This is a genomic window from Brevibacterium sp. ACRRH (assembly GCF_022346365.1).
GTDB classification, from domain to species: domain Bacteria; phylum Actinomycetota; class Actinomycetes; order Actinomycetales; family Brevibacteriaceae; genus Brevibacterium; species Brevibacterium paucivorans.
Genome location: NZ_JAKRMN010000003.1, coordinates 115,344 through 172,049, shown reverse-complemented (window position 1 = coordinate 172,049; position 56,706 = coordinate 115,344). Strand labels below are relative to the sequence as shown.

At 58.6% G+C, this 56,706-nt stretch carries 54 protein-coding genes and 4 tRNA genes (2 of these 58 running past the window's edge); 40 read left to right on the top strand and 18 right to left on the bottom strand.

The window, feature by feature from the left end; translation table 11 throughout:
* From MHX53_RS04425 to MHX53_RS04400, 6 genes are all read left to right on the top strand, one after another.
* Positions 1–193 carry the 3' end of a histidine phosphatase family protein gene (locus MHX53_RS04425; protein ID WP_204515494.1) on the top strand. It extends 467 nt beyond the left edge of the window, so only the last 193 of its 660 coding nucleotides appear in the window; the start codon falls outside the window, past its left edge; it ends in the stop codon at positions 191–193.
* A complete protein-coding gene (locus tag MHX53_RS04420; protein ID WP_204515495.1) occupies positions 190–777 on the top strand; it encodes a TlpA disulfide reductase family protein in 588 nt (195 codons plus the stop codon). The genes MHX53_RS04425 and MHX53_RS04420 overlap by 4 nt, the downstream gene beginning before the upstream one ends.
* On the top strand, positions 777–1,556 hold the full coding sequence (locus tag MHX53_RS04415; RefSeq protein ID WP_204515496.1) for a cytochrome c biogenesis protein CcdA: 780 nt from the start codon (positions 777–779) through the stop codon (positions 1,554–1,556). The genes MHX53_RS04420 and MHX53_RS04415 overlap by 1 nt, the downstream gene beginning before the upstream one ends.
* Positions 1,556–3,097 carry a cytochrome c biogenesis protein ResB gene (locus MHX53_RS04410; protein WP_239271385.1) on the top strand — a complete coding sequence of 514 codons (1,542 nt, stop codon included), beginning with the start codon at positions 1,556–1,558 and terminating at the stop codon, positions 3,095–3,097. Before MHX53_RS04415 ends, MHX53_RS04410 begins: the two co-directional genes overlap by 1 nt.
* Positions 3,097–4,122 (top strand): c-type cytochrome biogenesis protein CcsB, encoded by a 1,026-nt coding sequence (ccsB, locus tag MHX53_RS04405; protein WP_204515497.1) that lies wholly within the window; start codon positions 3,097–3,099, stop codon positions 4,120–4,122. Before MHX53_RS04410 ends, ccsB begins: the two co-directional genes overlap by 1 nt.
* Before the next feature lie 215 nt (positions 4,123–4,337).
* Positions 4,338–5,681 (top strand): MFS transporter, encoded by a 1,344-nt coding sequence (locus MHX53_RS04400; protein WP_239271384.1) that lies wholly within the window; start codon positions 4,338–4,340, stop codon positions 5,679–5,681.
* Positions 5,682–5,707: 26 nt separating this feature from the next.
* Here MHX53_RS04400 and MHX53_RS04395 read toward each other — a convergent pair whose 3' ends face one another.
* Both MHX53_RS04395 and MHX53_RS04390 read right to left on the bottom strand, forming a co-directional pair.
* Positions 5,708–6,232 carry a hypothetical protein gene (locus MHX53_RS04395; RefSeq protein WP_239271383.1) on the bottom strand — a complete coding sequence of 175 codons (525 nt, stop codon included), beginning with the start codon at positions 6,230–6,232 and terminating at the stop codon, positions 5,708–5,710.
* A gap of 2 nt (positions 6,233–6,234) precedes the next feature.
* Positions 6,235–6,573, bottom strand: coding sequence for a PLDc N-terminal domain-containing protein (locus MHX53_RS04390; protein WP_102238498.1), 339 nt, complete (start codon positions 6,571–6,573; stop codon positions 6,235–6,237).
* A gap of 65 nt (positions 6,574–6,638) precedes the next feature.
* Here MHX53_RS04390 and MHX53_RS04385 point away from each other — a divergent pair, with 65 nt between their 5' ends.
* Positions 6,639–6,923, top strand: coding sequence for a DUF4229 domain-containing protein (locus MHX53_RS04385; protein WP_239271382.1), 285 nt, complete (start codon positions 6,639–6,641; stop codon positions 6,921–6,923).
* Positions 6,924–6,952: 29 nt separating this feature from the next.
* On the opposite strand, the gene MHX53_RS04380 is transcribed toward MHX53_RS04385, so the two are convergent.
* Genes MHX53_RS04380 through MHX53_RS04370 form a run of 3 tightly spaced genes read right to left on the bottom strand, consistent with a single transcriptional unit; the run spans position 6,953 to position 10,103 of the window.
* Positions 6,953–7,888 carry a 1,4-dihydroxy-2-naphthoate polyprenyltransferase gene (locus MHX53_RS04380; RefSeq protein ID WP_239271381.1) on the bottom strand — a complete coding sequence of 312 codons (936 nt, stop codon included), beginning with the start codon at positions 7,886–7,888 and terminating at the stop codon, positions 6,953–6,955.
* A 22-nt stretch (positions 7,889–7,910) separates the two neighbouring features.
* Positions 7,911–9,170 carry an AMP-binding protein gene (locus MHX53_RS04375; RefSeq protein WP_239271380.1) on the bottom strand — a complete coding sequence of 420 codons (1,260 nt, stop codon included), beginning with the start codon at positions 9,168–9,170 and terminating at the stop codon, positions 7,911–7,913.
* Positions 9,171–9,185: 15 nt separating this feature from the next.
* On the bottom strand, positions 9,186–10,103 hold the full coding sequence (locus MHX53_RS04370) for a 1,4-dihydroxy-2-naphthoyl-CoA synthase (protein ID WP_239271379.1): 918 nt from the start codon (positions 10,101–10,103) through the stop codon (positions 9,186–9,188).
* A 30-nt stretch (positions 10,104–10,133) separates the two neighbouring features.
* Here MHX53_RS04370 and MHX53_RS04365 point away from each other — a divergent pair, with 30 nt between their 5' ends.
* Entirely contained in the window at positions 10,134–11,144 is a 1,011-nt protein-coding gene (locus tag MHX53_RS04365) for an o-succinylbenzoate synthase (protein WP_239271378.1), read from the top strand.
* Here MHX53_RS04365 and MHX53_RS04360 read toward each other — a convergent pair.
* Both MHX53_RS04360 and MHX53_RS04355 read right to left on the bottom strand, forming a co-directional pair.
* Positions 11,141–11,857, bottom strand: a complete 717-nt coding sequence (locus MHX53_RS04360) for a sensor domain-containing protein (protein WP_204515506.1) — start codon at positions 11,855–11,857, stop codon at positions 11,141–11,143. The two genes, MHX53_RS04365 and MHX53_RS04360, sit on opposite strands and share 4 nt — an antisense overlap.
* 76 nt (positions 11,858–11,933) lie before the next feature.
* Positions 11,934–12,914, bottom strand: coding sequence for a CPBP family intramembrane glutamic endopeptidase (locus MHX53_RS04355; RefSeq protein ID WP_239271377.1), 981 nt, complete (start codon positions 12,912–12,914; stop codon positions 11,934–11,936).
* Between the two features lie 35 nt (positions 12,915–12,949).
* Between MHX53_RS04355 and menD the strand changes: the two genes are divergently transcribed.
* A complete protein-coding gene (gene menD / locus MHX53_RS04350) occupies positions 12,950–14,542 on the top strand; it encodes a 2-succinyl-5-enolpyruvyl-6-hydroxy-3-cyclohexene-1-carboxylic-acid synthase (protein ID WP_239271376.1) in 1,593 nt (530 codons plus the stop codon).
* On the opposite strand, the gene MHX53_RS04345 is transcribed toward menD, so the two are convergent.
* Positions 14,526–15,896 carry an isochorismate synthase gene (locus tag MHX53_RS04345; protein ID WP_239271375.1) on the bottom strand — a complete coding sequence of 457 codons (1,371 nt, stop codon included), beginning with the start codon at positions 15,894–15,896 and terminating at the stop codon, positions 14,526–14,528. The genes menD and MHX53_RS04345 overlap by 17 nt on opposite strands.
* Positions 15,897–15,948: 52 nt before the next feature.
* On the opposite strand from MHX53_RS04345, the gene MHX53_RS04340 reads away from it, so the two are divergent.
* Genes MHX53_RS04340 through MHX53_RS04330 form a run of 3 tightly spaced genes read left to right on the top strand, consistent with a single transcriptional unit; the run spans position 15,949 to position 18,998 of the window.
* Positions 15,949–16,668 carry a demethylmenaquinone methyltransferase gene (locus tag MHX53_RS04340; RefSeq protein WP_239271374.1) on the top strand — a complete coding sequence of 240 codons (720 nt, stop codon included), beginning with the start codon at positions 15,949–15,951 and terminating at the stop codon, positions 16,666–16,668.
* The gene (locus MHX53_RS04335; RefSeq protein WP_239271373.1) at positions 16,669–17,964 is read left to right on the top strand and encodes a geranylgeranyl reductase family protein; all 1,296 of its coding nucleotides are present in this window, start codon (positions 16,669–16,671) and stop codon (positions 17,962–17,964) included.
* On the top strand, positions 17,961–18,998 hold the full coding sequence (locus MHX53_RS04330; protein ID WP_204515511.1) for a polyprenyl synthetase family protein: 1,038 nt from the start codon (positions 17,961–17,963) through the stop codon (positions 18,996–18,998). The genes MHX53_RS04335 and MHX53_RS04330 overlap by 4 nt, the downstream gene beginning before the upstream one ends.
* A gap of 31 nt (positions 18,999–19,029) precedes the next feature.
* Here MHX53_RS04330 and rarD read toward each other — a convergent pair whose 3' ends face one another.
* Positions 19,030–19,992, bottom strand: a complete 963-nt coding sequence (gene rarD / locus MHX53_RS04325) for an EamA family transporter RarD (protein WP_204515512.1) — start codon at positions 19,990–19,992, stop codon at positions 19,030–19,032.
* 159 nt (positions 19,993–20,151) lie between these two features.
* On the opposite strand from rarD, the gene MHX53_RS04320 reads away from it, so the two are divergent.
* Entirely contained in the window at positions 20,152–21,552 is a 1,401-nt protein-coding gene (locus tag MHX53_RS04320; RefSeq protein WP_204515513.1) for an FAD-dependent oxidoreductase, read from the top strand.
* Positions 21,553–21,569: 17 nt separating this feature from the next.
* Here the strand turns inward: MHX53_RS04320 and MHX53_RS04315 are convergent, their stop codons facing one another.
* Genes MHX53_RS04315 through solA form a run of 4 tightly spaced genes read right to left on the bottom strand, consistent with a single transcriptional unit; the run spans position 21,570 to position 25,754 of the window.
* Complete coding sequence (locus MHX53_RS04315) at positions 21,570–22,313, bottom strand: ABC transporter ATP-binding protein (RefSeq protein WP_204515514.1); 744 nt, start codon at positions 22,311–22,313, stop codon at positions 21,570–21,572.
* Positions 22,310–23,383 (bottom strand): iron ABC transporter permease, encoded by a 1,074-nt coding sequence (locus MHX53_RS04310; RefSeq protein WP_204515515.1) that lies wholly within the window; start codon positions 23,381–23,383, stop codon positions 22,310–22,312. Before MHX53_RS04310 ends, MHX53_RS04315 begins: the two co-directional genes overlap by 4 nt.
* Positions 23,380–24,549, bottom strand: coding sequence for an ABC transporter substrate-binding protein (locus tag MHX53_RS04305; protein ID WP_204515516.1), 1,170 nt, complete (start codon positions 24,547–24,549; stop codon positions 23,380–23,382). Before MHX53_RS04305 ends, MHX53_RS04310 begins: the two co-directional genes overlap by 4 nt.
* A 5-nt stretch (positions 24,550–24,554) precedes the next feature.
* A complete protein-coding gene (gene solA, locus MHX53_RS04300) occupies positions 24,555–25,754 on the bottom strand; it encodes an N-methyl-L-tryptophan oxidase (RefSeq protein ID WP_102238516.1) in 1,200 nt (399 codons plus the stop codon).
* 224 nt (positions 25,755–25,978) lie between these two features.
* On the opposite strand from solA, the gene MHX53_RS04295 reads away from it, so the two are divergent.
* A complete protein-coding gene (locus MHX53_RS04295) occupies positions 25,979–27,145 on the top strand; it encodes an LLM class flavin-dependent oxidoreductase (protein ID WP_239271372.1) in 1,167 nt (388 codons plus the stop codon).
* Positions 27,146–27,150: 5 nt separating this feature from the next.
* Positions 27,151–27,810 (top strand): NAD(P)H-dependent oxidoreductase, encoded by a 660-nt coding sequence (locus MHX53_RS04290; RefSeq protein ID WP_102238518.1) that lies wholly within the window; start codon positions 27,151–27,153, stop codon positions 27,808–27,810.
* A 15-nt stretch (positions 27,811–27,825) separates the two neighbouring features.
* On the opposite strand, the gene MHX53_RS11765 is transcribed toward MHX53_RS04290, so the two are convergent.
* The 3 genes from MHX53_RS11765 to MHX53_RS04275 all read right to left on the bottom strand — a co-directional run bounded on the left by MHX53_RS11765 (position 27,826) and on the right by MHX53_RS04275 (position 30,944).
* Positions 27,826–29,025, bottom strand: a complete 1,200-nt coding sequence (locus tag MHX53_RS11765) for an amidase (RefSeq protein WP_239271371.1) — start codon at positions 29,023–29,025, stop codon at positions 27,826–27,828.
* Positions 29,022–30,323 carry an MFS transporter gene (locus tag MHX53_RS04280; RefSeq protein ID WP_102238520.1) on the bottom strand — a complete coding sequence of 434 codons (1,302 nt, stop codon included), beginning with the start codon at positions 30,321–30,323 and terminating at the stop codon, positions 29,022–29,024. The genes MHX53_RS11765 and MHX53_RS04280 overlap by 4 nt, the downstream gene beginning before the upstream one ends.
* Positions 30,324–30,452: 129 nt before the next feature.
* The gene (locus MHX53_RS04275) at positions 30,453–30,944 is read right to left on the bottom strand and encodes a YajQ family cyclic di-GMP-binding protein (protein ID WP_102238521.1); all 492 of its coding nucleotides are present in this window, start codon (positions 30,942–30,944) and stop codon (positions 30,453–30,455) included.
* A 130-nt stretch (positions 30,945–31,074) separates the two neighbouring features.
* Here MHX53_RS04275 and MHX53_RS04270 point away from each other — a divergent pair, with 130 nt between their 5' ends.
* The 14 genes from MHX53_RS04270 to MHX53_RS04205 all read left to right on the top strand — a co-directional run bounded on the left by MHX53_RS04270 (position 31,075) and on the right by MHX53_RS04205 (position 41,886).
* Positions 31,075–32,067, top strand: coding sequence for a tripartite tricarboxylate transporter substrate-binding protein (locus MHX53_RS04270; RefSeq protein WP_102238522.1), 993 nt, complete (start codon positions 31,075–31,077; stop codon positions 32,065–32,067).
* Complete coding sequence (locus MHX53_RS04265) at positions 32,064–32,654, top strand: tripartite tricarboxylate transporter TctB family protein (protein ID WP_102238523.1); 591 nt, start codon at positions 32,064–32,066, stop codon at positions 32,652–32,654. The genes MHX53_RS04270 and MHX53_RS04265 overlap by 4 nt, the downstream gene beginning before the upstream one ends.
* Complete coding sequence (locus MHX53_RS04260; RefSeq protein WP_102238524.1) at positions 32,654–34,180, top strand: tripartite tricarboxylate transporter permease; 1,527 nt, start codon at positions 32,654–32,656, stop codon at positions 34,178–34,180. Before MHX53_RS04265 ends, MHX53_RS04260 begins: the two co-directional genes overlap by 1 nt.
* A gap of 82 nt (positions 34,181–34,262) precedes the next feature.
* A tRNA-Tyr gene (locus tag MHX53_RS04255) sits at positions 34,263–34,344 on the top strand.
* 136 nt (positions 34,345–34,480) lie between these two features.
* On the top strand, positions 34,481–35,821 hold the full coding sequence (gene gdhA, locus MHX53_RS04250) for an NADP-specific glutamate dehydrogenase (protein ID WP_102238525.1): 1,341 nt from the start codon (positions 34,481–34,483) through the stop codon (positions 35,819–35,821).
* A complete protein-coding gene (locus MHX53_RS04245) occupies positions 35,821–36,621 on the top strand; it encodes a glycerophosphodiester phosphodiesterase family protein (protein WP_180965317.1) in 801 nt (266 codons plus the stop codon). The genes gdhA and MHX53_RS04245 overlap by 1 nt, the downstream gene beginning before the upstream one ends.
* A gap of 153 nt (positions 36,622–36,774) precedes the next feature.
* Positions 36,775–38,001 carry an amidohydrolase family protein gene (locus MHX53_RS04240; protein ID WP_102238527.1) on the top strand — a complete coding sequence of 409 codons (1,227 nt, stop codon included), beginning with the start codon at positions 36,775–36,777 and terminating at the stop codon, positions 37,999–38,001.
* A gap of 104 nt (positions 38,002–38,105) precedes the next feature.
* A tRNA-Thr gene (locus MHX53_RS04235) sits at positions 38,106–38,178 on the top strand.
* A gap of 27 nt (positions 38,179–38,205) precedes the next feature.
* Positions 38,206–38,282: transfer RNA gene (locus MHX53_RS04230), tRNA-Met, on the top strand.
* Positions 38,283–38,525: 243 nt separating this feature from the next.
* Positions 38,526–38,915 carry a hypothetical protein gene (locus MHX53_RS04225; RefSeq protein ID WP_102238528.1) on the top strand — a complete coding sequence of 130 codons (390 nt, stop codon included), beginning with the start codon at positions 38,526–38,528 and terminating at the stop codon, positions 38,913–38,915.
* A gap of 702 nt (positions 38,916–39,617) precedes the next feature.
* On the top strand, positions 39,618–39,824 hold the full coding sequence (locus MHX53_RS04220; protein ID WP_102238529.1) for a DUF1049 domain-containing protein: 207 nt from the start codon (positions 39,618–39,620) through the stop codon (positions 39,822–39,824).
* Positions 39,825–39,891: 67 nt separating this feature from the next.
* Entirely contained in the window at positions 39,892–40,347 is a 456-nt protein-coding gene (locus MHX53_RS04215) for a MaoC family dehydratase N-terminal domain-containing protein (RefSeq protein WP_102238530.1), read from the top strand.
* A complete protein-coding gene (locus MHX53_RS04210) occupies positions 40,340–40,813 on the top strand; it encodes a MaoC family dehydratase (RefSeq protein ID WP_102238531.1) in 474 nt (157 codons plus the stop codon). The genes MHX53_RS04215 and MHX53_RS04210 overlap by 8 nt, the downstream gene beginning before the upstream one ends.
* Positions 40,810–41,886, top strand: a complete 1,077-nt coding sequence (locus MHX53_RS04205) for a UDP-N-acetylmuramate dehydrogenase (protein ID WP_239271370.1) — start codon at positions 40,810–40,812, stop codon at positions 41,884–41,886. The genes MHX53_RS04210 and MHX53_RS04205 overlap by 4 nt, the downstream gene beginning before the upstream one ends.
* A gap of 33 nt (positions 41,887–41,919) precedes the next feature.
* Here the strand turns inward: MHX53_RS04205 and MHX53_RS04200 are convergent, their stop codons facing one another.
* Positions 41,920–42,975, bottom strand: coding sequence for an adenosine deaminase (locus tag MHX53_RS04200; protein WP_102238533.1), 1,056 nt, complete (start codon positions 42,973–42,975; stop codon positions 41,920–41,922).
* 131 nt (positions 42,976–43,106) lie between these two features.
* Here MHX53_RS04200 and MHX53_RS04195 point away from each other — a divergent pair.
* From MHX53_RS04195 to MHX53_RS04170, 6 genes are all read left to right on the top strand, one after another.
* Positions 43,107–43,179 (top strand) — tRNA-Trp (locus MHX53_RS04195).
* Positions 43,180–43,215: 36 nt separating this feature from the next.
* Positions 43,216–43,476, top strand: coding sequence for a preprotein translocase subunit SecE (secE, locus tag MHX53_RS04190; RefSeq protein WP_102238534.1), 261 nt, complete (start codon positions 43,216–43,218; stop codon positions 43,474–43,476).
* Between the two features lie 49 nt (positions 43,477–43,525).
* A complete protein-coding gene (nusG, locus tag MHX53_RS04185) occupies positions 43,526–44,296 on the top strand; it encodes a transcription termination/antitermination protein NusG (protein WP_102238535.1) in 771 nt (256 codons plus the stop codon).
* 178 nt (positions 44,297–44,474) lie between these two features.
* Positions 44,475–44,912: a 50S ribosomal protein L11 gene (gene rplK, locus MHX53_RS04180; protein ID WP_005885886.1), complete on the top strand. Its 438-nt coding sequence runs from the start codon at positions 44,475–44,477 to the stop codon at positions 44,910–44,912.
* A 59-nt stretch (positions 44,913–44,971) separates the two neighbouring features.
* The gene (gene rplA, locus MHX53_RS04175; protein ID WP_102238536.1) at positions 44,972–45,667 is read left to right on the top strand and encodes a 50S ribosomal protein L1; all 696 of its coding nucleotides are present in this window, start codon (positions 44,972–44,974) and stop codon (positions 45,665–45,667) included.
* Positions 45,668–45,850: 183 nt separating this feature from the next.
* Complete coding sequence (locus tag MHX53_RS04170; RefSeq protein ID WP_102238537.1) at positions 45,851–50,389, top strand: PT domain-containing protein; 4,539 nt, start codon at positions 45,851–45,853, stop codon at positions 50,387–50,389.
* A 149-nt stretch (positions 50,390–50,538) separates the two neighbouring features.
* Here the strand turns inward: MHX53_RS04170 and MHX53_RS04165 are convergent, their stop codons facing one another.
* Positions 50,539–51,330: an MBL fold metallo-hydrolase gene (locus MHX53_RS04165; RefSeq protein WP_239271369.1), complete on the bottom strand. Its 792-nt coding sequence runs from the start codon at positions 51,328–51,330 to the stop codon at positions 50,539–50,541.
* 320 nt (positions 51,331–51,650) lie between these two features.
* Between MHX53_RS04165 and rplJ the strand changes: the two genes are divergently transcribed.
* The 5 genes from rplJ to MHX53_RS04140 all read left to right on the top strand — a co-directional run.
* Complete coding sequence (rplJ, locus tag MHX53_RS04160) at positions 51,651–52,187, top strand: 50S ribosomal protein L10 (protein ID WP_102238539.1); 537 nt, start codon at positions 51,651–51,653, stop codon at positions 52,185–52,187.
* A gap of 57 nt (positions 52,188–52,244) precedes the next feature.
* Positions 52,245–52,634, top strand: a complete 390-nt coding sequence (gene rplL / locus MHX53_RS04155; RefSeq protein WP_102238540.1) for a 50S ribosomal protein L7/L12 — start codon at positions 52,245–52,247, stop codon at positions 52,632–52,634.
* Positions 52,635–52,905: 271 nt separating this feature from the next.
* Positions 52,906–54,105 (top strand): cobalamin-independent methionine synthase II family protein, encoded by a 1,200-nt coding sequence (locus tag MHX53_RS04150; RefSeq protein ID WP_180965319.1) that lies wholly within the window; start codon positions 52,906–52,908, stop codon positions 54,103–54,105.
* Positions 54,106–54,250: 145 nt separating this feature from the next.
* Positions 54,251–55,297 carry an ABC transporter substrate-binding protein gene (locus MHX53_RS04145; protein WP_239271368.1) on the top strand — a complete coding sequence of 349 codons (1,047 nt, stop codon included), beginning with the start codon at positions 54,251–54,253 and terminating at the stop codon, positions 55,295–55,297.
* A protein-coding gene (locus tag MHX53_RS04140) for an iron ABC transporter permease (RefSeq protein ID WP_239271367.1) crosses the window boundary here: on the top strand, positions 55,294–56,706 show its 5' portion. The gene runs 270 nt beyond the window's last position; the window shows 1,413 of its 1,683 coding nt (coding positions 1–1,413); it begins with the start codon at positions 55,294–55,296; its stop codon lies off the right edge, out of view. The genes MHX53_RS04145 and MHX53_RS04140 overlap by 4 nt, the downstream gene beginning before the upstream one ends.

The window sequence follows — 56,706 nt, the reverse complement described above, 5'->3', positions numbered from 1 at the left end:
GTCGCACCAGCTTCCCATTTGGGTGACTCGCTTGGACGCGGAAGACCGTCCGCTGGTCCACGACCCACGCCACCGCGAATGCTCGCTGGCTTCATCCACGACTCTCACATTTGAAAATGGTTCACTCGTCGATGTTGGGTACAACGACATCGCGAAGGATCTGCAACCGGTGAAAGGGGTTGCTGGGGCATGACCGTGAACCGTCGTAAGGCTCTCACTGCAACGTTGGCGACAGCAGTGCTGGTGGCCACCAGCGCCTGTTCAACGGAATCCGATTCGCTTGCCGATCAAGCTGGATCCGGCCAAGGCTATGTTTCTGGTTCAGGTGTTGTCACGCAGATTCCGGAAGCGGAACGCGGAGAACCCGTCGATTTCGACTTCACGCTCTTGGACGGAACAGAAGGCTCGGTCAAGGACTACAGGCCCAAGCTCGTGGTGGTGAACTTGTGGTACGCGTCGTGCCCGCCGTGCCGTAAAGAAGCCCCTGCACTCAATGAGGTTGCCAGCAAGTTCGCCGACGATGCGGAGTTCTTGGGCGTTAACGTCCGGGACGGAAAAGCGGCAGCAGAAGGCTTCACCAAGACCTTTGATGTGAAGTACGCAAATACCCTCGATACTGACGGTTCGATTGTTGCGTCTCTTTCCAAAGTGCTACCCCCACAAGCCACTCCGTCCACGGTTATCCTCGATAAGGAAGGACGGCCGGCAGCACGCGTTGTGGGTGCGGTAGAAGAATCGACGTTGCGAGGTTTGATCGAAGAAACCATGGGCCATTGATGCCCGTGAACCTAATCGCGTCTGCCGGACAGTCGTTCGCCGACACCGTTCTCAACGGCCCCATTCTGTTAGCAATGGCGGTCGCGCTCCTGGCTGGACTCGTGTCGTTTCTTTCGCCCTGTATTCTTCCTTTGGTACCCGGCTACGTGGGCTATGTGACCGGGCTGACCGGAACGCACGTCAAGGACAAGAAAACCTGGACAGTACTCGCAGGCGTGGGACTGTTCATCCTGGGTTTCGCCACCGTCTTCGTGGCGATTGGGATCCTGTTTTCCGGACTGGGTGCCTTGGTATCACAGTGGATTGATGTCGTCACCCGGATTTTTGGTGTCATCGTCGTGATCCTGGGAATCGCTTTCCTGGGCGGTTTCCAGCGTCTGCAGAACGATGTGCGGATCTCGAAACGACCTCGGGCGGGGCTCTTAGGAGCGCCCCTTTTGGGCGCGACCTTCGCCTTAGGCTGGACCCCGTGTATTGGGCCCACGCTGGCAGCGGTGCTGGCCATGTCCACCAGCTTTGGAGGAACCGGAAACGTGCTTCGCGGAGCGGTGCTGACCTTTGTGTACTGCTTGGGAATCGGGATACCGTTCCTCATCGTCGCGTTTCTCATCCACAAGGGAATGGGCAAGCTCGAATGGGTTCGCCGTCACCAACGGGGTATTGTGCGGGCAGGCGGAATCATGCTGATCGTGCTGGGCCTGGCCATGGTGACTGGGCTATGGAACCTCATGATGAGCTATATGCAACTGTGGGCTAACGGATTCGAGTTGGTGGTGTAGTGAGTAAGAACACGCAAGCTCCTGCAAACATTGGTGCGGTAGGAATGCTGCGCTGGGCATGGCGACAGCTCACCACCATGCGTTTCGCCCTTATTCTGCTCTTGGTACTGGCCATGGCAGCGGTTCCTGGCTCCCTGTTGCCACAACGCATTCAAGACCCCGGCAAGGTGCGCACGTTCATTGAGGACAACGGCACTTTGGGTGAGGTGCTCGACAAACTGCAGATGTTCGACGTGTATTCGTCGGTGTGGTTTTCTGCCGTGTACATCCTGCTCATGGTGTCGTTGGTGGGCTGTATTGTTCCCCGGTGCGGCCAGCACTTTAAGGCCATGCGCATGGCCCCGCCCAAAGCACCGCGCAGGCTCACCCGTATGCCTGCTCACCAGGAGTGGGAACTTGAAGATAGTGACACTGACGACTTCTTGGACCGTGCGCAGCGCGTCTTGAAGAAGGCCGGGTACCGCACAGTGCGCAACGATGACCACGTTGCGGCTGAACGCGGGTACTTGCGCGAAACCGGAAACCTGTTGTTCCACTTTTCGATCTTGTGGGTCGTTGTGGTATTCGCTCTGGGTGCGCTCGTGTCGTATTCGGGGCAACGGATTCTGGTTGAGGGTGAAACGTTCTCCAACTCGCTGGTGTCCTATGACGACTTCAAACCGGGCACCTACTACAACCCGGACAATCTGGACGACTTCCGCATCACACTCAACCGTTTTGACGCCACGTTCGACAGTGAGTCGGTGGGACCACAGTTTGCTCAGCCCCGGCACTTCGCCGCAAATGTGACCACTAACTACCAGGGTGTTGAAGAGACCAAGGTTCTGCAGGTCAACGAGCCCGTGCGCTTTGGTCGCACCAGCGTGTATCTCACGGGTAACGGTTACGCTCCCGAGGTGACGGTGAAGAACGCGAAGGGCGACGTCACCTTCTCCGGTCCCGTTGTGTTCCTGCCGGTTGACGGAACGTATGCCTCCCGAGGTGTCGTCAAGGTTCCGGATACCGGTGGCGAACAGTTGGGATTTGGGGGAGTGTTCCTCCCTACGGCGGGATTCAATGACCAGGGTGAGCTGATTTCGACGTTTCCCGCGGCCGATCAGCCGTACTTGGTGATGAGCGTGTACGAGGGCGACCTGGGATTGGACGACGGGATCGCTCAGAACGTGTATGAACTCGATACCTCGAAGATGCGCGCGGTCACTGGCAAGGACGGTAAACCCGTCACGCTTCAGATGGCACCGGGAGAGACCGTCGAGTTGCCAGACGGTAGGGGCACGGTGACGTTTGATGGCGTGAAACGCTTCGTCGCTGTCGACATCCACTCCAACCCCACGCAGGTTGTGCTCTTGGTAGGTGCGGTTCTGCTCATGGTGGGACTGGGGCTGTCATTGTTCATTCCGCGCCGTCGTATGTGGGTGCGCGTCACTGATGGGCGAGTCGAAGTTGCGGCGCTTGCACGTGGCGAAGACCCCAGGGTCAAACACGCAGTAAAAACGCTTGCCGTACACTTGAATGAATCTGCGCGTGAAGAGGAAGATTAATGGACGTTTCTGTTGTTTGGGCTAGCTGGTCCAATCTGCTGATTTATTCGGCCATGGCGGTCTACGCGATCGCATTCATCATTTACTCTCTGGACCTTTTTGGCGACACTGCTCAGGACAAGAGCCAAGTAAAGAACAACACCAAGACCACCGCAAAAGCCAGCGCGGTTGCACGTACCTCACGTAATCGCGGTGGCGGGGTAGCGGTAGCTGAACGCGACGAGGATTTTCCAGTTCCGGTAGCTGAAACACATGACTTCAGGCGCTGGGCACGCGTTGGAACGGCGCTCACAGTCCTGGCTGTTCTCATGCACGTGGGCGCCGTCGTCACACGCACCATTGCAGTCATGCGTGTCCCGTGGGGCAACATGATGGAGTACGCGCTGGTTGCGTCCGCCCTGGCTGTCATCACGTACCTGGCCGTGTTGAAGTTCCGCGACCTGCGCTTCATGGGAACGTTCGTCGCAGGTTTCGCGCTGATCACTCTGGGCCTGTGCATTACGGTGTTCTACACTCCGGCGGCTCAGCTCATTCCTGCTCTTCAGTCGTACTGGATTTACATCCACGTACCCATTGCGATCCTGTCTACCGCCCTGTTGACCGTGTCCGCCGTGATCGCGATCTTCCAGTTGCTCACCATCAACTACGAAAAACGTGTGAAGGAAGACCGGCCCATTCCTAAGGCACTGCGGTTCTTGGCTCGTACGCCTGCTTCTGACCGTATTGAGATCGTGTCGTATCGCTTGGCCGCGGTTGGGTTCATCACATGGACCTTCACGCTGATCGCTGGAGCGATCTGGGCCGAGGTCGCGTGGGGTCGTCCGTGGGGCTGGGACACCAAGGAGATCTGGACGTTTGTTGTGTGGGTCATCTATGCCGCGTACCTCCACGCACGTGCAACCCGAGGTTGGTCGCAACGCGCAATCGCGATCCTCAACCTGGTCGGTTTCTCTACCGTTCTATTTAACTTCGCGGTGGTCAACATCTACTTCAACGGTCTCCACAGCTATTCTGGGCTCAAATAATAAAACGAACACAGTATGTGTAAACCCTGAGAGTAGGAAACACTCTCAGGGTCGTTTTATCTCATAAACCGTGGTTTACATGCAGTGATGGCGGTTTTTGCAGATCTCCGTTCCTTAACAAAACTTGTGCAAACGAGGCTTTCCGTTGAGAAAACAGTGAGCAGTTGAAAGCGTTGATATCTGGATAGCTACATCGCACATGAGGAGTTGTTGTTGTGAGTCAACCGCAGTTGAAGGAGCCGGACACCTCTACTGTTCGAAGGGCCGTCGCGGCTTCTGCAATCGGTAACGCGACTGAATGGTTCGACTACGGTATCTACGCCGTTTCCGTCACCTACATCACGCAACACTTTTTCCCGGGTGAGTACGGAACCATTCTGGCGCTGGCAACCTTCGCGTTTTCGTTCCTGGTGCGTCCGCTGGGAGGTATCTTCTGGGGGCCAATGGGAGACCGCCTCGGGCGCAAGCACGTCCTTGCACTCACCATCCTGATGATGGCAGGCGCCACCTTCCTGATTGGTGTGCTCCCCACTCACGAAACCATTGGTATCGCAGCCCCGATTCTGCTTGTGATCCTGCGCGCCGTGCAAGGGTTCTCCTCCGGTGGTGAATACGGTGGTGCGGCCACCATGATGGCCGAATATGCGCCGCGTAACCGCCGTGGATTCTGGGGAAGCTTCCTGGAGTTCGGAACCCTGGCTGGTTTTGCTCTGGGCTCGCTCATTGTGTTGATGGGTGAACTGACGATCGGTAACGAAGCAATGATGGATTGGGGATGGCGCGTGCCGTTCCTGATTGCCGGTCCGCTGGGAATCGTGGGTCTGTACTTGCGAAGCAAACTGGGCGAATCGCCAGTGTTCGAAGAAATGGACGAAAAAGGTTCCGACGAAGGATCGACAGGCAAGGTCTTTGGCTCACTGTTTAAGAACCACTGGCAGCAGATCCTCATTATGACCGGGCTGGTCACGGCTGTGAACGTCGTGAACTACACGCTCTTGTCATACATGCCCACCTACTTTGAAAACAGTGTTGAGCTGTCCTCGCAGACGACGCTGACCATTATGTTCCTCGCGCAGTTCGGCATGATGCTGCTGATGCCTATTGGCGGGTTCTTGAGCGATAAGTTTGGGCGTAAGCCTATGTGGGCGTTCTCCATGATCGGACTGATTGTGGCTTCCGTGCCCATGTACATGATCATGCCAAACGGTTTCTGGTTTGCTCTGCTGGGTATTTTCGTCCTGGGAGTCCTGTACATCCCGCAGCTGTCGTCGATTTCTGCGACATTCCCAGCCATGTTCCCCACCCAGGTGCGTTACGCGGGCTTCGCTATCACGTACAACGTTGCCACCGCAGCCTTCGGTGGAACCGCACCTTCCGTGAATGAGTGGTTGATTGGTAAGACCGGTTCGCCGCTGGTGCCGGCCTTCTACATGATGGGTGCGTGCGTGATTGGTCTGATTGCAACCCTGTGCATGAAGGAGACGGCAGGGGCTACGATTCGCGGAAACCAGCTCCCCGAGGTGGGTGTCGAGGCGAAGTTCGAGGCAGACGCTAAATAGTCTGGGCGCGCTCGATGTGAGCGACGCTAAATAGTCTGGGCACGCTCGATTTGAGCGGTGATGGCTACGTAGACCTCTTCGATGGGGTCACGTAGCAGCGCTTGCCCGTAGGTGCGACGACGGTGGCCTGGGCATTCGAGGATTAGAGTTCCAAAGCGACCACGCTTGTAGCTAATGTGCGTCTGTTCCAGGGGCCATGATTCGGCGTCTCTGATGCGGCCGATTTTAGGGAACTCGACCGTCTTATCGGTGACCGTGAAATGCACGCCGGATTCCAGTGGTCCCGCGAGGATTGACCGCCTCATTCGTGCGGCAAATATGCCGAACGCAGAAAGCGAAAATAACACCAGGCACGCGACACCTGATTCCATCCATTCACGTGATTCAGGCTCCGTGGCGAAAGTGACCCACGCGATGAAGATGCCCAGCAGGCCAAAAATGACTGCTCCAGTCCACAGCAACATGAGGTTGAAAAACCTGGAGACCCGCAGGTTTTGCGACAGTGATTCTCTAACCCGAACTTCGTACCGTACGTGAGGGGAGTGTTCCACAGCTACTCCTCGCTATGAGGTTCGCCGGTCTCACCGGGTTCATCAGGGTTGTTGCGTCCCTGCTTCTTGCGACGCTCCCAGTCCAAGTCTTCTGAAATTTTGCGTAGGTAGTCGGGGTCGTCGTCAGGGGCCACTCCGCGGGCGGGTGCGCTCCCGGTAGTACCTCGACCAAACAGGAACCACAAGAGCAGCCCCACCAGTGGGACCAGAAGAATGACAGCAATCCACGCGATCTTGGGCATGATCCGAATCTGGTCTTTGTCACGGAGCGCGGCATCAAAAACCGAGTACAGAGCCACAGCGACGTATATGACGATGGCACCTAGCAGGATTCGAGACATGCCACCCAGTTTATGTGATGGGTGATCTTCGCCGGCTACGTGGACTGAAGTAAACTCGTTACATCATGCGTGACTATGTGCTGTACTTGCTGGCCCGCCTGGCCGTTCTGGTTATTGTCGTGGCGCTGACTATTACGATTTTTGGTTTCAACCTGATCTCGATGATTTGCGCGATCCTCATTTCAGCGTTTGTGAGCTACCTGGTTCTGGCTGGTTTGCGCACTCGAGCCACCGACGGCCTTATTGAGCGAAACAAGAACCGGAAAGCCCGCGCGCCTCAAGTCAAGAAGGTCAAGAAAGACTCTGACGAAGCCATCGAAGACGCGCAGATAGACGGGTCTCAGGAATAGACGCAGGTTTACCTGTCGTTCAAGCTCGCTTACAGTGCGAGTCCCAAACCGACAAGCGCCCCATACGCCAGGGCGGTAAACCCGGTGGACTTAATGCACGGAATGAGGTCCAATCCGGTGCGACCGTTTAATACGGTGCGTAGCGGGGCAATGACCAGGGCACATGATATGACCGCGATGAGCGCTGCGATGTGCCCGGCAAGAACAGGGATGAGCAGCAGTGCATACGGAACTAACACCATGACAGCGTAGGTGACGCGGGCACCTCGGTCTCCCAAAACTACTGCCAGTGTTGTCTTGCCTGCTTGCGTGTCAGTGGGGATGTCGCGCACGTTGTTCACCATGAGAACAGCGCATGCGAACAGGCCAACCCCCACGGCGGCCGCCCACATGGACAGTGTCATTGTTCCGGCTATTGCGTACCCGGTTCCCACTGTGGCGACCAGGCCAAAGAAGATGAACACAAACACTTCACCCAGTGCGTAATAGCCATACGGGTGGGAGCCTCCTGTGTAAAACCACGCGGCGAGAACCGCACACACGCCCACAGGGATAAACCACCATGCCTGTGCAACCAGCGTGAGTGCAAGACCAGCAACACCCGCTGTGGCAAAGGAAAGCATGGCAGCACGCTTGACCCGTTGCGGTGGAACAAGGCCACTGGCTGTTAAGCGGGTGGGGCCCACACGCACATCGTCAGTACCGCGCACACCGTCGGAGTAGTCGTTGGCGAAGTTCGAGCCAATCTGCAGGGCCAGTGCCACGATGAGTGCCAAAACAACGCACACAATCACGTGGAGGTAGTTGATCGTGGGGGAATCGCCCTGCAGTGGCGAACCTATGATCAGGTCCGACACTCCGCCCAGCGCGCCAATAGCCGCCCCCGCTCCCGCCAGTACCGGCGCAAATGCTAGCGGCAGAGTGCGCAAGCGGGCACCTTCAACCCACTGACCAAATGTGGCCATGACCTACCTCCTCGAAACTTCTCTAGTCTACCCGCCCGGCTGCCAGCGTTTGGGCCAGGTCACGGGCCGCTCTGCGGTCTGGCTTGCCGATCCCTTTCAGCGGAATCCGGTCAACCAACCATGTGCGGTGAGGAAGATCAGCAGGTCCCAGTTCCGTGCCAGCCAGCAGCGACTTCACGCGCGCACTCAACTGGGTGTGAGACAACTGCGCGAGCGAACTCGACGAACCGGCCATGAGCAGGACGGCCCGCTCACCAAACTCGAGGTCGGGCAGGGAGGTGAGGACCACCTCGGCGACCCCCAACGGCTCCAGTTGTCGCAACGCCACATTTTCTACCCGCAACGGCGACACATTGACGCCGCCGGAAATAAATACGTCGTCAGCCCGACCCATGATGCTCAAAACACCGTCGGTGATGGACCCCAGGTCCGAGGTGAGGAAAGTGTCGCCGTAAAACCCACTGGGCGCTCCCGGGGGAACCGCGCCGGCCGGGTGGTCGATGGGCGTGATTGTGAGGCTGCTATCAGCTCCACCGCCACGGCCAGCCCCATTCTGGCCGGGGTCGCGTTGCTCAATCCGCACGTACCCGTCGGCAAGAACGGGTCCAGAAATCATCACGCGCGACTGGGCGTCGAGCGTCAGGGTCACCGCGTCGAACGGCACTCCGTCATACACGCACCCGCCGCCGGTTTCACTCATGCCGTAGGTACGCACGATGCTCAGCCCCGCGTCGTGCGCGCGCTCCAGCAAGGCCGGCGAAATCGCTGCACCGCCCAAAAGGATCGTGGCGAAGCGACGGGCGACTTGGGTGGCCCGGGGTGACTGCAGAATGCGCACCAGCTGGGTGGGCACCAGCGACACGTACAGGGGGAGGTCACTGGTGAGCTTCTGGGCAGCCTGGGCGAACGAGTCCGCCGAGAACGCGCCTGTGTGGACGACCGGCTCGGTGCCCGCCTGCAGGGATCGGAGGATCACCTGCGCGCCGGCAATGTGGGTGTGGGGGAGTGCCAAGAGCCACTGGCCGGGGCCGTGGAGGAACCGTTCGGTGGAACGCGCCGAGGTGGTCAGCGCTGACGCTGAAAGTGCGACTGCCTTGGGTGTCCCCGTGGAGCCCGAGGTGTGAACGACTAGCGCTGGCCAGGGGGTTGCGCCCGAGGCGGGGGCGCTGGCCGGGTGAGCGACTGGGGTGAGTTCGGTGACGGGGCCACCTGGCAGCACGAGTGTGTGCGTGCCGTCCAGTGCCCCAGCGAACAGGTCGAGGACAGACGAAAAGTTGGTCACTGGTTCAGTGGCACCTCAGTAGTACCACGGGAAGGGGGACCAGTCAGGGTCGCGCTTTTCCAAGAAAGCGTCGCGACCTTCAACGGCCTCGTCAGTCATGTAGCCCAAACGCGTGGCTTCACCTGCGAACACCTGCTGCCCGAGAAGCCCGTCGTCAACCAGGTTGAACGCGAACTTGAGCATGCGCTGCGCGTTGGGGGACTTGCCCATGATTTCGCGCGCCATGTGCAGGGCTGCGTCTTCAAGCTCAGCGTGGGGCACTACTTCGTTCACTGCGCCCATGTCGTGCATGTCTTGAGCAGAGTAAGTGCGGCCCAGGAAAAAGATCTCGCGGGCGCGTTTCTGCCCCACCATCTTGGCCAGGTAGGCCGACCCGTAACCGGCGTCGTAGGAACCCACGTCAGCGTCGGTCTGCTTAAACTTTGCGTGTTCTTCACTGGCGATCGTCATATCGCACACCACGTGCAGACTGTGCCCGCCACCGGCCGCCCAGCCGGGCACCACTGCGATCACCACTTTGGGCATGGTGCGAATCAGGCGCTGAACCTCAAGAATGTGGAGCCTGCCCGCACGGGCCGGGTCCACAGTTTCAGCAGTTTCCCCGCCGGCGTATTGGTAGCCGGAACGACCTCGGATTCGTTGGTCCCCACCGGAACAGAACGCCCATCCACCGTCTTTGGGGCTGGGGCCGTTTCCGGTGAGCAAAACGCACCCCACGTCTGGTGTTTGGCGTGCGTGGTCAAGTGCCTGATACAGTTCGTCGACTGTGTGCGGACGGAATGCGTTGCGCACGTGTGGCCGGTCAAACGCGATGCGCACACACCCAAAATCCGAACCGTCGGGGTTGATGGCGCGGTGGTAGGTGATATCGGTGAAGTCGAATCCCTGAACCTCACGCCACTTGGTGGGGTCGAAAATGTCTGAAACAGTCATGAAGCCAGCATAGTGGCTACAGTTCTGTGCATGGACGCACGCGATCTTCCACTCGAACCCGGCGAACTGTTCAGCGAAATGCACGTGGTGACCCTTCCCATGGTCACACGGTTCCGCGGAATCACTGAGCGGGAACTCATGGTGGTCAAGGGGCCAGCCGGGTGGGCGGAGTTTTCGCCGTTTGTGGAGTATCGCGTGGATGAGGCGTCGCAATGGTTGCGTGCCACGGTCGAAGCGGCCACGACTGAGTTCCCCACGCCTGTCCGTGACACGGTGCGCATCAACGCGACCGTGCCGGCATGTCCCGCACATGAGGTCGGCGGGATTTTGGGTAGGTTTCCCGGCGCCGAGGTGGTAAAAGTGAAGATCGCTGCTCGCGGTCTTGACAGTGTGGAAGAGGACGTGGAGCGGGTGAGCGCCGTGTTGAGGCTCAGTTCCGCGCGGATCAGGTTGGATGCCAACGGGGCGTATTCCGTTTCGGAAGCCGTGAATGCCATACGAAGGTTTACTCACGTTCCCGGGTTTGTTGAACGGGTGGAGTACATCGAACAGCCGTGCGCACGTGTAGAGGACTTAGTGGCTGTGCGTGAACAGGTGGAGGGTGTGCGGATTGCTGCCGATGAGTCGATTCGTAAAGCCCAAGACCCGTTGCGGGTTGCGCGGTTGGGGGCCGCCGATCACATCGTCGCCAAGGTGCAGCCGTTGGGCGGTGTGCGAGCAGCTATCCGCGTTGTTGAGCAGTGCGGGTTGCCGGCCACAGTGTCTTCCGCTCTTGAGTCCTCGGTGGGGCTCAGCGCTGGGGTAGCGCTCGCAGCGAGCCTCGAGGACGAATCGGCCGCAGGTTTGGGCACGGCAGCGCTGTTGTCAGCCGATGTGGTGACGAATCCGTTGCGCGCTCGCGAAGGCGTGTTGCCGGTTGGGCGGGTGGAACCGTCGCAGCTCTTGTTGGAAAAGCATCGTGCCCAGCCCGCGCGTACCGAATGGTGGGTTCGGCGATTGCGCGCGTGCTGGGCACGGTTGCGTGAGGGGCGTGAGGACTAGCCTAGTTTTTCGAGAATAGTTTGAACTTCTTTCGACATTTCAGCGTCGTCAGAGCCACTGCCAGCGGACCCTGTGCCGAACGTAGTACCACTCACCAGCACGTTACCTTTACGGGTGGTGACTGTAGAGATAGGGCCACTGCCTATGTCTTTGAGTTCCATGCTCATGACCAGAGCCTCGTCAGCACCGTCTACTGAACCGTCTTTTGTCTCCGTTGTAACGGTGAGCTTTTGGCCACCAACGTCCATGGTGATGGTGGAGCACTTGCTTATGCCGTCTTTGGAGTTCGCCAGTTCTTTTTTGGCTTCATCTTCAGAGCCATAAACAACTCCAGATGCGGCTGCCTCCTGACCTTTAGTTCCCACAATCGTTTTGTCGGAAGTTGTTTCGTCGATGCGCTGAACCTGATTCAAGAGAACCCCTTTACATTCTTCGGGTTCAACCTTTGCCTGCTCCAAATTTTTCATGGTTGGTGGCTGCGAGTTGGCCTGGAGCTCATATCCCGCGTCTTTGAAAGCCTGCTCGACCTGTTCCTTGGTGTAGGCGCTGTTTTGTGCCTGATCGTCACTTGAGTCTTGGCTCTGATCCTGGCCTTGTTCTTGGCCCTGGTTGTTGCCTTCTTGTGGGGCGCCGGGCTCACCTGTTGAGCAGGCGGCCAGAGTAAGGGATGCGCCGATCGCGACGGTTGCAAATGCGGTTCGAATGGTTTTCATGTTGTACCTCCGCGAAAAACGATAGCAATGGGTAGAGACCTACGGCACATTGTTCATGCGAAATTGGTGCGATGTTTCAGGGTTGGAACACGCGCTGTTCGCGCTTGACCGAAGGCTTGAGCATCCCGTGGGTGCGTGCGAGAACCAGCATGAGGATTCCAGCGGAAAGCGCGATGACAATAGTGATCACGGACGCTTCAACCCCCATGTCGCCACCGGTGAGCCATGCGGGTCCTTCCCACTTTGCGTTGAGGAGCCCCGCGGTGTCGCCGGTTCCAGAAACGTCAGAGCTGAAGATGCCAGCTTGCGCGAAATTCCACCCCGTGTGGATTCCGATCGCCAGCCACAGGCGACGGGTCAGGAAGTACGCGGCGCCCAACAGAACTCCTGCTTCAAGGGCGATTGCGAACGCCCCAAAAAGCGAAGCCTCGGGGTTTGTGATGTGGACGAGTCCAAAGGTCAGCGAGGTCACCAGCAAAGCCGGGAGCCATCCCCACCACGCGTCCAGAATGCGTAGCCCGAAACCTCGGAACAGGATTTCTTCCATGAAACCCGGCCCAAGCCCCATCGCGAAAGCAACCAGAAGAGCGGGCAACAGGGTGGCGCCCACGTGGATGCCGGTCACCGAATATCCGCCCAGAATCCAGATCACGGCAACGGCCAGGGCGATCAGAACGATTCCCGTGCCCACTCCCAGAATGAACTCCAGGAACTTACGTTTACCTTTCATGCCGTTGCCTGGGGTGCCACCCACTTTGCTCACGATGAACAGGTATCCACCCACCGAGAACGCTATTCCGAGTGCCACTCCCACGCACAGAAGAACCGTGGGAAGAAGTTCAGGGGATCGCCCGCTGAAACCAATCATGTTGGGAATCTCTTCAGGTTGCCCCGTGGCGGTCGCATACACCGCAACTGGGATGACCATCAGGGTCTGTGAAACAACGAACAGCACGATCCCCAGAACGAGTTGTACACCACGCCGCTTGTCGTTTCTGTGTACCGCTGGTTCGTGTGGCACAGCAGAGGGGGCGTACGGGGAGGGAGGATAGTTCATGTTTCAAGTCTAGCGAAGCGTGATTGAATCGAGACGTGAACATCTCCACTGCTACCGCCCGCGAAATTGCACGTGAATGCGTGCGTTTAGGGATGAAACACGTTGTTGTGTGTCCCGGTTCCAGGTCCGCGCCGCTCACGTACGCTTTCGCTGAACTGGACCGGCAGGGCATCATCACGGCCCACGTGCGCATTGACGAACGTTCGGCTGGATTTCTCGCTTTGGGGATCGCCAAGGGGCTGCGAGCGCAGCAGGTTCCGGGGCCGGTTGTGGTGGTCACCACCTCGGGAACGGCGGTGTTGAACCTGGGGCCCGCCATCGCCGAGGCCGCCTACAGCCACGTGCCCATCGTCGCCTTGACGGCGGACCGGCCTGCGCGCTTGCGGGCAACGGGAGCTAACCAGACGCTGGATGACCAGTCTCGTGATTTGCCCGAGGTGATGGCTGCCTATGATGTCCCGGCAGGTGAGCCTGCCCCGGTTGCAGACGCGTTGGCGGTGGCAATGGGTGAAACGGGTCTGCCTGGGCCGGTGCAGTTGAACGTGCAGTTCGATGTTCCTCTGGTGCCAGAAGCATCAGACTTCCCATGGGAGGTGCCCCAAGAGAGCGCCAGGGCCTTCCACGTCCACCCAAGTGAGCAGGATATTCAGGTGCTCGCAGATGCGTTGGACGCACTGAAGAAGCCTGGAACTATTGCAGTAGTGGGTGACTGTTCAGGTTTCGACGTTCCGCGCGGGGTGGTGCGGGGCATGCTGGCGGGGGTTCCGGTGTTTGCCGAGCCCACCTCGGCGCTCATTGACATGTCCGTGCCCGTGCCACACCGGGTGCTGGACGCACGAGGCTGGGACGATGTGACCACCGTGGTTCAGTACGGAAAGGCCACATTGTTTAGACCCACCGCCAAGCTGTTGGCCCAGCGTCCACTTTTCACGATCCCGCTCAATGTGGAGTGGTGGCCCGAGGAAGCGATTGAGCGGGCGCGGGCTTTGAGCGCGGAACGTTCGGGCACAGGCGCAGAAGGCGCAGATAGCGACACGGAAGCTGGGCACGAACCGCGCGTTGAGTTCGCGGGAAACTGGCCGGCAGAACTCAGCGTGGCAGAAAGCATCGTGTCAACGATCGCAGCGGGCAGTTCCCACATGCTGGTGGGAAGCTCGAACGCCGTGCGATACCTAGCGAATGTGCCTCCCACCGGCTGTTACATTCACGCATCGCGGGGGCTGGCCGGCATCGACGGGCTCATTTCGACCGGGGTTGGAATCGCCAAAGCAGGGCAGGGCCAGCACTGTCGTCACGGCGACCTTCTGGCAATCGTGATCGGAGATGTGACCGCCCTACACGATATCGGGGGACTTCTGCTGGAAACAGGTGAAAACCTGCCACCGGTGCAGGTCTTCATCCTCAACGACGACGGCGGGTCCATCTTTGCTGGTCTTGAACACGGCCAAGACCACTTAGCCCCATACTTCGACAGGTTTTTCGCTACCCGCCACGGCCGGAATTTCGACCACCTGGCCACCGGCTACGGCTGGTCCTACCGGTACATCAACACCATGAGTGACCTGCAGGTTGCTGTCGACGGCAAACAGCCAGGGGTGTATGAAGTGGTGTTTACACCTGATCAATAAGGTGGGCCACACCCAATGCGGACATCATGGGGGTGAGCTTGGCGCGGGTTTCAGCAAGTTCAGAAGCCGGGTCGGAATCCGGCATGATCCCACAACCGGCCCACAAACGAATCTTGTTGCGGCTTTCTAACTGACCGCACCGCAACGCGATGCCCAATTGCCCATCCCCATTGCCATCGATCCATCCGACGGGACCTGCGTAACGACCTCGGTCTGCTTTCTCCACGTGGGCGATGTGCTCCCAGGCTGCCTCCCGAGGCACCCCACCCACCGCGGCAGTAGGGTGAACCGCCTGCGCAACATCCAGCAACGTGTGACCCGGCTTCACAACCCCGTGGGCATCGGACGCCAAGTGGATGACATTCGACAGGGCCAGCAAGTGCGGTTCAGGGTCCACCTCGAGCTCAGAACACAAAGGCGACAACGTCTGGGCCAGCGAGTCAATCGCGTAACGGTGTTCGGCCGTGTCCTTCGCCCCACCCAACTGGGCGCGGGCGGCCGCCAGCTCCGACCTCGGGTCATTCGACACCCGGTACGTGCCCGCCAACACCCGGGACTCAACCCGGTCGCCTGAACGAGAGATGAGGAGTTCCGGGGTCGCGCCCACCATGCCGGCAACGCAGAACGTCCACGTGGATGGGTATGACCGGTTCAACGCGCCCACCAGGGCACGCACGTCAATGTCGTTGCCGGTTTCGACCACGGCGTCCCGGGCCACCACGATCTTGCTGGCGCGGCCCGACTGCATGATCTCGATGGCCTGGGTGACGGCGCGCGTGTAGCGCTCGCCGGACACATGCCCGTCGTGTACCTGCGGGTCCCGAGGTGGTTGCAGCGCCGCGTCGCGCAGTTTGAGTTCCGTGTGGGGGGCGCCGGTGACGTTGACGGCGGTGAGCCACACACGCCCGTCACGCCTGCCCATAATGAACTGGGGAATGTCGATGACAGATTCGGCCTGGGAGTCCTCAGCAAACGCGATCGTGGTGAAACCCACGAGCCCGGAACCTGGCAGGCGAACCGGGTTATCAACCGTGGCGTTGCCAGAAATTGAGCGCCACACGGTAGACAGATCCGAAAACCGGTTGCCACCTCGGGCGCGGATCCGCACAGCGCGACCGAAGCCCACCAACCCACTGTTACCCCGCACCCAGCAAGCCAGAGTGTCCGTGGGCAACTGGGTGAGGAACTCCATGCTGGTGGCGGGGAGGCCGCCCACGAAAGGGGCGGGTGCTTCTGGGGTGACACCGTCGACAAACCACGACCGGACAGACAGCGTGGGCGCTGTGTCGCCGGGCCACACTGTCAGAGTTTCTGCCAGGGTTTCTGCGTTTGTCTCACCGTTCACGTCCTTCATGGTATCGGGAAGGAATTTCGCTAAGCCATGCCAGACCTGCGAAGATAAAGGAATGAGTCGCGCCCACTTAGACAAGCAGAAATCGGATGTCGCATCGATGTTCGACGCTGTTGCAGACCGTTACGACCTCACCAACGATGCCATGACATTCGGTCTGTCGCGGTGGTGGCGCGTGGAAAACACACGGTCGGTGGACCCGCAGCCGGGTGAAAAGATCCTGGACTTGGCGGCCGGTACGGGGTCCAGTTCCGTTCCGTATGCCCAGGCTGGCGCGCACGTCATTGCCGGCGATATCTCTGAAGGCATGTTGGAAGTGGGTCGCAAACGCCACCCCGACATCGAGTTTGTGTACGCAGACGCGCTGGACCTGCCGTTTGATGACAACGAATTCGACGCCGTGACCATCACATACGGATTCCGCAACGTGCAGGATCCCACGCGTGCGTTGGCTGAAATGTTGCGTGTGCTCAAACCAGGCGGGCGGCTGGTCATCACGGAGTTTTCCACGCCCACGTTTGCACCGTTCTCAAAGTTTTACAAGCAGTACATCATGCGCGCGCTTCCCGCGGTGGCCAAGGTTGTGTCCTCTAACCCGGAAGCGTACGTGTACTTGGCTGAGTCGATCCGTGGGTGGCCCGCGCAGTTGGACCTGTCGTACATGATTCGCGACGCGGGCTTTGACCAGGTTAAATACCGCAACCTCACGGGTGGGATCGTTGCGATCCACCACGCTATTAAACCGGGGGCTATTCAACCGGGAGGCCAGTCGTAAGTGGCTGACTTTGACGTCATTGTTGTAGGTGCCGGCCCGGGTGGTTCAGCGGCCGCCGCGCATATGGCCCGAGGTGGGTTACGTGTGGCGCTGGTCGAGAAGGCCGGTTTCCCACGCGACAAGATCTGCGGTGACGCGCTGACCCCGCGGGCGGTGCGTGAGCTGGGGTATCTAGGTTTTGAGAACCCGGGGTGGCACGAAAACCGGGGCCTGCGCCTGTTTGGCGGCGGGCACCGGGTGGAACTCGAATGGCCGCGCGTGTCCGGCATGCCCAACTACGGGCTGACGGCCCCACGTGTTCTGTTAGATGAAGCCTTGGCCCGTCACGCGCAGGCCAGCGGCGCGCACCTTTTTGAGAACACGCAGGTGACGGAAGCGTTCTTTGAAAACGGTTGGGTCGCTGGCGTGCATGCGGAAGTGACTGATGACCGAGGCCGTCGAACGGGGGAGCGGGTGACGTTCCGGGCGCCGTTGGTGATCGCGGCGGACGGAGTGTCGTCCAGGACTGCGGTGAAAATGGGCATCCGAAAGCGTGACGACCGACCCATGGGTGTCGCGGTGCGCACGTACTTCGAGTCGCCGCGCCACGACGACGACTTCATCGAATCGTGGCTCGAACTACGCGCAGACGCAGGCAGTGGGGGCAGTGGTGAACCGTTGCCTGGATATGGGTGGCTGTTCCCCCTGGGCGACGGCACGATCAATGTGGGACTGGGCATGCTGAATACGTCCCCGGATTTCCGCAATGTGGACTACAAGAAGACACTGCACCAGTGGGTGGGGTCCGTGGGGTCACGCTGGGGCATCGACCCCGACGCGGCGCTCGCGGACGCTAAGAGCGCCGCACTGCCTATGGCATTTAACCGCACACCGCACTTCAAAGACGGAGTCATGCTGGTGGGGGATGCCGCGGGAATGGTGAACACATTTAACGGCGAAGGCATCGACTATGCAATGGAGTCGGCACGCATTGCAGCCGATATTGTGGTGACCCACCACGGCTACCCAACCGGGGCGTGGAAGTCGGCGGTGAGTGCGTACCCGGCGATCGTGCGGGAAGCGTACGGGTCGTATGTGACGATGGGTCGAGCGTTCGCAAACCTGATCGGACATCCCCAGATCATGAAACTGGGGCTAAAGTACGGTATGAGCAGTTCCACGCTGATGAAGTTTGTGGTGAAACTGTTTGCAAACGTGTACGAAGAACGTTCCGGCAAGGACATCCTCGACCACGTCATTGCAGGCCTTGAACGGGTGGTGCCTGCAACAAGCAACGAAACAGGAATGGGGACATGACAAGCACCTCGACGCCAAAGAATCACGGGCGACTCGCGCTTGATGCTGTGGGCGGGTCTCTGTCCGACGACGTGTCGAACATGCTTGTCGACGAACTCCAGAAAGTCGAAACGGTCCTTGACGCCTCGGTGAGTCAGACCTCGGCCTTTGCTGACGAAACCTCCCACCACCTCATGCGGGCCGGAGGAAAACGCGTACGCCCCATGCTGGTTTTGCTGTGCTCACTTTTGGGCGATGGAGTTTCACCCCGCGTGCATACGGCAGCGGCCGCGGTGGAACTGGTCCACTTGGCCAGCCTGTACCACGACGACGTTATGGACGAAGCCCCCAAACGCAGGGGCGCGCTGTCTGCCCACGAAAAATGGGGTAACAACGTCGCGATTCTGACCGGCGACTTGCTGTTTGCCCGAGCTTCGCAGCTGAGCCTGGAAGTGGGCGCAGAAGCCATGCAGGTGCAGGCCGAAACGTTTGAGCGCCTGGTCCTGGGGCAGTTGCACGAATTTGTAGGAGCCACCGAATCGGACGATTCGATTGAGCACTACCTGTCAGTCCTGGCCGACAAAACGGGGTCCCTGATTTCTGCGTCGTGCCAGTTCGGAGTGATCGCGTCTAACGGGCCAGCCGAGTTGCGCCCGGTTGTGAAAGAGTACGGCGAGGCCGTGGGGGTCGCGTTCCAGCTTGCTGACGACGTCATCGACCTCACTGTAGACGGAAAGGACTCGGGGAAGACCCCGGGTACTGACCTGCGTGAAGGGGTGGCAACGCTGCCTGTTCTGTTGGCGCGCAAGGCGGCAGAAGCCGGGGATGAGTCCGCCGCCGAGGTCGTCGCCAAGGTGGACTCCGACCTCACCGAAGATGCGGCGCTCGAAGAAGCCCGCCAAGCTTTGGCCGGACACCAGGTGCTTGAACAGACCCGGGCAGAAGCGCGCGCATGGGCCGACCGTGCGGTAGAAGCATTGGCCCCGTTGCCCGACGGCGAAATCAAGGACGCACTTTCTACCTTCGCATACGGGACGGTTGAGCGGGCGCGGTGAACCACCTCGGCGGCGGTTAGCGGAGCGTCAATTAGCGGAGCCGGCGCCTACGGCGGGCGGCCATCACGCCGTCCACACATACCAGCACCACGGTCACCCAGATGATGCCGAACCCTGCCCACCGCGACGGTGTCATGTGCTCACCCATGATGATGACTCCCGTGATGAACTGCATGGTGGGGGTCACGTATTGCAACATGCCCACCCAGGACAGCGGGATGCGTGAAGCCGCGCTTCCGAACAGGATCAGCGGGATCGCGGTGACGGGACCCAGACAGAGCATGAGGATGACGTGCAGTGGGCCGTTGGTTTCGAACTGCGACTGCCCCTGTGAGACCAGGTAGAGGACGTAGACCAGGGACGGGATGAACAAGACGATCGTTTCGATGGTCATCGCTTCGAGAGCTCCGGCGCGGCTACCCACACGTTTCTTGATAAGGCCGTAGAGGCCAAACGACAAGGCGACGCCCACGCCCAGGAGGGGGAACCGGCCGTTGCCTACCGCGATAACCACGACGGCGACCGCGCCGATTCCCATGGCTAGCCACTGGAGTGGGCGGAGTTTTTCTTTCAGGAACAGCACGCCCAAGAGCACGGAGATCAGAGGGTTGATGTAGTAGCCCAGGGAGACTTCAACCACGCGGCCGATGTCCACGCCTAAGACGAAAATGAACCAGTTGATGGCAACGGTGATCGCCGCCAAGGTGAGGAGTCCTAGGATGCGCGGGGTGCGCAACAGGCGCCACAGGCGGGGGAAACCGCGTGCGAGCAGGAGCAGGATCAGGCAGAAGAACAGCGACCAGACGATTCGGTGGGCCAGGATTTCCAGTGGGCCTGCCGGTTGGATGATCGTGAAGAACAGGGGCAGGGCTCCCCACATGAGGTACGCGCCGAGGCCAAAAAGGAGGCCGGCCTTTCGGCGGGCCTGTTCGTCATCCGGGATGCCTTGGTTTGGTTCCGGGGTGTTTGGTTCGTTGTTTGGGTGCGCGTTCACACGGGAAGTTTATACACAAGTTTCGCCGAGGTGTGTGCCGTGTTTGCGGTGTGAGTTTGGGATGTGAGTCCGCGCACGAATGCTGGCTCTGAGCGGGAAAAATTAGCGGGCTATCAGGCAATGTACTTAGACTTGGGTGCGACTGAAGAAAGGTGTGACATGAATCGACCACTTCGCGTAGCAATTGTGGGCGCAGGGCCGGCGGGAATCTACGCCGCTGATCTGTTTACAAAGGCAGAGCGCGATTTTGAGGTCAGCATTGATTTGTTCGAACGCCTCCCAGCACCGTTCGGTTTGGTGCGCTACGGAGTTGCTCCTGACCACCCGCGAATCAAGGGAATCACCAACGCATTGGTGAAGATTCTTGACCGTGGGGATATTCGCCTGTTCTGCAACGTGGATTTTGGATCCGACATCCACTTGGAAGACCTGCAGAAGCTCTACGACGTGGTGATCTTCTCAACGGGTTGTTTCATTGACGCGAACTTGCGCATTCCGGGTGTTGAACTGCCTCGGTCCTATGGGGCAGCAGAGTTCGTCAACTGGTATGACTCACACCCAGATGTGTCCCAGGAGTGGCCGCTAGATCAGAAGAGCGTGGCTGTCATTGGTAACGGAAACGTGGCGTTGGACGTGGCGCGCATGCTGGCCAAGCAAGCTGATGACTTGTTGACGACCGAGATTCCTGATCATGTGTATCAAGGGTTGAAGAAGTCCCAGGTGACGGATGTGCATGTGTTTGGACGCCGTGGGCCTGCGCAGGCTAAGTTCACGCCACTGGAGATCCGTGAGCTGGGCCAGGTAAAGGACGTGGACATCATTGTGTACCCGGAGGACTTTGAGTTCGACGAAGGGTCAATGAAGTCGATCAAGGAGTCCAACCAGGTCAAGCAGGTGACCAAGACGCTCACCGACTTCACGCTCCGTGAACCAACTGGAGCCAAGCGTCGCCTGCACTTGCACTTCTTGCACTCGCCCGTTTCGATTCTGGGTGACGAGGAGACTGGAGTCACTGGCCTGCGTACCGAGCGCCAGGAGCTGGACGGTACCGGCAACGTGACCGGAACCGGTGAGTTCCACGACTGGGACGTGACCGCGGTGTACCGCGCGGTTGGATACTTTGGAACGCCTCTGCCACAGCTTCCGTTTGATGCCCGTAAGGGTGTGATCACCAACGTTGAAGGTCGCGTGGTGGACGGCGAGAGCCAGATGACTGCGGATGAAGCGCCGGTTGTGCCGGGTGTGTATGTCACGGGGTGGATCAAGCGTGGCCCGGTGGGGCTCATTGGTCACACCAAGGGTGACGCACTGGAAACGATTGGGCATGTGATTACCGACTTTGTCGAAGGGAAACTGCCGGAGCCAGACGACGCGTCCGAGGACGCGATTGTTGAGTTGCTGAAGGGTCGGGGAGTGGGCTTCATCGACTGGGAAGGTATCCACCGGCTTGAGGCGGCGGAGCGCGCATTCGGTGCCCCGCACGGCCGCGAACGTATCAAGGTAGCGACTCGTGAAGGCATGCTCGCGGCCGCCCGTGAAGCAGTGTCGAACGAGGAGTAGTTTGAAAGTGAGCCGGCTTAGAGGGCTTTAGAAACGTCGATGCTTAGGCCACCGTCAGGGCAACTATCCACACGAGAGTGCACTCGGTAGACATCTCTGAGCATCGGGGGTGTGATGACATCGCGGCCCGGTCCTTCTGAATGCACCGATCCTTGATGAAGCACTACCACGTTGTCGGCGAAGCGGGCAGCATGGCTTAAATCGTGGATTGCGACGATCACCACGGCAGGTTGCTCTCGCGCGAAAGTCAGTACGTGGTCGAGCAAGACGAGTTGATTTCGCAAGTCGAGCGCACTGCTTGGCTCATCAAGCAAGAGAACGGAAGGTTTTCTCACGACAGCTTGCGCAAGGCTTACTAGTTGTCGCTGGCCACCAGAAAGTTGGTCCATTGCACGGTTGGCAAATTCAACTAGACCTAAACGTTCAATGACCTCCTGAACGCGACAACGCGCAGAATGAGTAACGCGAAGATGCCCAATACCGGATTTTCCTTGTTGGTGCGCAACTAAAACGGATTCAAAAACTGACAGCGACGATGGAGGAGGCGGATCTTGTGGAAGGTACAAGATCTCTTCCGGATGTGCGGGACGGTAGTTCTTTTCCAAACCTGCCACACAACGTAAGAACGTCGACTTTCCTGCGCCGTTGGGCCCAACAACAGCCGTGACAGATCCGGGCTGACATGGTTTGATGCTGACGTTGTGAAGAATCTGAGTCTTTCCGCGTCTGCACGAAACGTTTTGGATCGTCAGTTCGTTCATGACCAAACCTTTCTTCTTCGGCTCAAAATCAAGGTGAGAAAGACGGGTACACCTACAACGGCTGTAATGATTCCCACGGGTAGAATCACTCCGGGCTGAATGATTTTTGCCACCATCGATGCAGAGGTAAGAAGCAATGCGCCAGTCATGGTTGAAGCAGGCAAGAAGAATCGCTGATCTTCGCCTACCAAAGTCCGGGCTATATGAGGGCCAATCAACCCGATAAAACCAATTGTTCCGGCCATAGATACTGCGGTCGCAGCTAATAACGAAGCTACTAGTAGGGCCTGAGAGCGTGTGCGTTCTACAGGTATGCCCATCGAGCGGGCGCGATCGTCTCCCATTCGGAAGGCGGTCAGTGTCCACGCCTTTGAGACAAAAAAGAATCCCCCAATCGTCAGCATGACTCCCATGAGTGCGATTTGTGGCCATGTCGCACGGGTCAAGCTGCCAAGCGTCCAAAAGACGACCTGCTCAAGTTCAACAACGGATGCCATGTACTGCATGAGGGCCAGGAGTGCGTCAAAAAAGAACACGATGGCGATTCCCACAAGAATCATGCTTTCGGCGCTCGGGCCGCGTAGTTTTGCGATTCCCAGGATGATGCCATAGCCAATAATGGCGAATACCCAAGCGGATCCTGCGACGCCCAGGACTGACCCAAGTGCGGTAGAACCAAATCCCGTGACTACCGCCAATGATGCGCCAAAACTTGCCGCCGAGGCGATGCCGAGCGTGTACGGCTCTGCCAGGGGATTTCCTAAGGTTGTTTGCATCTGTGCTCCGGACATCGCCAAGGCGGCGCCGCAGGTTATTGCTGTTGCGGTCATGGGCAAGCGCACATCCCAAACGATTTGGGTATCGATTTTTTCGCTGGTCGCGGGACTTATCAGCGCATGGAAAAATGCCTCGGCGGGCATTGGGGCGCCCCCAATCCAAGCATCTGCACATCCAACAACAATAAGAAGTGCGGCAAGCAGACCGAGGACGCCCAAACGTCGTTGTGTAGAGCGAATATGAGCATGTACCGAAGCGCCCTGTTCAGTTGCTGTTCTGCTATGAAGAATCACGGTAGACCTGTCCAGAACGTTCCGTTTGCGTCAACGGGGAGAAAACGTGTGTGTAGCTCTTGGAAGTCTCGTTCGGGCTCTAGGTCCGCGAACTCGCGTGGATGAATCGCTTGTGCAAACCATTCGACGGCAAGGAAGTTGTATGGGGAGTCGTAGAAGTGATGCCACGCAACATACGCGCGCTTGTTTTTCACCGCTTGAACTTGGTTGATGACAGTCTGCTTTTCAAGTACCGTTTTCCACTCTTGGGCTACGCTCTTCGGGTCTGCTGAATATCCGAGAGGAACATACGTGCCCGGCTTTGCGGGGCTTGACTCGCTTGACCAGTTTGCTCCTGTTGCAATGACGACATCGGGTGCCGCTTTTGCTACTGCTTCTGGCGAAAGGGTGCCCTGCTGGCTACTGAGCAGGTTGTCACCTAGATTCTTGCCTCCTGCTGCCGTGACAATTTTTGCGAGGTTAGACTCTTTAAAGGTTTGGCAACAGTCAAAGTAGCCTGGGGCGCGCCATAGAAAAACGCGTTGTTCCTGAGGCTTTGTGCGTTCCAACGTGTCGGTGACATTCTTGATTTTGCTTTCGTAGAACTTGACGAATTCTTCAGCGCGCTGTTGCTGTCCAAACAGTTGACCCATGATCCGGATGCTTGGCACGGTGTTCTTGATTGGTTCAACAAAGTAGTCAATGACGACGGTTGGGATTCCAGCCTTTTCGAAACCGCTGATGATGCCTGCTTCTTCAGCGGCTTTAAAGCTTGAAGCGCTGATAACGAAAACTTGCGGTCGGGTTTGCAATGCTTGCTCAAGTGAAAATGAGTTGTCCCAGATTTCGCCTGTCGTCTGTATCTCTTTGAGCTTTGGAAACTTTTCGGCGTATGCGTGGTAAGTGTCGGGGTCATTTTCAAGCAAATCATTGGGCCAAGCGACGATCTTGTCGAGGGGATTGTCCGGGTTAAGGATGGCCGTGGTGTACAACTCCCGCTGTCCACCAAGCAGAATTCGGTCGGGGTTCTTAGGTATTTCGACGGTTCGACCAAGCGCGTCGGTCAGTGTTTGGGTGCCGGTAGCCGAATCGGCCGATTTCTGTGGTGAGCAGGCCGTGAGGGTAAGAACGAGGGCCACAATAGTGGCGATGATGGTCCTGATGGACGAGTGTTTTGATTGTGTCATAGTGATCATGCCTCGGTTGGTTGGAATAACGGTGTTGCGGGTGTGCTCCAGCGAAGGTGGCGCAGACGTTTGGGTGAGAATGCCGAGATGTCGGTCTCAGTTGAGCTATCCAAAGCAAGGAGAGCGCCAAGTTCGCCGATAGCGGGGGCATACTTGAACCCTTGACCGCCAAACCCTGCCAGAACCGTGGTGTTCGGGTAGTTCTGTGCTGGACCGACGATGAATTGGCCGTCTGGTGTTCGTGCATTCATGCATGGATGCCCCGAAGTCTGTGCATCTGCGAGTTCTGGAATAGCTTGGGCGCATGCCTCGATCGCAGGGGCGATATCGGAGGGGCGGGCAGGTGTCCAGTTGTGTTCGACCTCGGTGAGCCACGGTTTTTGGGCGTTCTTTACGCCGATCTTGACTCCCTGGCCGTCAACGTCGGGAATTCCCCACAAGTTGATTTGGTGGCTGTCGCGGATAAAGAGCGGAAAGTGTTGTGGGCCGTAATCATGTGTACGATCGGCCGATGTGCGGAAGTGAACTGGGACAGTTCGTTGTACCCGAATCGGCATGTGTTCGTCTGGGAGGAGCTGTGTGCTCCATGCGCCCGCGGCTACGATGACGCGCCGGGCAGTTATGGTGTGGGTTGACGTGCTGATAACGCAGTGTGATTTCCGTGCAGTCAGAGAAGTGACGTGTGCGTCGGTTAACAATGTGGCGCCTGCACGCGTAGCAGATTCAACGGCGGCCCGAATGCTGTGCTCGGGATGAAGCACGCAGGCGTTCGGTTCAAACAGGCCGCAGTCGTCTGAAAAGAGCGCATGTTGAGGGAATCTCGCGCGTAATTCCTCGCGACTGAGTAACTCCACTTCTGCTCCGCCTGCGTGGGCAGCTCGTTGAGCGTCATTCAGAAAATCGCTATTGGCAGCACCGATGGTCAAGCCGCCAGTCTGAATGCGCAACTGTGAAGTGGATGACTTGTCGAGCTCGTCCCACAGCTCGAGTGCGCGACGTGCGAGAGGGACATAGTGGGACCCTTCGAATACAGTGCGTCGGAAAATTCGCGATCCTCCGTGAGAAGATCCCCTGTCATGGCCCGGTTCGAACCTTTCGATTCCAACGATGGAATCGTGCGGTGCTAAGCGAGTGATCTGCCACAGCGCCATGGATCCCATTGCACCAAGCCCTATTACGGCGATATCAAAATCAGTTGCGACCATGTATGGCCAAGGCCCTTCCTTTGTCTCGTGTCGTGTGAAAAACGATCGTGGTTTAACTTAGCTTAGACTAACCTAACTCATTGAGAAGGGAAAGTGATCACTCGAGCGGAAGTCGAATGGTCGATATCGATTCCGCCGATTAGCATTGCGGGCGACGCGCGAGGGAATAAATCACAGCAGACAGCGTTGATTGAAGTATCAACTATGTGCGTGATGGAGGTGCCATGGAGTTCGGGCTGTTTTCGGTCAGTGATGTGACGCGTGATCCTGTTTCGGGAGAAACCCCAAGCGAAGGTGAGCGGATTCGTAGCCTGGTTCAGCAAGCGGTGTTTTCTGAAGAAGCCGGCTTCGACGTCTATGCGATCGGTGAGCACCACAATCCGCCGTTCGTGTCGTCAAGCCCAACCACGCTGTTGGCCACGATCGCTGCGAAGACAACGCGCCTGAAGGTGTCCACGTCGACAACCCTCATCACCACCAATGACCCGGTGAAAATCGCTGAAGATTACGCCATGCTCCAGCACTTGAGTGACGGGCGCATGGACCTCATGCTGGGGCGCGGAAACACGGCACCCGTATACCCGTGGTTCGGACAAGACATTCGCGAGGGGTTGCCGCTTGCGCTGGAAAACTACAACCTGCTCCACCGCTTGTGGCGTGAAGACGTGGTCGACTTTGAAGGTTCGTTCCACACGCCGCTGAACGGGTTCACCTCAACACCTCGGCCACTGCACGGCGTGCCACCGTTTGTGTGGCACGGGTCCATTCGCACGCCCGAAATCGCTGAGCAGGCCGCCTATTACGGCAACGGGTACTTCGCCAACCACATTTTCTGGCCGTCCGAACACTCGCAACGCCTGGTCAACTTCTACCGTCAACGATACGAACACTACGGACACGGCTCGGCAAAACAAGCCATCGTGGGGCTGGGAGGGCAAGCGTTCGTTGCGCGGAAGTCACAGGACGCGTGGAATCGCTTCCGACCGTACTTCAACGAAGCTCCCGTGTACGGGCACGGGCCATCGCTCGAAGAATTCGTCAACGAAACGCCCCTGAGTGTGGGAAGCCCGCAGGAAATAATCGAGAAGACTTTGACGTTCCAAGAAACGTTTGGAGACTACCAACGCCAAATGTTCCTCGTGGACCACGCGGGCATGCCCCACAGCATGGTCATGGAACAGATCGAACTACTGGGATCAGAAGTCCTGCCCGTTTTGCGGGCAGAGCTCGAGTCCCGCCGCGACCCGGAAGTCCCCGATGCCCCAACCCACGAAAGCCTGGTGCGGGCCCGCTACGGTGACAAACCACCTCGGGAGCCACGACCTCGGGCCAACCGAGGTGACAACGTCACCGGAGGTTCGCCATATCTCGATACTGAGCAGGAAGGATAGCCGCGATGCAGGACGCCACGGTGGTGGTGATCAACGCAGGAACCAGCGAAACATCGTCGACCGCGACGTTGCTTTCGCAGATCGCGAAGAGTGTTCACGGCGCGGAAGACAACGTCACGTGTACGTTCATCAACGTGCGCGACGTGGCCCAGGACGCGATGACTGTGCTGGTGAGCGGGCACAAGTCACCTGCGCTTAAGGAAATCGAGGCCACGTTGCTCGACGCCGACGCGCTCATCGTGGGTACGCCGGTGTTCAAAGCCGGCGCCAGTGCCGTTTTTATGGCGTTCTTCCAAGCGCTGGATAACGACCTGCTCATTGGCACCCCGGTTCTGCTGGCGGGCACGGCTGGAAGCCAACGCCACGCGCTGGTGGTCGACGACCAGATCCGCGGACTGTTCGCCTACTTGCGCACATACACGACACCTACCTCGGTGTTCGCGGCCCCAGAAGACTTCAACGACCCCAAACTGCGTACCCGGTGCGCACGGGCGGCAGGCGAGTTGCTGGCGCTCATCCGAGCTGACGTGCGCGGGGCCGCGCGGAACAATACGTGGGACCACTACCAGCATTCGTATGGTTCGGCCGGTGATACGGAGCTGTCGATCGACCTGGGCAGCGACCTCATGCGACTGGCCACCGGCAACGGGTACAGCGGGCAGTAGCGGGGGCGTGCGCTCTTAGTTGCCCGCCCCGGCAAACGCCATAGCGAACGTGAGCAGCTCAGCGTCCTTTCCAGGGTGGGCCACAATCTGTATCGACTGTGGGTACCCGGCACTGTCGGTGGTGTGCCACGGAACCACAACGGCCGGCCAACCCACAACGTTAAACGGCTGACTGTAATGCATGTATGCCCCGCGCACGCCAGGGTCCGAATCTGCTAGCTCCCACGTGGCGAGCGGCCCATCGACAGCGGGGGTGACAATGAAGTCGACGCTGGCGAACACCTCGGCGGCCTCATCTTGCAGACTGCGCACCTGGGTGAGACCCTGCTGGTACTCTTCTTCGCTGACGTCGAGGGCGTCTTTGAACTTCGCCAAGACCTGCGGCTGGTAGTCGTGGGCCTGCGTGTTCATGAGGTCGCGGTGAACCTGGGCTGACTCGAACTTGCGCACCACGTCGTAGATGTGGGCGGCGCGGGTGAAAAGTTCCTCGCCCGAGGTGGTGAGGTTGTGCGCGTCCGGCAGGTTCCCGGTGACGGCGCGGATGGTGCCGCGGGCGTCGACGAACCCGATCCGTGGCTGGTCCGGTGCCGGGGGTGCTTCACGTCCGGTGAGCGCGGAAAATACGCGAGCGACCGTGGCCGGCTCGCGGGCGAACAGACCTGCGGTGTCGAAGGTGGGGGAGAGCGGGAAGATGCCGTCGACGGGGAGTACTCCAAATGTGGGTTTGAAGCCGGTGACGTGACAGCACGCGGCGGGCACGCGCACGGACCCGGCGGTGTCGGTGCCCAGTGCGACGTCCACCACCCCAGCTCCCACCAACGCGGCCGAACCAGAGCTGGACCCGCCCGTACACAGGGCGGGGTCAACGGGGTTGATGACCCGGCCGAACGCGCTGGCGTCACCCAGGATCCCGTGCGAGAACTCTTGGCAGTTGGTCTTGGCAACTGCGACCGCGCCCAGTTCGGTGAGTTGGGAGACGATCGGCGCCGAGGTGGTCGCCGGTTGAGTGCCGGGAACCGTGACGTTCGAGCCCATGGAGGTGGGCACACCGGCGACGTCGATGACGTCCTTTACCGCGAACGTGAGCCCGGCCAGCGGGCCAGGCTGCTTTGTGTGGGCGTTGGTGCTCTGGCTGGTTTGTGGGTCTGTGGAAGGGTTCAGGAATGTGGTGACCGCGTTGAGTTCAGTTGCGCGGGTGGATAGTTCAGTGTTCACGATTCGTCCTTATCTGCCAGCGCACAGAACGCGGCTGCTATGAGGTTTGCGACTACAAGGTATCCTGCGACTGCAGCCCACGTTCCGAACTGAGCGTAAAGCAGGGTAGAAATCACCGGGGCAGGAGCCGATGAAATGAGTCCACCTACTTGATACGCCACAGAAGAACCGGTGTATCGCACTTTTGGTGGGAAGAGGTGCGCCACGAAGCCCGATGACGTTGCGTACACGATCGAGTGAGCAATTGGGAATGCGAGCATCATCGCCAGCATCGCACCCCACACGGTTCCGGTCGACATTGCGAGGAAAATGGGGTACGCAGCTAGCGCCGTAACGATATTGCCCACGACCATCATGGTTCGGCGCCCGTGGCGATCTGCAAAGGTGGCTACGGCTGGAATTGCGATAACGTCGGCGGCCGCTCCCACGGCGATGGCGAGGAGGACGTCGCCTCGGGACAAGTTAGTGTTAGCTGGTGCCCAGGACAAAAGGTACACGGTAGCAAGGTAGAACAACGTGTTAGATCCGACCAGGCAGAAGATTCCAATGAGCAAAGACTTCTTGGAAGTGCGAACGACTTCGAATACGGGAACCTCAGCTTCAGAACCCGTGTCTTTTACCTCAGCGAATTCGGGTGACTCTTCAAGTTTCATACGGATGAAAAGGCCGATTCCTACCAGAACTGCTGACAGCAGGAATGGGATTCGCCAACCCCACGCAAAGAACTGTTCGTCTGGCATGAGCTGCACGGTGAAAAACACCAAGCTCGAAAGTACTGACCCTGCGGGTACACCGGCTTGCGGCCAGCTTCCGTAGAACGCGCGTTTGTGCTTGGGTGCGTGCTCGACGGCCATGAGAATGGCCCCGCCCCACTCACCACCGACGGCAAAACCTTGAATAATGCGAAGCACAACCAACAGGATCGGTGCAGCGATGCCGATGGTTTCATAGTTTGGCAGCGCACCGATCAGGAAGGTGGAGGAGCCCATCATCAGAAGGGACAGCACCAGCATGCTCTTGCGGCTGAGGCGATCACCAAAGTGGCCAAAAATCAGTCCGCCCAAAGGTCGGGCGACGAAAGCAACACCAAACGTGGCAAGGGACGCGAGCTGTCCAGCTAGCGGATTGAGCGACGGGAAGAACTGGGTATTCAGTACCAGCACGGCGGCGGTGCCGAACAGAAAGTAGTCGTACCACTCAACGGTTGTTCCTATGAAGCTAGCGAACGCGACTTTTGCTGGATTGTCACCGGTCTTGCGGTCTGGGGGAGCAGTGGTGCCGGTTGGTGAGTGAGTCATTGTTCGTCCTTGAGTGTGTTTTCGGTCAGTGTGAATCAGCCCGAGGTGGTCAGGAGTTTTCGTTTAGACCGTGAGACGGGCATAAAACAGCGCGAGGCGGTTTCCCACCTCGCGCTAGGGGGTATGGAGTCAGCGGTAATTCGTGAACTGCAGGTCCACATCCAAGTCCTGGGACTTGAGCATGGCGATGACGGCCTGCAGGTCGTCGCGCTTCTTAGAGCTCACGCGCAGTTCATCACCCTGAATCTGTGCCTTGACACCTTTGGGTCCTTCTTCGCGAATGAGCTTTGAGATCTTTTTGGCGTTTTCCTGGTCGATGCCTTCTTTGATCGCAGCTTCCAGGCGGTATTCCTTACCGGACGCATACGGTTCACCCGCGTCCAGTGACTTAAGCGAGATGCCACGACGCACCAACTTCGACTGGAAAACATCCAGGACAGCCTTCACACGGTCTTCGCTGATTGCCTTCATCATGATCTTTTCGCCCGACCACTCGATCGAAGCGTCAGTGCCTTTGAAGTCGTAGCGCGAGTTGATTTCCTTCGCTGCCTGGTTCAGTGCGTTGTCCGCTTCTTGACGGTCAACTTTGCTCACAATGTCAAAACTTGAGTCGCTCGCCATGTTGTCTCCTCTTCAGCGTGATCAAACCACAGTGTAACCTGTCTCACCGTAGCGAACAGGCGTCGCCAATTTTGACGAAACTCTCAGGGTGATCTACGCTACTTGAACTTTTAAACAGAACGGAAACCCTATGAAACAACGCAAACGCCCTGTTGGGCTGCTGGTGTTCGCGGTGATCACCGCGGTTGTGCTGGTCGTCGCCATGACGGTTTCGATCCAGCGCGCCAGCGCATCAGATAACGTGCGCGCTAACCTCACCCTCATCGCACCGGCAGGTGCCGGCGGTGGATGGGACGGGTTCGTGCGCGAACAGCAACAGGCCATGCGTCAAGCAGGTCTGGTTGGAAACGTGCAGGTCGTGAACATTCCGGGTGCGGGAGGAACCATCGGCCTGGGACGCTTCTCCACCATGCACGAACGATCCGACACCCTCCTTGCTACTGGGTCGGCCATGACGGGTGGAATCCTTATCAACAATTCCCCGGTTGGATACGACGACGTGGTGCCGCTTGCCAAAATCGCGGAAGACTACGATGTGGTGATCGTTCCTGCGGACTCCCCGCTTGAAACCATTGACGACCTGCTCAACGAGTGGAAAGAAGACCCCAAGGGACACCCGTGGACCGGTGGGTCGGCAGGGTCTATGGACCACCTCGTGGTCGCTAACCTGGCACAAGAAGCTGGGCTAAAAGGTTCCGAAACTACCTTCATTCCTAAGTCCGGTGGCGGTGAAGCAATCGCGGCACTTCTCAACGGCACCGCGGACTACGCAGCAACCGGGTTCAATGAAGTTGCCGACCAAATTCAAGCAGGCCGTGTGAAAGCACTGGGCGTGACCGGGCCTGAGCGGATCGAAGGGTTCGACATTCCCACCATCTCTGAACAGGGCCACGACGTGGTCTTGGCAAACTGGCGCGGCATGCTGGCAGCCCCAGGCGTCAGCGACGAAGTGGCCAAACAGCAGCTGGAACTGCTCAAGGAAATGCGCGACACCCCCGAATGGCAAGACGCTCTGAAGCGCAACGCCTGGGTCGACGCGTGGGAAACCGGGGACGAGCTTGAGAAATTCCTCGAAGAAGACCAGAAGAAAACCTCTGAACTACTGAAGGAGCTGGGCCTGTGAGCGGATCACGCGCAGTCGACCCGGTCAAACCGGGTGAGGATGACCAGATCGAGATCCTGGGGTACGAAAACCTCAAGGACCGAGGTTGGTGGACCGGCCGTGCGGGATTAGTGATGCCCGCACTCATGGCAGCAATTGCCACGTACATGCTGATCGGTCAGTTTGCGATGAAAGTCCCGGAAAGTGTGGACCTCCCAGGGCCACAGTTCTTCCCATGGATCGTCATTATTGCCCTGTACGTGCTGGCCGCGGTGCTCGCGGTTGACATCATCCGCAAGCCACAGCTCCCTGAGCTCGCACCAGCAACCGAACCAGAAGACCTAGAAGAACGTGCCTGGTACACCGACTGGCGTGCCCTGGCCTGGGCCGTAGGCGGTCTGGTGCTGTTCATTGCACTGATCGTGCCGATCGGCTGGATCATTTCTGCCGCACTAATGTTCGTCATGGTGGCCCACGCGATCGGTTCACGACGCTGGCTCATGGACGTGCTGGTTGGGTTCTTCTTATCAAGTGTTATCTACCTGATTTTCGCAGTGCTCTTAAGCGTTGACCTGCCGTCAGGACTGATTTTTGCGGGAGGTCGCTGATGGATGCCGTAAGTTCACTCGTTGAAGGGTTCGGTTCCGCGCTCGTCCCAATCAACCTGATCTGGGTTTTGGTGGGATGTCTGCTGGGTACCGCGGTGGGAGTGCTCCCGGGCCTGGGTTCGTCAATGGCAGTGGCTCTGCTGTTGCCCATGACCTTTGCGCTCGAGCCCACTGGGGCTTTCATCATGTTTGCCGGTGTGTACTTTGGCGGGTTGTTCGGTGACTCGACCATGGCGATTCTCATGAACACACCCGGGCAGTCCTCCGCGATCGCCTCAACGTTCGAAGGTCACAAGATGGCCACCTCGGGACGCGCGCCGCAGGCGCTGGCGACCGCCGCGATCGGTGCGTTCATAGGTGGAATGATCGCCAGCGTCCTGGTGGTGTTCTTGGCACCCACCCTGGCGAACCTGTCCACACTCTTTGGCCCGGCCGAATACTTCGCGCTCGCCTTGTTCGCGTTTGTCGCAACGTCGTCGGTGGTCTCGGATTCGGTGGTCAAGGGGCTGGGCTCGTTGGCGTTGGGCCTGGCGATCGCGGTCGTGGGTATCGACTCCGTGTCCGGTGTTGAGCGGTTCACATCTGGTGTGCCGGAGCTGTTTGACGGCATTTCCATTGTGACCGTGACCGTGGCTGTGCTGGCCCTGGGGGAGATCCTGCGGGTTGCTGGCCGGGCCAGCCGTGAGCGGGACCAGTTCAAGGTGCTGGCTGCGGGGCGTCCGTTTTTGTCCCGCGCCGAGGTGCGTCAGGCTCTGCCTGCATGGTTACGTGGGACTGCGATTGGGTTGCCGTTCGGTGTCGTTCCCGTGGGTGGTTCCGAGGTGCCGACGTTCATGGCGTATGGGCTGGAGCGCAGGATTGATAAGAAGTCTGGGCGCAACCAGTTCGGTAAGGGTGCGATCCAAGGGTTGGCGGCCCCCGAGGCGGCAGGTAACGCGACCACGGGTATGGCGATGGCCTCGCTATTGGCTTTAGGGTTGCCGGTCACCGGAACCGCCGCGATTCTGTTGGCGGCTTTTAAGCAGTATGGTCTGCAGCCTGGGCCGTTGCTGTTTGACCGCTCACCTGAATTGGTGTGGGGTCTGCTGGCGAGCTTCTTCATCGCCATGGTGGTGTTGCTGGTTCTCAACCTGCCGTTTGCGCCACTGTGGGCGAAGCTGTTGCTGATCCCTAAGCCGTACCTATACGCGGGCATCACCATGTTCTGTGTGCTGGGTATCTGGGCGACATCGAACTCGGTGTTTGACCTGGCCATGCTGTTGGGCATTGGGATCATCGGTTGGATGATGCGACGCTTTGGCATGCCCATTGCGCCACTGATGATCGGCATGGTGTTGGGGCCGTTGGCTGAAACGAACCTGCGTGACGCCCTGCTCAGCTCGAACGGTGACGTGTCTGTCCTGTTCGGATCCAGCATCACGATCGTGCTGTACGTGGTCCTAGCGCTCGTCGTTGGAGCCGCCATTTACAGCCGAGTCCGCAAGAAGGGGACGTTCGAAGAACACCCGGAAACCACCTCGGCGTAGGTAGGGGAGTGGGGCACCTGGGCGCGGATTTTTAGTTTGGTGAAACTTCCGCTAATATTGCTCAGGTGCTTCACGCACCCCTGGCAGGTTGCCCGAGCGGCCAAAGGGAGCTGACTGTAAATCAGCCGGCATTGCCTTCATAGGTTCGAATCCTATACCTGCCACAGGAAACAAGGGGCCCGATCAGACATAAGACTGGTCGGGCCTCTTGGCATTCGTGCACAAAATTTGAGACCGAAAAGTGAGCGACCCTGTTTTCTCATAGATTGAGAGCCTAAGCCGAATCCAAAAGGGGTAGCCATGTTAGACGACGCAATCGATGAACTCTATAGCAAGGTTCTCAAACGCAACCCGGCTGAACCGGAATTCCACCAGGCGGTAAAAGAAGTTCTCGCCAGCCTTCGAGCTATGGGCGACCGCCACCCCGAATACGCTGACGCACGCATTGTCAGCCAAATGTGTGAACCGGAACGCCAGATCATCTTCCGTGTTCCCTGGATCGACGACAACGGCGTCATCCAAATCAACCGTGGCTTCCGCGTCGAATTCAACTCCGCCTTGGGGCCATACAAGGGCGGTCTGCGATTCCACCCGTCGGTCAACTTGGGAATCATCAAGTTCCTGGGCTTCGAACAGATCTTCAAGAACTCACTGACCGGCCTGCCCATCGGTGGCGGTAAGGGAGGCTCCGACTTCGACCCACACGGCAAATCCGATGACGAAGTCATGCGTTTCTGCCAGTCATTCATGACCGAGCTTTACCGTTACATCGGCGAATACACCGACGTTCCTGCAGGTGACATCGGTGTGGGATCGCGCGAAATCGGTTACTTGTTTGGCCAGTACAAGCGCATTACCAACCGGTATGAATCCGGCGTGCTCACCGGAAAGGGCCTCACCTGGGGTGGCTCGCTGGTGCGCACCGAAGCCACCGGATACGGTGCAGCCATCTTCGCCAACGAAATGCTCAAGTCCAAGAACTCCAGCCTGGACGGCACCACTGTAGCCGTCTCCGGAGCCGGAAACGTCGCTATCTACGCGATCGAAAAAGTTCACCAGCTAGGCGGAAAAGTCGTGACCGCATCCGACTCATCCGGGTACGTGTACGACAAACAGGGCATCGACCTCGACCTCCTCAAGGACATCAAACTCAACCGGCGCGGACGTATCGGCGAGTACGTCGAAACCCGCAAATCGGCTCGTTTCGTCCCCAACAACTGCCCGTGGGACGTGCCTGTAGACGTGGCACTGCCGTGCGCCACCCAGAACGAACTCCTGGGCTCCGACGCTAAAAAACTCATCAAGAACGGCGTGCAAGCTGTAGCAGAAGGCGCGAACATGCCCTGCAACGAAGAAGCCGTCGAAGCGTTCCAGAAGTCGGACGTCCTCTACGGCCCAGGTAAGGCTGCGAACGCAGGTGGGGTTGCCACCTCGGCGTTGGAAATGCAACAAAACGCGCAACGCGACTCTTGGACCTTCGACTACACCGAAGACCGCCTCACCCAAATCATGCAGAACATCCACCGTCGCTGCCTTGAGACCGCTGAAGAATATGGACACCCCGGCGACTACGTCATGGGTGCAAACATTGCAGGATTCCGTAAAGTAGCAGATGCCATGCTTGCTTTCGGAGTTGTGTGATGTTTTCTGACTATCTGCGTGAACGTGAAATCGACGAAGTTCCCGGCCGAGGTGTCAAACCCTGGGTGATCGCCCACCGCGGGTATTCGGGAGCGGCACCTGAGAATACGATGGCGGCCGTGGATGCCGCCCGGCTGATCGGGTGCGACTTCATTGAGGTCGATCTTCACGTCACCGCAGATGGTGTGCCCGTTGTAGTGCATGACCCCACTCTGCAACGCACCACCGACATTCAGGGCACGATCGCGCACATGAGCTACGACCGTATCTCGCTGGCTGACGCGGGCTACGGTCGTGGCCTGGGGTACGCCGGCCAGCGCATCCCTCGCCTGGACACCATGCTGAAGAACGTTGCGGAAATGGGCGGTCGGATGCTGTTGGAACTCAAAGGCGAATGGAGCCCGGGCGCGGTGGCCCGGGTTGGGCAGGAAATCGCCGAGGTGGGAATGGCTGACCGTGTCATCCTCCAGAGTTTCAACGTGCGTTCAGTAGAGGTGTGCCGTGATATTGCTCCGCACGTGCCGCGTGGGCTGTTGCGCCTGATTCCGCGTGAAGAAGACATGGGGATTGCCCAGCGGCTTGAAGTTGTCGCGGTGAACCCGTCGATTCGTGGGTTCCACGCGCGACGGGACTTCGTTGAAGAAGTGCTGGGCCGTGACCTGGCCGTTTTTGTCTACACCACGGACACTCCACGTGACTGGGAGAAGCTCGTGGGTGCAGGTGTCACCGGGATCATCACGAACCAGCCGGGGCGCCTCCAGGGGTTCTTGGCCGCAAAGTACGACATCGCGCATTCGTAAGGGGGCGCTCCCTCGCACTTCAGATGGGGACGCGACCTGCTAGTTCACATAGGGGTGGCGTCCTTTCATTTCACATGGGGATACCCCACCGCACGCACTTTCACGCCTGTCTAATATGAGTGCCAACGCATAGGTTGTTTCGAAGGAGAAAACGTGGCACACAAAGCAGATGTGTTGGTGACAAACGTTGCACTGTTCGATGGGGAAGCGTTTAAAGATGGCACCTACGACGTGCGCGTCGAAGACGGGCGATTCAGTGCTGTCGAACCCGCGGGAACGCTTGAGAAGCGCGAATCAGAAACCGTTGTGGATGGTACGGGGCACACAATGACCCCAGGAATCATTGACTGCCACATTCACTCGCTGGTGAATAACGCGGGATCGCTCGAAGGGTTTACCGAACCGTTTTCTCTCCAGTTTTACCGAGGCGTCGAAAACTTGCGTGTGACGCTCGAGGCGGGGGTCACCTCGGCCAGGGACGCCGGCGGAGCCGACGCAGGCGTCCGAGAAGCCCTGGAGCGCGGACTGGTGCGCGGACCGCGACTCAAAGTGGCCGTCACCATCATGAGCCAAACCGCGGGGCACGGCGACGGAATGCTGCCCTCAGGTGCGTGTACACCCATGCTGATGGCCCACCCCGGGCGCCCGTCCGGTGTGGCCGACGGCGTTGCGGGCGTGCAGTTGAAAACACGCGAGCTGATCCGCGCCGGTGCCGACCACATCAAAATCTGCTCGACCGGGGGAGTGCTGTCCGCAGCCGACGACCCGCGCCACTCACAGTTCACGGTGGACGAAATCTCCACGATCGTCGCAGAAGCCACCGCGCAGGGACGCCGGGTCATGTCACACGCGCAGGGGACCGCAGGGATTAAGAACGCGGTCCTGGCGGGGGTCGCGTCGATCGAACACGGCATCTACCTGGATGACGAAACCATCGACTTGATGCTAGAGCGCGACTGCGTTTTGGTGCCCACGTTGCAGGCCCCGCTGGCGGTGATTCGTGCGGCCGAGGCCGGCGTGCCGATTCCTGAAGCCATGGTTGAAAAGTCGCGCCGAGTGGCCGAGCGCCACCGCGAATCCGTAGCCAAGGCTCACCAGGCGGGTGTGCGGATCGCCATGGGAACCGACGCCGGGGTTGGCATTCACGGGCAGAACCTGGAAGAGCTGGAGCTCATGGCGGGCGTGGGTATGAACACCGCCGAGGTGTTACGCGCCTCCACGGTAAACGCCGCGGACTTGATGGGTGATGACTCAGTGGGGCGGGTGCGCGTGGGCAACCACGGTGACTTTGTGCTGTTTGAGGGAAGCTTGGAAGAGCGAGGGGTTGAACAGTTACGCACTGTTGAGAAGCGTGTCTTCCAAGGTGGCGTGGCTGTTTAGAGTTCGGTAGTTCGGTTGCGCGGGGTGTCGCGGATGCGGGGCTGAAAGAGGACGTGCCTGGATTTTGCATCACCCCGCGCGGGTGTGTATAGTTTTCTTTCGTTGCCCCAATAGCTCAGTCGGCAGAGCGTTTCCATGGTAAGGAAAAGGTCAAGGGTTCGATTCCCTTTTGGGGCTCTCGTGCGAATTACGATTCGTGCCTATGGCGGGGTAGCTCAGCTGGTTAGAGCGCACGACTCATAATCGTGAGGTCGCGGGATCGAGTCCCGCTCCCGCTACCACACAAACAAGGTCAGCTCTTACGTGAGCTGGCCTTGTTTCGTTTTTGGCCGAGGTGTGAAACGGAGAGTCTCGACCGTTAAAGGGGCGCGCGTGCGAGTGCTAGGGGTTGGTAGACTCAGGACGCTCGGTTTCTCAAAATGTTCTTAGTCGTTGCGTGAATAAATCGGTTGTAACTGTTGTGTCGTAACGCCGAGCAAAGTTATTCATCTATGTTCCTGCGTTACGTTTTGAGGAGCCTTCGCATGTCGTTTGCGCCTGTTCGTTTTGTTTCTGCCACTACTCTTGCTGTCGCTCTGCTGATCACCGGATCGGTGGCCACATCTGCGCCGTCGGAAGCGGCTCCCCGTGCCAAAAAGTGTGCGGTCTCCGTGTCCAACAAGAACCCTAGACAGTACTCCACTACATCGGTGAACGTGTCGAAGGTTGGTAAGAAGGCTAAAGTTTCTGTCTCAGTCAAGTACAAGACCACCACTAATACCAAACGCGCAACTGCAAATTCCCGTGGACAGGCAACGGTGAAGTACAACGTGTATCGTGCGACCCCTAATCGCAAGGTGAACGTGAAAGTTGTGGCGACTCAAGGTAAGAACCGTTGGGAATGCTCGACTTCGTTCACCCCACGGAAACGGTAAGAATCCCCATCAATCCTTTAAACTTGCCGCGTTCGGACGGTAGCTCCGTTTTCGTCCAAGCTGTCTGGTTTAAGGACATCGTTCACCTTTAAACCCTTGAACCGGCCCACAGGTGTGTCACGACATCGTTCCGGTCATGTGTCGCGTCATCGTCCACACCCCGGACCTTTACCCTTGAGTTTCTCTCCCGAACTGATGACGCTAATGCACCCACGGCCAGCGGGGTGACCCGAACAGGTACGGTCACCTCGGGGTCCGAAACGAAAGTGGATACAGTCGAACCAGCCGACTGCAGTCAGACGAAACGGCGCAAAGCGAGCAAAACTGCGCATTATATTGCGTAGTTTCGCTCGCTTTGCGCCGTCTGGTCGTGACTAAAACACCCGGAGTGCTTCACTTGGACTGCTCTACCGAGCAGATGTGACTCACCAGTCAGATGCCACGCGAACAAAAACCGTTTACCCACCACCCTTCGAACAGGGGTGGTGAGTAAACACCCTTTTTGTTCGTTTTGATCACGTTTTCGGCCCAAAATCGGCAAGGTACCCACCACCCCTAGGCGCAAACCTCTCGCTTGTGGTGGGTAACTGGGGTGTTTGCCAACGAGAGAACGATGTCCCGAGACTTCACACTTTTAGACTCAAACGCGTCGAACCCACGCATGCGCTAGTGTGAAATCATCCCCAACACTAAGGACTGAGCATGATCGCTACTCTTTTTGCCGTCGATATCCCCCTCATCATATTCATCGGGATAGTAGTCCTTCTAGGGCTCGCGTTCATCGCGGGCGTGCTGTTCATGTTCTTGGTTCTCCCCGGCAAATCTGAAGCCAGGCGCCGACGCGAACGGCGTGAAAACCGTCGTCGCATGCTCGCTCAGTTCGTGTTTGACATCCTTAACCGCAGGTAGTCGAAAACGCCACCCCTCGAGGACCAACCAACCTGACCTCACAGAGGCAAAACGATAGGCTTGAGCCATGGCAGTGAATACAGACCTCCAAGGGTCCAGTTACCGGTTGGACAACCCGGTTGAAGTGGGCCAAGAAAAGATCGCAGAATTCGCGCGCGCAGTCGGCGCCACCCACCCCTCGCACTTCGACGCTCAAGCCGCGAAAGACCTCGGCTACAGCGCCCAAGTAGCCCCACCCACCTTCCCGGTGACGATCGCGCAGCGAGCGGAAGCTCTCTACATCGCGTCAGAAGAAGCGGGCATTGACTTTTCGCGTGTTGTTCACGGTCAAGAGCAGTTCACATACACTCGCCCGATCGTCGCAGATGACCTGCTGAACGCGGAGTGCTTTGTCGACGGAATCCGTGAAGCCGGCGGCCACGCAATGATCACCACCCGCACGGAACTCACCGACGCACGCACAGACGAACCCGTTGTGACCGTGACGTCCACGATCGTTGTACGAGGAGGCGACGATGCCTAACATCACATCCAACGCGCACGTTGAAGCGGGTTCGCCAGCAACGCTGGAAGTGGGCCAGGAAGTCCTGACCGCGACCGTCGAACTTTCCCGCGCTGACCTGGTGAAATACGCCGGAGCGTCAGGCGACTTCAACACGATCCACTGGAACGAACGCTTCGCAAAAGAAGTGGGCTTGGACAACGTGATTGCCCACGGCATGCTCACCATGGCCACCGCCGTGACGCCTCTGACTGACTGGCTGGGCGACCCGGGTGCCATCCTGGACTACCGCACCCGCTTCACCAACCCGGTAGTGGTTCCCGACGCAGAATCCGGCAGCCCCGAACAGCCGTCGGTGACACTCACCTCGGCCATTCGTGTGGGCGCAATCGACGAGAAGGCCTGCACCGCGCGCTTCGACGTGGACGTCAAGGTCGACGACACCGCTGTCCTGGGTCGTACGCAAGTGAAGGCTCGCATCAAGTGAACCTGGCTGAACTGACCACGTTGCGGGTGGGTGGCCCGGCGCCACGCCTGACCACGGTCACCACCCGTGACCAGCTCATTCGCTTCTGCGCCGACCACCCGTTGACGCCCGGCGCTGAACCCGTCCTGTTCATTGGTGGCGGGTCAAACCTGCTCATCAGCGACGACGGGTTCGCGGGTCCCGTGTGCTTGATCCGAACCCAAGGCATCACTGAAGTTACCGGTGAGGGCCAGCTTGTTCGGGTTCGCGCCCAGGCCGGGGTCACGTGGGACGAACTGGTCAAGCACACGGTCGGCTTGGGGCTTCGCGGGTTGGAGGCCCTGTCCGGGATCCCTGGCTCTGTGGGCGCCACACCCGTGCAAAATGTGGGGGCTTACGGTGCCGAGGTCGCAGAACTGATCTGTTCCGTCACCCTTTTCGACAGGGTGGAAGGCGAGGTGCGTGAATGTGCGCCGGACGAACTGGAATTTGGGTACCGCACCAGTCTGCTGAAAACCTCGGCGGCCCAGCTGGGGCAGCCACGCTACATCGTCCTCGATGTCGAGTTTGAGCTCGAGCGGGCAGGGGAGTCTGCTCCAGTCCGATACGGGCAACTGGCGTCAGCTTTGGGAGTTGAGATCGGTGAGCGTGCCCCGCTTGATGGGGTGCGTGAAGCAGTGCTTCAGTTGCGCGCCTCAAAAGGCATGGTGCTCAACGCCGAAGACCACGACACGTGGTCGGCCGGTTCCTTCTTCACCAACCCCATCCTGCCGGCCAACCCGGGACCCGGCGACCCGCACGTGCCTGAAGGCGCGCCCACTTACCCAGTCCGTAACCCCACCACAGGTGAGGTGGACGAAAAGGTGGTGAAGACCTCGGCAGCGTGGCTCATTGACCACGCGGGGTTCGACAAAGGATTTGCGCTCAACGACCGCGCATCCCTGTCCACTAAGCACACGCTCGCGCTGACCAACCGCGGCCAGGCGCGGGCGCAGGACATTGTGGAGCTCGCGCGGCACATCCGCGGCGGAGTGGCCCAGACCTACGGCATCACGATGCACCCGGAGCCGAACTTCGTGGGGTGCCAGCTTTAGGGGTTGCGCTTGGTTGCGCGGGCTCGGCCTTCCCTAGCGACCCTGGCCGGTCACACGCGCTTCCCACGCGTCGATGTCGGCGTGTGCGCGGGTGACGACGTGGCGGGGTGCCGTGGAAATGGTGAAGGAGTCGCGGGCCAGCTGCGCCAACTCCGAGGTGGTAAACCCCATCCGATGAGCGATCGCGTACTGTTCGGTAATGCGCGGGCCAAAGATCAGCGGATCGTCTGCGCCCAGCGCCACTTTCGCGCCGGCGCGCACCAACGTGCGAAGCGGGACGTCCTCGGCGGTGGCGTACACCCCCAACGAGGCGTTCGAGGACGGGCAGACTTCTAAGCCCACACCTCGGGAAACCAGGGTGTCTAATAACTGCGGGTCTTCTGCCGCGCGCACTCCGTGACCCAAGCGGGTGGGGTTCAGAGTGCCCAGTGTGGTGCGGATGTGTTCGGGGCCTAAAAGCTCACCGCCGTGCGGAAATGAGGCGAGGCCGGCGTTGCGGGCGATTTCAAAAGCGCGGGCGAACGAGGCGGTGTCGCCGGAACGTTCGTCATTGGACAAGCCAAAGCCAACCACAGCGCCAGGGCCGTTGCCGGCGTGCCGGGCGGCCAACCGGGCCAGCGTGCGGGCGTCCAGCGGGTGTTTCATGCGCGAGGCGGCGACGATGATCGCCACCCCAAAGGTGTCATCCGACTGGTTGCGGGCTTCGTCGAGGACGACCTCGAGGGCGGGCGTGATGCCACCCATTTTGCCCGCGTAGCCCGTGGGGTCCACCTGGAGTTCGAGCCAGCGGACGCCTTCGGCCCTGTCGAGGGCGGCGGCATTGGCCACGACTGCGCGCAAAGCGTCTTCACCTTGCACGACTGTGCGGGCCGAGTCGTAGAGGCGCTGGAAGCGGAACCATCCGCGCCGGTCAGGGGAGAGGCGCATGGGGTCGTGGCGCATGAGGACCCGGGGGAGGCGCACATTGCGGGCCTGGGCCATCTCCTGGAGTTTCGCTACCGTCAAGGAACCCGTGAAGTGCAAGTGCAGGTGGGCTTTAGGAAGCTGGTTCAGCTGTTCGGTAGTGACGGGTGCCAGATCATTCACCATGGCCCCAGTGTAGGCGGTTGGGTGTGGTGAGAGTGGGTCGGTTCGACGAAACGGCGGTAAACCATGTAAGCTTTCAGTTCGGTAGATTCACTCGGTGTGTATCGGGTGGGTTTCTCAGCCGCACAAGGCTTAGGGGTGTGGCGCAATTGGTAGCGCAACGGTCTCCAAAACCGTAGGTTGCAGGTTCGAGTCCTGTCACCCCTGCTCAGGAAAGCAAATCGACTACATCAGTGAGGACGCGTGGCAGAATCAGGCAAAGGCTCCGAAGCCGTAGACCACAAGCGTCGCGGTTTCTTCGGTACGATCGCTCGTTTTTTTGCGGAAGTCATGTCGGAGCTGAAGAAGGTTGTCACTCCAACCCGCAAAGAACTGATCAACATGTTTGGTGTAGTTCTGGGCTTCGTCATTGTGATGATCGTGATCGTCTTGACAGTTGACTTCGTCTTCGGAAAGCTTATTGGCTTCGCGTTCGCACGTACGCCTATCTGGCCACTGTGGTAAGCGACTGCGACTGCCACACCACCCTAAGTAACTCATAAAAGGAGACACGTTGTCGGAGAACATCTCGGAAGCTGACGAGACCGCACAGTCCGCGGAAGCGACGGAAGTTGCCGAGACCGCGCAGGATGTCGAAGCTCAGGCACCTGCGGACAGCGTCACGGAAACCACCACTGACGAGACCAACGCTGATGACACCTCGGACGCCCGCGAGGAATTCCTGCGCGAACTTCGCATGAAGGAAGGCGACTGGTACGTCATCCACTCCTACGCGGGATACGAAAACCGCGTAAAGGTGAACCTGGAGAACCGTACCGTCAGCCTGGACATGGAAGACTACATCTTCGAAGTCCAGGTCCCCATGGAAGAAGTCGTTGAGGTCAAGAACGCTCAGCGCAAGACCGTGCGTCGCGTGCGTATCCCCGGATACGTGCTGGTGCGCATGGAGCTCACGGATGCTTCATGGGGTGTTGTTCGCAACACGCCAGGAGTTACCGGATTCGTGGGCAACGCGTACGACCCGATCCCGCTGACCATGGACGAAGTCGTTTCCATGCTTGCGCCGGTCATTGAAGAACACGAGGCTGAGCGTGCGGCTGAGGAAGGCGAAGCTCAGAAGGTTGCTGAGGCTGCCAGCGGTTCCGAGATCGTTGTCGAGTTTGAGGTTGGCGAAACGGTCATGGTTAAGGAAGGGTCCTTCGAAGGACACCCTGCAACCATTCAGGAGATTCGCCCCGAACAGCAGAAGCTCACGGTACTGCTTTCGATCTTCGAGCGCGATGTCCCAGTTGAGTTGGGATTCGGGCAGGTCTCAAAGATCTAACCAGAGTTTGCGCTGTGTATAAGCGCCGAGGTCGTGCAACTGTGAGTTGCACGACTTCAGTTTCCATTCCCGCGTGATACGTGGAATAATGTTGGAGTTTGATTGTGAGGACTATCGGATTCTCGCAATCGCACCTTCACGTCAGAAGGCGTGAAGACAGTCAAGATTAAGGACCACAATGCCTCCCAAGAAGAAGGTAACCGGTCTGATCAAGCTGCAGATCCAGGCAGGTGCTGCTAACCCAGCTCCTCCAGTTGGTCCAGCTTTGGGTCAGCACGGTGTGAACATCATGGAGTTCTGCAAGGCGTACAACGCTGCGACAGAAAACATGCGTGGAAACATCGTTCCGGTTGAAATTACTGTTTACGAAGACCGTTCGTTCACGTTCATTACCAAGACTCCTCCTGCAGCTCAGCTCATTAAGAAGGCTGCTGGTCTGAAGTCAGGTTCGGCAACTCCTCACACGGTTAAGGTGGGTCACCTCACTAAGGACCAGGTGCGTGAAATCGCTGAAACCAAGATGCCTGACCTCAACGCGAACGACATTGAAGCAGCATCGAAGATTGTTGCTGGTACTGCACGTTCCATGGGTATCACCACGGACGTAGAAGTCTAAGAAGTTTATTTGGTGGTAGGGCCAGCGCGGCCCAGACCACAACTGCAAGGAGATAGCAGATGGCAAAGCGCTCAAAGGCCTACTTGGCCGCAGCCGAAAAGATTCAGGCTGAAACATACTACGAGCCAGCGCAGGCAGTTGCGTTGGCAAAGGAAACCTCGGTTGCAAAGTTCGACGCAACCGTCGAAGTTGCTCTGCGCTTGGGTGTTGACCCACGTAAGGCAGACCAGATGGTGCGAGGCACCGTCAACCTCCCGAACGGAACTGGTAAGACTGCTAAGGTCCTGGTATTCGCTGCTGGTGACCGTGCGGAAGCTGCCCGTGAAGCAGGTGCTGACTACGTTGGCTCCGATGACCTGCTTGAAAAGGTAGCCGGTGGTTGGACTGACTTCGACGCTGCTGTTGCAACCCCCGACATGATGGGTAAGGTTGGTCGTCTGGGTAAGGTTCTGGGTCCACGTGGCCTCATGCCTAACCCTAAGACCGGTACCGTGACCATGGACGTTGCTAAGGCAGTGTCCGACATTAAGGGCGGTAAGATCGAGTTCCGCGTGGACAAGCACGCGAACTTGCACTTCATCATTGGAAAGGTGTCCTTCACCGAAGAGCAGTTGCAGCAGAACTTCAAGGCTGCAATGGACGAGGTTCTTCGTTTGAAGCCTTCGTCTTCGAAGGGTCGTTACATCACCAAGGCAACCGTGACCACAACCAACGGTCCTGGTGTTCCGATCGACACTGGTGAACTGCGCGCATAAGACGCTTTTCGCATGTGCCCCGAACCTGTTTTGGTTCGGGGCACTTTTGTGTGTGGGTCCAACCCCGCCACCGCATCACCAACTGACGTTCATGAAACGTTAAGGTGCTCAACGAATCAGGTTCACGGTGCAGTGAGAAATTAGGGGTGATTCCGCATACCTTCATGACACTGGAGACCCACCATGCACCGCTCTTCACGTCTCAGCGCAGCAGTTCTCGCTACTGCACTCGTCGGCACATTGACCCCCGCCGTGACAGCGTTCGGAACGCCCACCTCGGCCCACGCTGCGGTCGCCGCCGACCGCGGCACCGCCGACGTCCGCGTCTTCCAAGACAGCAACCACGACAACTCATTTAACGAGGGTGAACCCGACCTCTACCACGACTTTCTCAACAAGCCACTAACCGTTAAAAACAAAGCCACGGGCAAGTGGTACATCATCAAGACAAGCATCCTTAAGGATGTGGGGCTTCCAGCGGGCGAGTACACCTTGTACTTGCCGGAATACAGCGAATATGGAAACTACGTCTTTATCGATGCGACGACGGGGAAGCGTCTCGCGCGCACCAAGCTGGCGAATAATGTTCCCGCGATCCAAATCGGATCGCGTGGCCAGGAAATTACCGGCAACGGAGCAACTGCTGGTTACGGTGTTCACAGCTACGTCGACATCAAGGTGGAACCGGGGAAGCCACTGAACCTCGCATACGCGGCGTCCTCGATTAGTGCAAACGTTTCGGCCGTTGAAACGAAAGACGGCGCCGAGGTCGCAGCCCCTGACGCTGTTACCGTCGCCTACAAAGATGGAAGCTCGTCTGTTAAATCTGCAAACGTAGATAGCCGTTACTGGGCTGGTGCCGGTGACCAGGACTGGGACAAGCACCACTTCTTCGACGGCAAAGTAACCGCACGTATTTCGCCTAAGATCAACTACACGGTCGACAAAGTCGAAGCGCGTTTTCACCAATTTCAGGAAGCACCACGCAGAATCGACAAGCTCAGCGATCCGCTGAACGTCACCGCCGACCCAGCTAACCACACCTACACCGTCAACTCGTCTGACGCCGGGGAAGCATGGGGAGACTTCGAATACAAGGCGTTCCTCAAGCCGGTTGAAGTTGGTAAAGCAACGGTTCGCCTGTTCGGTGACGAAAACGTAGACAACAAGTACTCAGGGCCTGAAGAGAAGGTCAGCAGTAGCTACATCAACCTCGAAGACGAAAACGGTCGCTGGTTCAAGGTAACCCCGGAAGCACTGAAAGAACAGGGTCTCCCTGCTGGTAAGTACACCGCGTACGTTCGCAACGCGAGTGTCGCTGACGGATTCGGTGTGGTCGTCGACAGTAAGACCGGAAACCGCATGGAAACCGTGCGCCTGGACGAGTCACACGCTGCGACCTTCGTTGACGAAAGCACAGGCGAAACTCTGCCAACAGTGACCGACAAAGGACGCTTCGTCAAGACTTCCTTCACCGTGGCACCTGACGAAGACACCGTTGTCGACATGGCCGCGACCCGCATTGATGCAAGCGCCAAAGTGACGGTTGACGGTGAAGCGCTCGACTCCAAGGTGTACTTCAAGGATGGGGGCGCTCGCCTGGAAAGCTTCGTTTCGAAGACCTCCACCACAACCGAGCACCTCGCCTCTGACGACGCGGACAAAAAGACACGTCACTTCTTCTCCGACGAATGGGTGACTGTTGGTGTGGAAAACATCGACGGACACAAGGTGAAGAGCGTGACCGTGGGCGGAATTGCCGGTGGTAAGACCGTTGAAGCAGAAAAGGTTTCTGACACCGAATACCGCGTCAAGCGTTCCGTACTTGGTGATGACTTTGGTCGTTTGAAGTTCGACGTGCAGCTTGAAAAGGTTGTTCCCACGGGCAAGGTGAACTTCCGCCTGTACGGTGATGAGAACCTCAACAACTCGTTCGAAGAGGACACTGACAAGCTCGAAAGCCGTTACGTCAACCTAGTTGATGAGCAGGGCAACTGGTACAAGGTGATGCCAGAGGCCTTGGCGCAGCAGGGCTTGCCTGCCGGTAAGTACACCGTGTACATGCGTGACGCATCCGTTGCTGACGGTTTTGGTGTAGTTGTTGATTCGGACGGTAAGCGTCTGCCATTCGCCGAGCTGAAAGGCAAGAAGGACGCTACCTACATCGACGCGGAGACCGGTGAAAAGGCTGAGACAACCACCGATGAAGGAACATTCGTAAAGACCGAAATCGAAGTCAAGGAAAACGAAACGGTTGAAGCTAACTTCGCCTCAACTCGCATTGACGCGACAGCAAAGGTGACTGCTGACGGCGAAGCCGTTGACTCGAAGGTGTACTTCAAGGACGGTGACCAGCGCCTGGAGACCTACAAGTCTGACTCAGTTGGTTACGTTGCCTCCGATGACGCTGGTGCTAAGACACGCCACTTCTTCTCTGAAGAATGGGTCACTGTTGGAGTTGAAGAGATTGACGGTTACACAGTCAAGGGTGTGACTGTACGCGGCTTTGGCGGCGGTAAGACCGTGGAAGCAGAAAAGGTTTCTGACACCGAATACCGGATCAAGCGTTCCGAAATGGGCGATGACTTCGGACGCTTTGAGTTCGACGTGCAGCTCGAAAAGGTTGCTGAAGAACCGACTCCTGAGCCAACGCCAGAGCCGACGGAAGAACCAACCGAGGAGCCAACGGAAGAGCCGACGGAGGAACCAACCGAGGAGCCAACGGAAGAGCCGACGGAGGAACCAACCGAGGAGCCTACCGACGAGCCTACGCCGGAGCCAACGGAGGAGCCGACAGACGCGCCTACCGATGAACCGACTGAGGAGCCTACGCCGGAGCCAACTGACGCTCCGACCGAGGAACCTACGCCTGAACCGACTGAAGAGCCCACCGACGAGCCTTCGGAAGAGCCTACGCCTGAACCGACCGAGGAACCGACGGAAGAACCAACCCAGGAACCGACTCCTGAGCCAACGCCAGAACCAACTGAGGAACCGACGGACGCACCTACCGATGAACCGACTGTTTCGCCTGAGCAGAACGGAAAGGTTAACTTCCGCCTGTTCCGCGATGAGAACTTGGACAACAAGTACTCGGGTGACGCGGAAGAGGTCCACGACGGTTACGTCAACCTGGTTGATGAGCAGGGCAACTGGTACAAGGTGACGCCGGACTCCTTGGCGAAGCAGGGGTTGCCTGCAGGTAAGTACACCGTGTACATGCGCGATGGCGGACTAGAACAGGGTAACGGTATTGCAGTAGACGCCGAAGGCAACCGACTGCAGTTCACCAAGCTGGAAGACCAAAAGGACGCTACCTACATCGACGCTGACACCGGTGAGAAGAGCAAGACAACAACTGACACCGGTACGTTCGTTGTCGCTGACATCACTGTGAAAGCAAATGAAACCACTGAGGCCAACTTCGCTACGACACAGATTGACGCCTCGGCCAAGGTGAACAAAGACGAAGTAGAAAGCGTGTACTTCAAAGACGGTGACCAGCGCCTCGACGCCTACGAATCCGAGTCTGGCGGTTTCGTGGCATCCGACGATGCGGAAGCTAAGAAACGTCACTTCTTCTCTGGCGACAAGGTCACACTTGGCGTCAACGTGAAGGAAGGCCGAAAGGTCACGAAGGTTGAAGTTAAACCCGCTGCGACCGACGGCGGTGAAACCATCGTGCTCTTCGACGAAGCATCCGGTGGAGCGAATGCTGGCGTAGAAGCAGTCGCGCCTGGTGCAGCGCTGAGCATGGGTGTGGCCACTCAGGTGCGGTTGGCTGCTGTAAACGCAGGCATCGCGCCAGTATCGAGTGTGGCAGCAGCAAACGCTGGCGCTCAAGAGTTCAGTGTTGACCGTTCAAAGATGGGCGACGACTTTGGTCGCTTCGAGTTTGTGGTGACTACAGCGCCTGTAGACGACCCAACACCAGAACCGACCGAGGACCCAACCGACGCTCCTTCGGAACAGCCAACTGAAGAACCTTCAGAGCAGCCAACCGAGGAGCCTTCGGAAGACCCAACTGATGCTCCAAGCGAGCAGCCATCAGATGAGCCTTCCGAGGAACCGACCGAAGAACCATCGGAAGAGCCGACTGACGCTCCGTCAGAAGAACCTAGCGAAGAGCCGACCGACGCTCCGTCAGAAGCACCAAGCGAGGAGCCTTCGGAAGACCCAACTGATGCTCCAAGCGAGCAGCCATCAGATGAGCCTTCTGAAGAACCGACCGAAGAACCATCGGAAGAGCCGACTGACGCTCCGTCAGAAGAACCTAGCGAAGAGCCAACTGACGCTCCTTCGGAGCAGCCAACCGAGGACCCAACTGATGCTCCGTCAGAAGCCCCTTCGGAGGAGCCAACCGAGGAACCAACCGAAGCTCCTTCTGAAGCTCCAAGCCAGGAGCCATCGGAAGAGCCAGGTGAGGACCCATCAGAAGAGCCAACCGAAGCTCCTTCAGAAGGTGGTAATGACGAAACACCTGGCGATGACGGTGAGCCCGGCGAAGGTGACAACGGCGACGGTGACAGTGGTGACACTGAAGCTGGCGACCAGGACAACACCGGCTCCGGCGACGAGGGTAACGACAACAAGGGCAGTGACACCTCCAAGGACAACAGTCCGTTGCCACGCACGGGTGTCAACGTCGGCGTGAGCCTCGCAGTGGGCGTTGCGCTGGTGGCCTTGGGTGCGGGACTGGTGTTCCGTCGCCGCAAGAACTAATCGCACCACCTAGTCGAAACACCTAACAACAACCAGCACCCCTAAGAACGCAGTGCGGGCGGGAATCTCCCCGCCCGCACTGCGCTTTCCACACAAACTTTGCAACGCACCCCCGCGTCCACACACGGAGCCCCACGCAAAACCCGGCCTCACAGAATCCTGGCTGCCCCCTCGGGCAATCCAGGCGTAGCCAGCGTGAGGTCGCGTGAAAACGGGAGTGCGACCACCTCGGCGTCCTCCAACCCAGCCTGCGCAATAACTCCGGCCTGCCGCGTCACATACTCCCGATCCACCGGCCGCCCATGGCCCGGCGCAAACACGGTAAGCTGCGAATCCTCCAACAACCGCTCCAGGTTCTGCGCCCACCGAAACGGGGTCGCGTCATCACCCAACGCCGGGGGAGCGCCCTCCTCCACAAGGTCACCCACCAGCGCCACGTGCCCGGCAAGCAGCACAAGGTCGCCTTCCGTGTGGCCTGGAAGAACCCGGGCGGTTACGTCCAGGTCCGCAAAACCAACGCCGAGGTCGTTAAAAGTGACGCTGTCAGTCACCTCGGTCATGGGGACAAGAAGCTCAGAAGGGTCCGCGGGTAGGTCAGGCTCAAGGCTGCTGGGCACTTCGTGAAACTGCACCCACGCGCTGGCCTGCATGTCCCGGATGCATTGCGGTGAGGCGAAAAACTCGGTGACGCCCGCGCGGGCAAAGGTTGCATTGCCAAAGAAATGATCCCAATGGTCGTGCGTGTTCACCACACTGACCGGCACATCCACGAAGAGGGCGCGTCCAGACTGGGTGAGGGACGCCTCGGCAAAGGTCGTCAGAATCCTCGACGCCTGCCGCGGACCGGACCCCGTGTCCACAATCACAGCCCGGTCATCGCCCAGAATCAGGTACGAATTGAGCGCCACAGGGTCTGATGTGAAACTGAAAATACGCGTCATAACGGCAAAAACACCACCCGAATCACCACCGAAAGCTGCGCACCTGCGCGAGAGCGCACCGGCCAAACAATACGCCATCCGATTTGGACTTACCCGGAACTCTACGTTAGACTCATCTGGTGCCCAAGACCGTTGGTCTCAGCGTAAACGTCTAACACCTGTTAGAACGCACACGCTGACGAAGACTCGGAATGAGTGACCCGCGCAGGTGATACTGAACTTCATGAAGTCCCGTTAGGGATGTATTTGTGAGCGTTCCGTGCCTGCTGCGCGGAACGCTTTTTTCGTGTTCGCGCACCAACATGTACGAAAGGAATACCATGGCGAGGCCAGACAAGGCAGCTGCGGTACAGGAGATCAAACAGCTGTTTGAAAACTCCTCGGCCGCTGTGCTGACCGAGTACCGCGGTCTCACCGTTGCGCAGATGAAAGAACTGCGCGTTGCACTCGGTGGGAACGCCTCCTACGCCGTGGTAAAGAATACGCTGACCGCCATTGCAGCTAAAGAAGCTGGACTGGATGCGTTCAACGCAGACAACCTCAAGGGTCCATCTGCGATCGCTTTCATCTCCGGTGATGTTGCTGACGCTGCAAAGGCTCTGCGTGACTTTGCCAAGGCGAATCCTCAGCTGGTCATCAAGGGCGGACACCTCGAAGGTGCTGCACTTTCAGCTGAAGAAGTTACGAAGCTGGCTGACCTCGAATCCCGCGAAGTTCTGCTTGCCAAGGCTGCTGGAGCGCTCAAGGGAAGCCTGTACAAGGCTGCCTACGCGTTCACCGCACCTCTGGTCAAGACGGTACGTACCGTCGATGCACTGCGTGCAAAGCAGGAAGAATCCGGATCCGAAGCAGCGTAAGTTTCACCCCCATAAACCACGGTTGAACCCAACCACTCACGGAAGGACGTAGCCACCATGGCTAAGCTCACCCCTGAAGAGCTCATTGAAGCGTTCAAAGAGCTCACCCTGATTGAACTGAACGACTTCGTTAAGAAGTTTGAAGAAGAATTCGAAGTTGAAGCTGCTGCTCCAGTTGCTGCTGTTGCTGCTGCTCCTGGCGCTGGTGGCGGAGACGCTGGCGGAGCCGAAGAAAAGGACGAATTCGACGTTATCCTCGAATCCGGTGGAGACAAGAAGGTTCCTGTTATTAAGGAAGTTCGTGGACTCACCAGCCTTGGTCTGAAGGAAGCTAAGGAGCTCGTTGACGGTGCTCCTAAGCCTGTTCTGGAAGGCGTTAACAAGGAAACCGCTGAAGCTGCTAAGGAAAAGCTCGAAGCAGCTGGCGCTACCGTATCGCTTAAGTAATTTGGTAGCCCGGGCGCGGGGTCTAGTGATTCCGCGCCCGAGGTCGTTCCAGATTGCCAACTGGCCGTCACCCTGTGTGGGTGGCGGCCAGTTTTGTGTGGGGCGGTAGCTGATATGGCGCGAAGCGAGCAAAACGGCGCAATATAATGCGTAGTTTCGCTCGCTTTGCGCCGTTTCGTTTGGCTCCTGCATTGCGAATCATGACGAACTGCAGACATGCGCATACGCATATGTGATGTGGTGGACTCACTGCCTTATGAAAGGAATCACCATGTCATCAATCCGCGTGTCTCACGCAGGTTCTTTACCTCGCACGGAACAGCTCATCGCGGCCAACGCAGCTCGCTTCGACGACAACTTCAACAACGATGAGTTCCAGCGTTTGCTTCAGGACTCCGTTGTGGATCTAGTCGCTAAGCAAAAGGAACTGGGCATCACCGATGTCAACGACGGCGAATACGGTCACGCAATGGCCGCTGCTAAGGACTACGGGGCATGGTGGCACTACTCCTTTGAACGCACCGGGGGATTGGAATTGCGCGACGTGGACTTCTTCAGCGCTGAACCGGTTCGTTCAGAACCCGGCAACGTGCAGCTCACCAGTTTCCCCGACCGCCGCGACCGTAACCTGTTCCCAGGGGTGTACACAGATGGAACAGCGGGTGCTGACACTGGAACACAGCCTCAGTTCCCTACTGCAACGGGACCCGTGACCTACATCGGGCAGGACAAGGTTCAGCGTGACATTGAGAACCTGCGCGTGGCCTGCGAGAAGGCAGGCGTTGACCCGTCGACCGCATACATCAACTCCTTAGGGCCCAGCTCAGCGGCTCGTATCACCAACGAGTACTACGACACCGATGAAGAGTTCATCTGGGCCATGGCCGATGTCTTCCGTGAGGAATACCTCGCAATCACAGAGGCCGGTTTCATCGTGCAGATTGACGACCCGTCAATCGCGGAAAACTTCGACCAGATTAACCCCGAACCGTCATACGAGGACTACCGTGCCTTCACGCGTCCACGCATTGAAGCGCTCAACCACGCTCTGCGCGGTATTGACCCGCAGCGTGTCCGCTTCCACACGTGTTGGGGATCCTGGCACGGCCCTCACGTCACCGACTTGCCGTTTGCAGAAATCGTCGATGACGTGCTTGGCATCAACGCCGCCGGAATCACCTTCGAAGCTGCGAACGTGCGCCACGAACACGAATGGCGGATCTGGGAAGACACCAAACTTCCTGAAGGCAAGTACCTGATTCCCGGAATCGTGTCCCACTCAACCAACGTGGTGGAGCACCCGGAACTGGTAGCCGACCGCATCGAACGCTTCGCCCGTCTTGTTGGCCCGGAAAACGTTGTCGCTTCAACAGACTGCGGATTGGGTGGCCGCATCCACCCTGAAATCGCGTGGGCCAAGCTCGAAACCCTGGCGCAGGGAGCCGAAATTGCATCCAAGCGACTGAGCTAACCAGAGGGGTGGCGAGGTTCACCGAGGTGCAACCTGGGTGACACTCCGCGTTTGGAATTGCGGGGGATGATGTGGCCGTTGTTCGGCGCGAGCGATTCACTCAATCGCTCGCGCACTCGGTCCACACTGTCTGAACTGGAGAGTTATGAAGTCTCTTTTCCGCAATGCACGGTCTGTTGTCCGGGGCACCGCCCTTGCATCAGCTTTGGCCGTCTCCACACTGATGTTCACCGCGTGCGATGTTTCCGACGCCGGTAACGGTGGAGACAAGGCTGAGGGCAGCGGTGAAATCAACCTCTACACCTCAGAACCTGAAGCAAAAATCAACGAAGTCATTGACGCGTTCAACAAAGAAAACCCTGACATCCAGGTCAAGGTCTTCCGCGCTGGAACCGGTGAACTGAAGACACGTATCGCCTCAGAGAAGAAGTCGGGAAAGATCGGCGCTGACGTGCTCCTTGCCGCTGATGTTCCTACCTTTGAAGGGTTTAAGAGCGAAGACGAGCTGATCAAACTCGACAACGTCGAAACAGACGGTATCGAAAAAGAGCAGGTCGACGCGGACGGGTACTACGTGGGAACTCGCATCATCCCCACCGTGATCGCATACAACAAGGACAAGGTAAAGGAAGCTCCAAAGTCCTGGGCAGAACTCACCGACCCTAAGTTCAAAGAACAGATCGCAATGCCCAACCCGGATGTTTCCGGCGCGGCAGCGTTCAACACCGCACTGTGGCTTGACCAGCCAGAACTGGGTGAAGACTGGCTCAAGAAGCTCGGCGAAAACAAGCCCAAGGTTTTGGAATCTAACGGTCCGGTCGCACAGGCTGTAGCTGATGGTTCGTCACCTCTTGGAGTTGTCGTGGACTACCCAGTTCGCGACCTCGCCGACAAGGGTTCACCCGTTGCCGTGAGCTACCCCTCGGACGGCGTGCCTTATGTGAACCAGCCTGCCGGTGTGTTCAAAGACTCGGAGAACCCGGATGCGGCGCAAGCGTTCGTGAGCTTCCTGGTGTCCAAAGAAGGGCAGGAGTTGGCAGTTAAGCAGAACTACGTGCCGATTCGCTCTGACGCCGGCGCACCTGAAGGCGCACCTGCTCTTACCGACATCAACTTGATCCAGCCTGATTACGCCAAGGTGAAGGAACAGCAGGACGGCGCAGTAGAGAAGTTCAAGGAGATCATGGGGTGAGTTTGACTCACCACCGTCCCGACCCCCGCGGCACCACCTCCACGCAGAGTTCAAAGCGCGGTAAGGTCTCGCGGGAGTCGGGGCTTCGTGTCCCAGGGCTACGACTCGCAGTTTGGGTCGCTGTCCTGGTGACGATCGCTCTTCCACTCACAGCGGTGGTGTCAACGGGCCTGAGCTCTTCCGGGCTGGAAGTGTTCCGCAACCCCGACCTGTTGACGGCAGTTGGTAACTCGCTGGTGAGCTCCGGGTGCGCAGCACTGGGCGCAACTGTGGTGGCGCTCGTGCTCACAATTGCACTGGACAGGTTCAAAGTTCCGGGCGCTAGCGTCTTGCGTTGGCTGTTCCTGTTGCCGTTCCTGATCCCACCGTTCATCAGCGCGATGTCGTGGATCGCCCTGTTTTCACCGTCGGGTCCGCTCCGCTCGCTCTTAGGAACAGTACTCCCGACCAACATTTACGGCGCCGGGGGAGTGATCCTGCTACTGACCATCACGTCGTGGCCCATGGCGTATTTGCTCATCAGCTCCGCCATGGCGCGTATCCCCAGCCAGCTCGAAGAGGCCGCACGCGTGTCCGGCGCATCAACTGCCCGCATCTACACCACGGTCACGCTCCCGCTGCTACGACCCGCACTCATGGCGTCGCTGGTCTTGACGTTCGCCAGTAACCTGTCGGACTTCGGAATCCCCGCGCTTTTAGGGCTTCCCGCCAACCACACCACCCTCACCACGCTGGTGTACCGCTTCATCGCGTCGCACTCAGTGCTTAACCCTCTCCCGGCCGCCTCGGCAGTCGGAACGATTCTTCTCGCACTCGCATGCCTGGCAGTCTTCATTCAGCGCTCCACAGGAACGACCTCGGCGGCGGCATCCACACGAGCCACCCAACCGGCCGCGCGCACCCCACTTCTCTGGGCACTCACCGTGGTCCTCTGGGCGGGAGCTATCATCGCGACCGTGCTACCCCTCCTCGCGCTCATCCGCCAAGCGATCCTGCCAGCCCCAGGGGTACCACTGCGGCCAGACACCGTGACCTTCGCGAACTTCACGCACGCACTTTCCAACCCATCCGTGCTGTCCGGTGTGGGGAACTCAGTGCTCTTGGCCTTAGGTGCCGGTCTCGCATGCACTGTGCTGGGGTGGGTGATCGCACTGCTCTTGACCCGCACCCGCAGCTTCGACAATGTGGGACTCGACATCTTCGCGCTCCTCCCACAGGCACTCCCGGGTCTGGTCGTAGCGGTGGCGTGGCTCTTGGTTTCACCGCTACTGGGAATTTTCAACACGCTGTGGGCAATACTCGCCGCGTACGTCATGGCGTTCAGCGCGATCGTTGTCCAAATGGTTCGACCCACCTCCGCGGCCTTGAGCCGGTCCTTCGAAGAAGCCGCGCAAACCGCAGGTGCCAGC

What these genes read in the sequence shown, in the direction of transcription:
- MHX53_RS04380 (WP_239271381.1), bottom strand. Translation starts at nt 7,888, where the DNA reads ATGGCCACATTTGGTCAGTGGGTTGAAGGTGCCCGCTTGCGCACTCTG.
- MHX53_RS04355 (WP_239271377.1), bottom strand. Translation starts at nt 12,914, where the DNA reads ATGAACTATCCTCCCTCCCCGTACGCCCCCTCTGCTGTGCCACACGAA.
- MHX53_RS04305 (WP_204515516.1), bottom strand. Translation starts at nt 24,549, where the DNA reads ATGACACAATCAAAACACTCGTCCATCAGGACCATCATCGCCACTATT.
- rplL (WP_102238540.1), top strand. Translation starts at nt 52,245, where the DNA reads ATGGCTAAGCTCACCCCTGAAGAGCTCATTGAAGCGTTCAAAGAGCTC.
- MHX53_RS04245 (WP_180965317.1), top strand. Translation starts at nt 35,821, where the DNA reads ATGTTTTCTGACTATCTGCGTGAACGTGAAATCGACGAAGTTCCCGGC.
- MHX53_RS04150 (WP_180965319.1), top strand. Translation starts at nt 52,906, where the DNA reads ATGTCATCAATCCGCGTGTCTCACGCAGGTTCTTTACCTCGCACGGAA.
- MHX53_RS04365 (WP_239271378.1), top strand. Translation starts at nt 10,134, where the DNA reads ATGGACGCACGCGATCTTCCACTCGAACCCGGCGAACTGTTCAGCGAA.
- MHX53_RS04200 (WP_102238533.1), bottom strand. Translation starts at nt 42,975, where the DNA reads ATGGTGAATGATCTGGCACCCGTCACTACCGAACAGCTGAACCAGCTT.
- MHX53_RS04385 (WP_239271382.1), top strand. Translation starts at nt 6,639, where the DNA reads ATGCGTGACTATGTGCTGTACTTGCTGGCCCGCCTGGCCGTTCTGGTT.
- MHX53_RS04290 (WP_102238518.1), top strand. Translation starts at nt 27,151, where the DNA reads ATGCAGGACGCCACGGTGGTGGTGATCAACGCAGGAACCAGCGAAACA.
- MHX53_RS04345 (WP_239271375.1), bottom strand. Translation starts at nt 15,896, where the DNA reads ATGAAGGACGTGAACGGTGAGACAAACGCAGAAACCCTGGCAGAAACT.
- MHX53_RS04215 (WP_102238530.1), top strand. Translation starts at nt 39,892, where the DNA reads ATGGCAGTGAATACAGACCTCCAAGGGTCCAGTTACCGGTTGGACAAC.
- MHX53_RS04420 (WP_204515495.1), top strand. Translation starts at nt 190, where the DNA reads ATGACCGTGAACCGTCGTAAGGCTCTCACTGCAACGTTGGCGACAGCA.
- MHX53_RS04370 (WP_239271379.1), bottom strand. Translation starts at nt 10,103, where the DNA reads ATGACTGTTTCAGACATTTTCGACCCCACCAAGTGGCGTGAGGTTCAG.
- MHX53_RS04315 (WP_204515514.1), bottom strand. Translation starts at nt 22,313, where the DNA reads ATGAACGAACTGACGATCCAAAACGTTTCGTGCAGACGCGGAAAGACT.
- gdhA (WP_102238525.1), top strand. Translation starts at nt 34,481, where the DNA reads ATGTTAGACGACGCAATCGATGAACTCTATAGCAAGGTTCTCAAACGC.
- MHX53_RS04165 (WP_239271369.1), bottom strand. Translation starts at nt 51,330, where the DNA reads ATGACGCGTATTTTCAGTTTCACATCAGACCCTGTGGCGCTCAATTCG.
- rplJ (WP_102238539.1), top strand. Translation starts at nt 51,651, where the DNA reads ATGGCGAGGCCAGACAAGGCAGCTGCGGTACAGGAGATCAAACAGCTG.
- MHX53_RS04280 (WP_102238520.1), bottom strand. Translation starts at nt 30,323, where the DNA reads ATGACTCACTCACCAACCGGCACCACTGCTCCCCCAGACCGCAAGACC.
- solA (WP_102238516.1), bottom strand. Translation starts at nt 25,754, where the DNA reads ATGGTCGCAACTGATTTTGATATCGCCGTAATAGGGCTTGGTGCAATG.
- MHX53_RS04275 (WP_102238521.1), bottom strand. Translation starts at nt 30,944, where the DNA reads ATGGCGAGCGACTCAAGTTTTGACATTGTGAGCAAAGTTGACCGTCAA.
- MHX53_RS04220 (WP_102238529.1), top strand. Translation starts at nt 39,618, where the DNA reads ATGATCGCTACTCTTTTTGCCGTCGATATCCCCCTCATCATATTCATC.
- MHX53_RS04330 (WP_204515511.1), top strand. Translation starts at nt 17,961, where the DNA reads ATGACAAGCACCTCGACGCCAAAGAATCACGGGCGACTCGCGCTTGAT.
- MHX53_RS04320 (WP_204515513.1), top strand. Translation starts at nt 20,152, where the DNA reads ATGAATCGACCACTTCGCGTAGCAATTGTGGGCGCAGGGCCGGCGGGA.
- MHX53_RS04210 (WP_102238531.1), top strand. Translation starts at nt 40,340, where the DNA reads ATGCCTAACATCACATCCAACGCGCACGTTGAAGCGGGTTCGCCAGCA.
- ccsB (WP_204515497.1), top strand. Translation starts at nt 3,097, where the DNA reads ATGGACGTTTCTGTTGTTTGGGCTAGCTGGTCCAATCTGCTGATTTAT.
- MHX53_RS04295 (WP_239271372.1), top strand. Translation starts at nt 25,979, where the DNA reads ATGGAGTTCGGGCTGTTTTCGGTCAGTGATGTGACGCGTGATCCTGTT.
- rplK (WP_005885886.1), top strand. Translation starts at nt 44,475, where the DNA reads ATGCCTCCCAAGAAGAAGGTAACCGGTCTGATCAAGCTGCAGATCCAG.
- MHX53_RS04260 (WP_102238524.1), top strand. Translation starts at nt 32,654, where the DNA reads ATGGATGCCGTAAGTTCACTCGTTGAAGGGTTCGGTTCCGCGCTCGTC.
- MHX53_RS04415 (WP_204515496.1), top strand. Translation starts at nt 777, where the DNA reads ATGCCCGTGAACCTAATCGCGTCTGCCGGACAGTCGTTCGCCGACACC.
- MHX53_RS04145 (WP_239271368.1), top strand. Translation starts at nt 54,251, where the DNA reads ATGAAGTCTCTTTTCCGCAATGCACGGTCTGTTGTCCGGGGCACCGCC.
- MHX53_RS04340 (WP_239271374.1), top strand. Translation starts at nt 15,949, where the DNA reads ATGAGTCGCGCCCACTTAGACAAGCAGAAATCGGATGTCGCATCGATG.
- MHX53_RS04170 (WP_102238537.1), top strand. Translation starts at nt 45,851, where the DNA reads ATGCACCGCTCTTCACGTCTCAGCGCAGCAGTTCTCGCTACTGCACTC.
- MHX53_RS04360 (WP_204515506.1), bottom strand. Translation starts at nt 11,857, where the DNA reads ATGAAAACCATTCGAACCGCATTTGCAACCGTCGCGATCGGCGCATCC.
- MHX53_RS04390 (WP_102238498.1), bottom strand. Translation starts at nt 6,573, where the DNA reads ATGTCTCGAATCCTGCTAGGTGCCATCGTCATATACGTCGCTGTGGCT.
- MHX53_RS04225 (WP_102238528.1), top strand. Translation starts at nt 38,526, where the DNA reads ATGTCGTTTGCGCCTGTTCGTTTTGTTTCTGCCACTACTCTTGCTGTC.
- rplA (WP_102238536.1), top strand. Translation starts at nt 44,972, where the DNA reads ATGGCAAAGCGCTCAAAGGCCTACTTGGCCGCAGCCGAAAAGATTCAG.
- MHX53_RS04270 (WP_102238522.1), top strand. Translation starts at nt 31,075, where the DNA reads ATGAAACAACGCAAACGCCCTGTTGGGCTGCTGGTGTTCGCGGTGATC.